This window comes from Leucobacter sp. NPDC077196, from assembly GCF_040687075.1.
Lineage (GTDB): Bacteria > Actinomycetota > Actinomycetes > Actinomycetales > Microbacteriaceae > Leucobacter.
The window spans coordinates 55,783-111,555 of record NZ_JBFBML010000008.1 but is presented as its reverse complement, the minus strand read 5'-3'; the positions used below and the strand labels follow the sequence as shown (position 1 = coordinate 111,555).

Here is a 55,773-nt window from a genome sequence, read left to right as displayed (position 1 = left end):
GACCCACGACCTTGTTCACCTCCCGCGCATGCACGGGGCAGTCCACATCGTCGACGGCCGACTGTCCAACGCCGCTTCCACTGCATAACCCGTTGTTCGACGCCTACTGCCACCCGGTGTACGCCTCGGCCAGGAAGCGCTGGCCCGCCTCGGACTCGATGACGCTTCTCAGCTCGCCCAGCTGCCGCTGTCGATCGAACGAGTCGGCACCGGGTGCAGCGTGCAGCATGCTCGTCATCCACCAGGAGAAGTGCTGGGCCTTCCAGATGCGGCGGAGCGCCCGCTCGGCGTACGCGTCGATGCCCCGCTCATCGTGCTCGACGAGAAGACGCCGCAGCGCATCGCCGAGCAGCAGCACATCCGCGATCGCGAGATTCATGCCCTTGGCCCCAGTCGGGGGCACTGTGTGCGCGGCGTCGCCCACGAGCGCAGCGCGACCGTGCCGCAGCTTACCGGCGACGAAGCTGCGGAAGCGGAGCACGTCGCGCTGGAAGATCGGACCCTCGGTGAGGCGGGTGCCGGGAACCCGCCGCTGCAGCGCATCCCAGATCTCGGCCTCGCTGAGCGCGTCTGGGCCGGTGCTCGGATCGCACTGGAAGTACATGCGCTGCACCGTCTCCGACCGCTGACTGATCAGCGCGAAGCCGTCGGGCGAGTTGCTGTAGATCAGCTCGTCCGAGCTCGGCGCAGCCTCGCACAGCACGCCGAACCACGCGAAGGGGTACTCGCGAAAGGCACCGTTCGCGCGATCGCCGGCGACGGCGGGCCGCACGACGCTGCGCGATCCATCAGCGCCGACGACGAAGTCGCAATGGATTTCGAACGGGGCTCCTTCAGCGTCCGTGCCGACGACGCGCGGCTCCGACTCGACGCCGTGCACGGCGGTGACGCTCGTGCTGAACCGCAGATCTTGCCCGGCGCCGAGGCGCGCAGCGATGAGGTCTTTCAGGACCTCGTGCTGCGGATAGAGCCACACCGACCGCCCGACGAGCGACGGGAAATCGATGCGGTGGCCCTCGCCGGCGAAGCGGAGTTCGATGCCGTCGTGGCGGTGCCCGACGGTGCGGGCACGGCTGCCGACGATACCGTCGAGCACCTCTACGGTGCCCTGCTCGAGGATGCCTGCGCGGATCGTCGTCTCGATCTCCTCGCGACTGCGCGCATCGACCACGATGGATTCGACGCCTGCCTCTGCCAGCAGGTGCGACAGCAGGAGGCCTGCGGGCCCCGCTCCGACGATGGCGACTCGGGTGCGCTCGACGGTCATGGGTCTCCTTTGGCGGGGTCGAAGGGGGCGCTGGTATCGCCTACAGGCGGGCGAACGGCGAGTGCCGAATGCAGCCATCGCGATCCGCGACCAGTGTGCTGGGATCGACTCCGCCCAGCCGCACTTTTCTCACTCACTGGGAAACCGGCCGGACCTACCCCACCCCGCCCGCCCGCTACGCTCGGCAGGAAGTGAACTCGAGGAGGCGAGATGGCGGAGCAGACGACGCTTGGCGTGCTCGACCGCGCGCTCGCGGTGCTGTCGTGCTTCAGCGAGGACGAACCCGAGCTCTCCGCCGGCCAGCTCGTCGAGCGTACGGGCCTCGCCTCGTCAACGCTCCACCGGCTCGTCGCCATGCTCGTCGACCGCGGTCTGCTCACGCGCCTGCCGAATCGGCGGCTGGCGGTCGGTGCGCGGTTATGGGAGCTCGGCGAGCTCTCCCCGCTCGCGCTGCGACTGCGCGAACGCGCGATCCCGCACCTCATGCGGCTCTACGAGGCGACAGGCGAGAACGTGCACCTCGGCGTGCTCGACGGGCCGGCGGAGCGCCCGAGCGTGCTCTACGTGGGGCGGGTGACCGGTCGCCGTTCGATCCCTACGGTGAGCCGTGCGGGCGGGCGGGGCCCGCTGCATACGACCGGAGTCGGCAAAGCGCTGCTCTCGGGGTGCGACGACGCGTGGTTGCAGGGCTACTTTGGCGCGGGTCCGCTGCTGCGGGAGACGACGCACTCGATCGTCGACGAACACGCGCTCCGCGCTGACCTCGCCGCCGGCCGCGCGCGCGGCTACTGGCGCACCCGTGAGGAGATGACCCTCGGCAATGTGTCGATCGCTGTCGCACTGCCGAGCGTAGACGGGCTGCCCCCGATCGCGCTCGGCGTCGTGGTGCACCTCGAGCGGGCCGACGAACAGGGCGATGAGCGGCTTCTCGCTCGGCTCGTGCAGCAGGCGGCGAAGGAGATTCACTCCGAGGTGCGGAGCATCTGATTCTCGCTGAGTGAGAGCCACGAGATCGGATCGCGGTGCCCGCTGCCACGCTGAGGCGCAGGTCACGACCTCGAAGGAGAGCACTTCATGCCCGAGCACCCCGACGCCCCGGCACCGGAATCCCTACTCGCAGCGCCCGATCAGGCATCCCAGCAGCAGATCTCCGAGGAGATCGCGTCGCTGCACGCCGATTTCGCCCGACGCGCGGCCAGCGGCGAACACCTGCCGCGCACCATGTACGACTTCCCGCCCTACCGTTCGAGCGTGCTGCGGCATCCGACGAAGGACCCACAGCTCGTCGACCCCGAGACCATCGAGCTGTGGTCGCCGGCCTACGGCCAGCGCGATGTCGCGGCGATCGAGTCGGACCTGACGCTGCATCACACGGGTGAACCCCTGGGCGAGCGCATTACGGTCACCGGGCGGTTGCTCGACTCGTGGGGTCGCCCAGTGCCGAATCAGCTGATCGAGATCTGGCAGGCGAACGCGGCGGGCCGATACATCCACCAGCGCGACCAGCACCCCGCCCCGCTCGACCCGAACTTCACGGGTGCGGGTCGCGCGATCACGAATGATGCCGGCGCGTACACGTTCACTACGATCAAACCGGGGCCGTACCCCTGGAAGAACCACGTGAACGCGTGGCGGCCCGCGCACATCCATTTCTCGGTGTTCGGGCGATCCTTCACCCAGCGCCTCGTCACCCAGATGTACTTCCCGGGCGACCCGCTCTTCGCGCTCGACCCGATCTACAACTCGATCCGCGAGCAGAAGGACCGCGACCGGCTCATCGGCGTCTACGACCACGGCCTGACGGTGCCCGAGTTCTCGATGGGCTACCGCTTCGACATCGTGATCGACGGCCCGACAGCCACCTGGTTCGAACCCGAGGAGGGGGAGCACTGATGCCGCAGCAACCCGCGCCCGCGCCCGCGAAGACGCTCGCCCCGACCCCGGGCCAGACGGTCGGCCCGTTCTTCGCGTACGGCACTACCTTCCCGAAGCAGCACGAGATCGCCTTCCCGCACTCGCCGGGCGCCATCGTGCTGGCAGGAACCGTCTTCGACGGGGCCGGAACCCCGATCCCCGATGCGATGATCGAGATCTTCGCCGCCGATACGGATGGCAGTGTGCCGCGAGCTCGAGGCACGCTGCGCCGCAACGATCACGCGTTCACCGGTTTCGGCCGCGCCTTCACCGACGACGAGGGGCGGTTCGAGTTCTGGACCCGCAACCCCGGATCGACGTCTGGTGAGGCCCCCTTCTTCGCCGCGATCGTCTTCGCCCGCGGTCTTCCCGACAAGCTGCACACGCGCATCTACCTCCCCGAGGATGCGGCGCGCCTTGAAGCCGACCCGCTGCTCTCCGTGCTTTCGGCCGAACAGCGGAGTACGCTCGTGGCAGCACGCACGCCAGAGGGCCATCTCGCTCATGACATTCACCTGCAGGGTGCGAAGGAGACCGTGTTCCTTGCCTACTGATCCGGATGCACACGCACCCCGCCGTGAGTTCGACGCAGGGCTCCTCTCGCCGGCGAGCGCCGGAAGCGACGCCGTACTGGCCGATGCGGAGGTGCTCGGCGCGCTCGTTGCGACCGAGGTCGCACTGGTGCGGGCGTGGGCCGAGGTCGGTGTCGCGCCACGCGCACAGGCTGCCGAACTGTCATCCGCCCTCGGCTGGCGCGGAACGGGTGAAGTCTGCACGGGCTTCGACGCCTGGCTGCCGCAGCTCGCGGAGGAGGCCCCCAGCGGAGGCAACCCCGTGATTCCATTGGTGCCGCAACTCCGCGATCGCACCGCCCCCGAGCTGCGGCACTGGGTGCACCGCGGTGCCACCAGTCAAGACGTGCTCGACTCGGCGCTCATGTTGATCGCGCACCGGGCAGGCCGTGAGACGCTGCAGCAGCTGCGGCAGACGGAAACCGCGCTCGCGCAGCTCGCGCATACGGGGCAGGATCGCGTCGCCGTCGCGCGTACCCTGACCCAGCACGCGGTGCCGACCACGTTCGGCCTGCGCGTCGCCGGGTGGCTGCGCGGGGTGCGGCGCGCCACCGAGCGCCTGTCGGGCGCAATGTCGGAGCTCCCGGCGCAGATCGCCGGGGCAGGGGGCACCCTCGCGGGATACGTGGCCGTCGCTCGCGCGGAGCTCGGCTCCGAGGAGCGCGCCGTGAGCGCCGTGGGCGAGCTCCCCGCGGCATTCGCGGCGGAACTCGGGCTCGCGACCCCGGAGGGGCCGTGGCACACGGTGCGCTGGCCGGTCACCGAGTTGGGCGATGCGCTCGTGCAGAGCGTCGACGCGCTGGGCGTTCTCGCGGCCGACGTGACGACGCTCAGTCGCACCGAGATCGGCGAGGTCGCGGAGTCGCGCGGAGGTGGATCATCAGCGATGCCGCAGAAGCGGAATCCGGCGCACGCGGTGCTCATCCGCTCCGCGGCGATTCGCGCGCCGCACCTCGGGGCCACGCTGCACGCCGCCTCCGCGCTCGCCGTCGACGAGCGACCCGACGGGGCGTGGCACGCCGAATGGCCGACGCTGCGCGAGTTGCTTCGCCTCGCGCTCGGCGCGAGTACGCACGCCGCCGAGCTCGCGGCGGGTCTCGCCGTCGACACCGACGCGATCGCACACAATCTGGGGAAGACGAGTGGTTTGATCGTCGCCGAGCGGCTCTCGATCGTGCTCGGTCCGATCATCGGCGCCGAGCGGGTGCGCGACATCGTGTCGCGCGTGCGAGCCGGCGCGGCGCTCATCGAAATGCTCAGCGCCGAGTCCGGCCTCGCCGAGGCCCTCGCCGCCCGCGGGGGGCCGTCGATCGAAGAGCTGGCCGATCCTGCGCAGTATGTCGGTCTCGCCAGACAACTGGTCGACGCCGCACTCGGCTCGCCCGCGCACACCGACGCACCCGCCCCGACCGAGGAGCCAGGATGACCGCCCCAGACATCGCACTCACCCAGCCCGTGGGGGCCGACGGTGCGCCGCTGATCGTGCTCGCACACTCCCTGGGCACGGGGCCGCTCATCTGGGAGCCCGTCGTGCCGCTTCTCGCGAAGGAATATCGCGTGTCGCTGCTCACCCTGCCCGGTCACGGGGTCGCACCGGTGCCGACCGACGCGTTCACGCTCGACGAGCTCGCCGATGTCGTGGCAGATCGCGTGCGCGAGTTGGCGGGCACCGCGGTCACCGATGGCACCGTGTACTTCGCGGGAGTCTCCATCGGCGGTGCGCTCGCCCTCACGCTCGCGCTGCGGCACCCCGATGTCATCGCGCGTGCGGCCAGTCTCGCCTCGGCCGCCTCGCTCGGCTCGCCGGACCATTGGAAGACGCGCGCGGCCACGGTGCGCACGCAGTCGACCTCGGTGCTCATCGCGGCGTCGGCGCAGACGTGGTTCGCGCCCGAATCGATCGGCCGCGAGCCCGAGCTGATCGGGCGCATCTTGCACGCGCTGCAAGACACCTCTGACGAGGGGTACGCGCGCTGCGCCGAGGCGCTCGCGACCTATGACCTGCGCGACCGGCTCGCCGAGGTTCGTGTGCCGGTGCTCGCACTCGGGGGCGGCCAAGACGAGGTCGCCCCCGAGGAGCGGCAGGACGAGCTCGTCGCCGGCCTTCCGAACGCGCGCAAGGTGATGATCGAGGATGCAGCGCACCAGCCGCCTGCCGAGAGCGCGGCCGCCGTCGCGGAGGCGCTGCTCGCGTTCTTCGGGGAGGGGCGGGGATGAGCGCCGAGCACGTGAATGACCTCGGGCTGTCGGACACAGCCCGCTTCGAGCAGGGCATGACGGTGCGTCGCGAGGTGCTCTCCGACGCGCACGTCGATCGTGCGAACGCGCAGATGACCCCATTCACCGCCGACTTCCAAGACTTCATCACGCGCACCGCGTGGGGCGACATCTGGTCGCGGCCAGGCCTCGACCGGCGCTCCCGCTCCGTCGCGGTGCTCACCGCACTGATCGCGCTCGGGCACGAGACGGAGCTCGCGATGCACGTGCGCGCGGCGCGCACCAACGGCCTGACCGTCGAGGAGATCAAGGAAGTGATTCTGCAGGCCGGGCTCTACTGCGGCGTGCCGGCGGCGAATTCAGCGTTCGGCGTCGCGCAACGGGTGCTCGAGGAACTTGGAGACCTGTAGCGCGCGGGCGGCGACTCACTGCTGCCGGGCCCGCCCCGCGCGCTCAGTGTCCCTGCCCGAGCCCGCCGCTCAGCCGCGTGTGGAACGCCGTCGATTCGGCGTTCATTCCCGTGAACTCGACCGATTTGCCGTGCTGCTGGTATTTCATCTCGATGGCGTCGAATGCTGCGACCGTGGAGGCGTCCCAGACGTGCGAGCGCGACAGATCGATCACCACGCGATCGGGGTCGTCGGAGTATTCGAAGAGCGTGGTGAGGTCGTTGCTCGACGCGAAGAGCAGCTGACCCTCGACGGTGTAACGGGCGACGGGCGCACCGTTCTCTGCAGTGAGCTCGCGCTGCACGCTGACGAGGTGCGCCACGCGTCGCACGAACATGATCGCGGCGACGAGCACCCCGACGATGACGCCGATCGCGAGGTTGTGCGTCGCGACGACGACCGCCACGGTGATGACCATGACCGCGGTCTCACTCTTGGGCAGGCGCCGCAGCGTCGAAGGTGCGATGGAGTGCCAGTCGAACGTGCCGACGGACACCATGATCATCACCGCGACGAGCGCGGCCATGGGAATGATCGCGACGAGATCGCCGAGCAGCACGATGAGGATCAGCAGGAACACGCCGGCTAAGAAGGTCGAGATGCGGGTGCGCGCACCCGACACCTTGACGTTGATCATCGTCTGGCCGATCATCGCGCATCCGCCCATGCCGCCGAAGATGCCCGACACGAGATTGGCGACTCCCTGGCCCCACGATTCGCGCGTCTTGTTGGAGTGCGTGTCGGTCACATCGTCGACGAGCTTCGCCGTCATCAGCGATTCCATGAGCCCCACGAGGGCCATCGCCAACGCGTACGGTGCGATGATGGCGAGCGTCTCCCACGTCAGCGGAACGTTTGGCACAAACAGCTCGGGCAGACTGCGGGGCAGTTCGCCCTGGTCGCCGACGTTCGGCACCTGAATCGCGAACACGAGTGCGGCGGCGGTCACGAGCACGATCGAGACGAGCGGGGCGGGCACGACTCGGGTGAGTCGCGGCATCACGACGAGGATGAGCAGCCCCCCGGCGACGAGCGGATACACGAGCCACGGCACGCCGATGAGCTGGGGCAGCTGCGCGGTGAAGATGAGGATCGCCAGCGCGTTGACGAACCCGACCATCACACTGCGCGGGATGAACCGCATGAGCTTCGCCACGCCGCAGACCGCGAGCACGATCTGCAGCACTCCCGCGAGCAGCACGGTCGCGATGAAGTAGTCCATGCCGTAATCGCGCGCGACGGGCGCGATGACGAGCGCGATCGCTCCGGTCGCCGCGGTGATCATCGCGGGTCGTCCTCCGACGAAGGCGATGGTGACGGCCATGATGAACGACGAGAAGAGCCCGACCTTGGGGTCCACTCCGGCGATGATGGAGAAGGAGATGGCCTCGGGGATGAGCGCAAGGGCGACCACGAGCCCCGCGAGCGCCTCCCGGGTGAGGAGTCGCGGAGAGCGAAGCGCGGTCATGACCGACGGATCTGGCCGATAGCGTGCGGGGTCGTCGGTGCTGGTGGTCGCGATCGACATGGGTCTCCTCCTGGGAGCGGCGAGAGCTCTCGACGTGAAAGCATGGACAATGCTGATGGGCGCGGCAGCGCGCTCGGGCCGAGTGTCGAGGAGCGGAACGCTGTACTCGGGGCCCGATGATCAACACTAACGTAACGTTAGGGTTGTGGCGAATGAAATGAGGATGACGCGTGCCTGAAGACGGAATGATGCACATCGGTGAGCTCGCGGACCGCACGGAGCTGTCGATCCGCACCCTCCGGCACTACGACCAGATCGGGCTGCTGGCACCGACAGGGCGCTCGGAAGGCGGATTTCGGCTGTACACCGAAGGCGACTACGACCGGCTGATGCTGATCCGGCGGATGAAGCCGCTCGGATACTCCCTGGACCAGATGGGGGATCTGCTGCGCGCCATCGACCGCACGCAGGGGTCAACCGAAGAGCATGCGACGCGAGCGGTCGACGACTTCCTCGCCGACGCGGAAGAACGGCGGGAGAAGCTCGCCCGGCAGCTCGAAGCCGCCGACGAATTCATTCGTCAACTCCGCGAGACACCGCTCCGCTAAGCGGCGCCCTGCATCGACTCGTCATTGCTCGACGCTGGAAGGTCACAGGCGACGCTGGGCGTATGCAGCTGGCGTCAGCCCCGCCTCAGCGGCGGTAGTGCCGAGCCAGAGCTGCCATGCCTTCGGCGAAGCTCACCGCGGGCTCCCATTCGAGCACTGCGCGCGTGCGGCGCTGATCGAACCAGTGCGCGGTAGACATCTGCTCGGCGAGGAAGCGGGTGAGGGGTGGTTCGCCTTCGTGCTCGCGCAGGTTCCACACCGAATCCACCGCGGTTCCAGCCGCGAGTGCGATCCCAACCGGGAGCCGGAGACGTGGTTTCTGAGCGCCCCCGGCAAGAGCGAGGCGCTCGACGAACTCCGCGATCGGCCGCGGCTGGCCGTTGGTGACGACGAGGGCTTCGCCGTGCACGCGGGTCACGGCCTCGAGCGCCGCAACGACCGCGTCGACGGCGTTGGTGATGTACAGCGTGTCGACGAGTGCGGCACCAGAACCGAGGATCGGCATGCGGCCCTGTCTGGAGCGCTCGATGATCCGCTCGGTGAGCTGGGTGTCGCCGGGGCCCCAGATGAGATGCGGCCGCAGCACGAGCACGGGAAAGTCAGCCGAGTCCGCCCCGAGGGCGAGGAGCTCGCCGTCGGCCTTCGTGCGTGCGTACTCTCCACGCGCGGAAGCCGGGTCGGCTGCTTCGGCCGACGCGCCGACGAGCGAGCTGCCCGCATGCGCGACGGAGGGCGACGAGATGTGGACGAACCGAGACACCCCAGCGCGCTGCGCCGCCGCGAGCACGCTTCGCGTGCCGTCGATGTTGACGCGCTCGAAGTCGCTCGGGTCACCGGCCATCGATACCTTCGCCGCACTGTGGATGACGGCGTCCTGACCGGCCATCGCTCTCTCGACCGCGTCGGGATCCGTGACGCTTCCCAGCACATCGCGTGCCTGTGCTACCCCGGAGGGACGACGCTGCAGCGTCGTGACCTCGTGTTCGTCGTCGATCAACGTCCGCACGACCGAAGAGCCCAGCAACCCTGAGGCACCGGTGACGAGTACTCTCACTGCGACTCCCTGATTTCCGTTTCGAACCGCGTCATGGCGTGCCCACGCGCTCCCCGCGCAGCACTGCGTCCGCCCAGCCGGATAGTCGCGTGCGATCGATCTTCGAGTTGTGGCGAATATCAGACGGGAACGAGTTCGAGACCAGCACCGCGGTGACGTCGTGCGCGAAGTGCGCTGCGACCGACGCCCGTATTTCATCTGCGAGGTCGAGCGGTGCAAGGCCCGATGGCAGGCGTACCCCGGCCGCGGGTTCGACGACGACGACCACGGACTGCGCCCCTCGCGGGCCGACGCCGACGACGGCCGAGCGGTACACCCGAGGCACGGTATCGACAACCGCCTCCAATCCCCCCGGACCGAGCGGCCCGGACGGAGTGACGAGCACGTGCTGGAGGCGCCCTTCGATCCAGATCCGCCCCTCGGGATCGATGTGGCCGATGTCGCTCGTGCGGTGCCAGACGAGGCCGTCGAGTGAGTCGCGTTTCGATGCGGCGTCCGTGCTCCAGAGCCGGTCGTAGCCCGCCTTGATGTGCGGCGCTGATACGACGAATTCACCGAGAACGTCGACGGCTGCCTCGCCCGTGCGGAGGGCGTCGGCGGGCCGCCCGGTTTCGTCGAGCGGCGCGACGGCGAACCGAACACCCGGAACGGGTTTCCCGACGCACACCCCATGATCGCGAGATTGCGCGACCGCGGCCGCTACCCCCGCGCGGTCGATATTCGTGAGCATCAGACCCTCGGTCATGCCGTACGGCGAGCGGATCGTCGCGTTCGGAAAGAGACCGGCGAGGCTGTCGAGCAAGTGCAGCGGAACGGGCGCACCGGCCGAGAGCACGAGCTCGACGCCCGCGAGCGCTGCGCGTTGTTCGGCCGTCACATCACCAGCGGTGGCCTGCACGTTGGTGTACGCAGCGGGAGAAGCGAACACCATCGTGCAGGCGCCGGCGAGAATCGCGTCGGCGAGCGCGGCGGCCGTCAGAGTGCGCGGTTTCGTGACCGACATGTCGGGGGTCACGCTGCGGATGCCGAGACCCGGCCCGAGCAGAGCGAAGGGGGCGAATCCGGCCGCCCAGCTCGTTTCGCCGTGCACGGTGAACTGCTCGCGGAGCGTGTGGGCCAGCGCGCCCAACCGGGCGTGCGTGTAGCGCACGCCCTTGGCGGGCCCCGTCGATCCCGAAGTGAAGAGGATCACCGCGTCGTCATCGGGGCCGGGGTGACGGATCGGCTCATCGGCAGACGCGCGGGAAAGCTCCGTTACGCTCACCTCGACGCCGAGTGCAGCGCGTTCGAGCGGGCCGAGTCGGTGCACCGAGATGCGGCGGCCGGGCCAGCCGGCGGCGCGAGCCAGGAGCAGACCGGGCTTCTGGCCGATGATCCATTGCGGGTCGGAGGCCTTGACGGCTCGGGTCATTCCCGCAGCACCCAGCCCGGAATCTGCGACGACCGCCACTCCGCCCGCTTTGAGCACGCCGTACAGCACCGCGGTGAGGTCGTTGCCCGGAGTCACCAGCAACGAGACGCGGTCTCCCCGTTTCAGCCCCAACCGCTGCAACCCGCGCGCGATTCCGTCGCTCACGCTCGTGAGCTGCTTCCAGGTGACTTCTCGCGGCGGGGTGCGCGTCATGTCGACGCTCGCCACTGAGGAATCGTCGCGACGCGCGTCGAGGGCCTCGAAGATCATCGGAGCGGGAGGATCGAGTGGCACGTCTCTGCTCGGCTTCGCGTTACGGGCCGTCTCCTCGTCGGCCGCCGAAGCCTCCTCGGGGAAGTGCTGTCGGAGCCACGCCGCGATCATGTGCGCGACGTCGGCGTCTTCGCTGACGAGGTGGGAGGCCCGCTCCACTCGATGAACGTCGGCCTGCGGCAGGCGCTGACGCAGATCCCGCAAGAAATGCTCGCCGAAGACCGGATCCTTGGGGCCCCAGATGAGCAGCGCTGGCGCGTCGATGCCGGTGATGTCTTCGGCCAGCTGCTGGAGCTCGGCGAACGAGGGATGACTGCGCTCGACGGGGATATCGGCGACGAACGCGCCGATGGCGCTTCGCGTGTCGGCGGTGCGATAGGGGGCGCGGTACGCGTCGCGAATCTCAGGCGGAATCGGGCCCTGACCGAGGTGCAGTGTGGTGCGCAGAAACCAATCGGTGAAGACTGTAGAGGTGGGGAGGATCGGGCCGGTCAGCGCCGCTCGCAGCGGAGCGGGCAGGGGCATCCCCTCCGGGAGATGCACCCCGGTGTTGAGGCTCATGACCCCGTCCACGATGTCGCGATTTCGGGCCGCCCACGCGAGAGAAATGACGCCGCCCCAGTCGTGGCCGAGGGTGACGATCGGATGCGATCCCGCGCCTTCGTTGCCGGCAGTGTCGTCCAAGAGCGAGCGCACGACCGCGTCGAAGTCGCTCACGCGTTCGGCAATTCGGCGGTATCCGGCTCCATGGGTGGTGGGCAGCACGTCGTGCGCGAGCCGCTCGGAATACCCCATCTCGAGCTGATCCGGCGCGATGACACGCCAGATGCGACCCTCGGAGTTGGTCAGCGAAGCGGCGGCGACGCCGCGCCACAAGTACGACCAGGTAGGGTTCCCGTGCAGCGCCAGGATGGTTCCGCTCGGCTCGATACCTCGAGCGCGCAGGGCTGGGAGCGTGTCGAGCACATGGAACGTTCGACTGCCGTCTTCCGTGTCCACCGTCACGAGGCGCGACCACTGCGGGTCCCATTCGGGGAGGGGGCCGGGGAGTGCTGCGGGTCGCGCCGTGAACTTCACCAGGTGATCTCCACCATTGCAGTGTTCAGGCCGGATCCGACGCCCAGGCACAGGATGCGGTCGCCGGGCTTCATCTGCGGAGCCCGGCGAGCCAGGGTGATCGGAACGGAGGCCGGGCCGACGTTGCCCAGCTCGGGGTAGGTCTTGGCGATTCGGGTCGCGTCGATCCCGATGGCACTGGTCAGGGCGTCGACGTGAACATTCGAGACCTGGTGCGGAACGTAGTGATCCATGTGCCTCCAGTCCCACTCGTTCTCGTGAGCCTCGTCCCAGGCTTCGGAGATCAGCTGCATGCCGTTGCTGAGCAGCCCTCGAGTGTCGGTGAACATGCCTTCGTAGTCTCCCACGCAGAGCTCGTGGTTCCAGGTCGCTGCGCGTGAGATTCCACCGTGAATGCGGTGGCCTTCGGGGTGCAGATCGGCTCGACCAAGCACGGCTGCGGCGGCGCCAGAACCGAGCGTCAGCGTCGCGAATTCGTTGAGGTATTCCTCACGAGAGATACCGTTCCGGTTCAAGCGAGCAACGGTAGCCTCTTGCACTCGCGACATGTCCTCGCCCGCGACGATGAGGGCGTAGTCGATTTGCCCCGCATCGATCATGCTGGCGGCGACCGTCACCCCGTTCACAAAGCCCAAGCATGCATTGGTGATGTCGAAGTTCATCGCAGCAGAGCCGAGGCCGATGCTGTCGTGCACGGCGACCGCAACAGATGGTTCGAGGGCCTCGCGGGAGACCGAGGCATTGATCAGGAGGCCGATCCTGTCCGCTGGAATTCCCGCCTGAGCCAGAGCCTCGCGTCCCGCGGAGGCCGCTCCTTCGATGTAGTCGGTGGGGTGCTCCCAATTGCGTTTCGCAGAGACGCCCGCGACCCGCTCGAGCAGCCCTCGAGGCAGGCTCAGCTTTTTGAGCGTGTCACTCAGTCGCTCGTCGAAGGATCGCGATGCTACTTCGACCGGTGCAACAGCTTCAGCTATCCCGAGGAGCGCAACGTTCGCGTGACGGGTGTTGCTGTTCGCGGAGGCTGCGTTGCGCATCGAGACCGACGAGGGGGGTTCGAGTTTCATTGTGGTTAACTTTAGCCGCTCGACCTGTGGCAGGCGTTATGCGTCGGATGCTGTGATCTCCAGTACAGCGCAGCGCTCGCTCGGCGTTCGACCGCGGGTGGGTCATGCGCACGCCGTTCGACGAGGCGGCGTTCTCTCTGAAGGGCGAGGAACTCGAAGAGACGACTGCGCTGATGTTCGGGAGACGCAGTTACGAGGCCTTCGCCCCGATCTGGCGGGATTCCGAGGACCACGCCGCGTACCGGGATCTCCCGAAGTACGTCGTATCGACGAGCCTCGACCCCGACGCCCTCGTGGAGGGGTGGGGGCCGAGCACCGTGCTGCGCTCCGAGGCGGATGTCGCGGAGCTCAAGGAGTCCGATGGCGGCGCAATCTTCATGCATGGCAGCGGTGAGCTGGCGCTCCGCTTGGCTGAGGCCGGGTTGATCGATCGCTACCACATGCTGATGTTCCCCGTAATGCTGGGGGCGGGCAAACGAGTGTTCCCGGGCGGTGAGCGCGCAGCGCAGGAACTCGTGCTCCGAGACTCGCAGGCTTACGGCAATGGGGTCGTAAAGCTCATCTACGATGTGGCTCGATAACGCGGCCAGCGGAGCCCGACCTCCACAGCACAATGCCCTCGATTCCGAGCGAACTCGGGATCGAGGGCATTGTTTTCGTTGCGGGGGCGGGATTTGAACCCACGACCTCCGGGTTATGAGCCCGGCGAGCTACCGAACTGCTCCACCCCGCGGCACGTGACAACCGTATCGCGGAGGTGACCGGAAACTCGAATCGCACGCGCGCCCGGCGCGCCGACACTGATGGGTTCAGGCGCCGGTGGGCGGGAGCTTGTCGATGCCGTGCCGGTTCGGCTCCTCGGGTTCCGCCGCCGTGTCCGGCGAGGCATGCGTGGGGCCGGACGGAGCGTCGCCCGAAGTCGGGTAGCTCGGCTTGTCAGCCTCGCTCGGATCGCCGTCGGTGCGCTCCTCCTTCGGCGGAAGGTGGTCGAGCGGTCGTTGGTTCTCGTCTCGATTCGTCATGCGATCCACCCTCCCGTGAAGGGACGCAGGCTGCCAGGGGATTGCACACGAGCGAACGATGTGGTCGGCTCTCGAGAGTGCATACCGGTATCAGGCCGCAAGACTGTGTGCGCGTTAAAGTTAACAAACTAGAACAGCTCTCGGTTAAACTTAACGCATGCGCGGTGCCACGAATAACCCCTTCACGCCAGGCTCAGGTATCAGTCCGGTGGTATGGGCGGGGCGAGTTGACCAGCTTCGCGACTGGACGGACGTGGTGCGCCCGAGGCTCCTCGCAGGTCTGCCGGAACGAGGCCGGACGATCGTCGGGGAGCCGGGCTTGGGCAAGTCGACTCTGGTGCGCCGCATCGCGTCGATGGTAGAGGCAGAGGGCGGGTGGGCGACCAGGCAGGTCAGGTTGCCATCGGGGGTCGACCCATTGAAGGCGGTCGCCGCTGCGGTGCTGAAGCTCGCTGACGCTGCAGGGTTGTCGGCGTCGCGCGATCAACGCATTGCTGCAGTGCTCGACCGGGTACGACACGTCTCAGTGAGAGGCGTCGCGCTGACGATCGACCGCGCAGAGGGGCCCGAGCCGTACACCGCACTCACGGAGCTGCTCATCGAGGTCGGGCGGGAAGCCGTGCGGCAGCGCACGGTGGTGCTGTTGCACATCGACGAGGTGCAGAACATCACTGATGAGCACGCGCTGTCGCAACTCCTGATCAGTCTGGGCGACGCCATCACGTACTCCATCGAGGTGCCCTTGCAGGGAAACGCGGTTCTCGAACGATCGCTTCCGATCGCCGTGTACCTCACGGGCTTGCCGGAGTTCGCCGAGAAGGCGTCCTCCCGGTCGGGGGCGACCTTCGCCCGCCGGTTCGCGACGACGACGCTGAAGCCGATCTCGGATGACGACATTCGCCTCGCGCTCGCTGAGTTCATCGATCCGGGCTGGCAGGTGCCAGATGGGGCGGGCGGCTTCTCGCGCATCCGCATGACCCCTCGGGCAGCGACTCGGATCGTGGAGCTCTGCCTTGGGGAACCCTTCCTGTTCCAGCTCGCGGGCGAACGGGCCTGGTACGCGAACTCCGGCACCGTCATCACCGAGGAGGACGTGCTTCTCGGGTGGGAGGCGGCGAAGCCGGAAGCGGCCGCGCACGTCGAACGCATTCTCGATCGCCTTCCCGAGAAGGAGCGCGAGTTCGTTCATGTCATGGCAGCGGTGGAGCCGAAGGATCGAACGGCGACGCATATCGCGAGAGCGATGGGATATCGCTCAGCAGCGAACATCGGGGCGTTCGCACAGCGCCTCGATACCGTGCGCGGCATCATCTCTCGCAGGCCGAGCTACGCCTTCACGCACCGGGCGCTCGAAGCGCACCTCACGTCCGACTGGCCGGATATCTGAGGCGTCGGGAGAAGATCACTCCCTCGTCAGTTCGCCGATCTCGTCTCCGGGATCGTCGAACACCGTCAAGGTGGAGCCGTTCACGGTTGCGGTGTCCAGGCGTCAGCGTCAGCGCCAGCGCCAGCGCTATCGCGGTCGGCCGGAATGTGCTTCGCGTCGGGCATGCAACCGGTCAGCAGGACCGCGAGGCACGCGGATGCCGCTGCTCCACCGACGTATGGCCGGAAGCGTGTGCGCGATGACATGACGTCTCCTTGCTCGCGTCGCGGATCGTTGCATCTCAGGCTATGGCACCAGCTCTGCTGGTTCACCGCGCGGTTGCACGAACGGGCTGCCGGCTCCGAGGCCTTACCGCAGCGCCATGAACATCTCGCGGTGCAGGGCGCCGACGTGCGCACGAGTGATCTTGACGGCGCCCACGGCATCGCGACGCCGGAAGGCCTCGACGATGCCCCGGTGCTCTGAGCGGCCGAGCTCCAGGCGATCCTGCGGGTACGGCACGAAGTAGCGGAGCAGGGAGTCGTACGTGGCGAGGTAGGCGGGCGCCTCTGGCAGGGCGCTGATCGCCGCGCACCTGCGATGAAATGTGCTGTCGGGTACGTGGTGCTCCAGCCAGCTCTCGGCCGCCTCTGATGCGGCGACGTAGGAGTCGAGTTCGTCGCACTCCTCTGGCGTGGCGCACAGCGCCGCCGCGTGCATGATCGCGCTCTCCATCAACATGCGTTGATCGATGAGGTGGCGGATCGCACGGTCGTCGGTGCGGTAGGCGGCGACCGCGGCATCAGCCCGGTGCGGTGGTGACCCGGTGACGAACGTGCCGCCGCCCCTGCCGCGCTTGCGCACCAGAACTCCGTCGGCGACCAGCTCCTCGAGTGCCCGCCTGGCGGTCATCTCGCTCACTTCGAGACCAGCGGCGATGGTCGCGGTGCTCGGCAGGCGCGTCTCTGGCGCCAACAGGCCGTGTTCCACCGACAACAGGATGCGGGCGCGCACGGTATCGACCGCTGAGAGCCGCGTGAGCGCGACGGCGCCCGGTGCATCGAGCAGCGCGAGGTCGTCTTCGCCTCCCGGAGCGGCTGATTCGAGCATGGTTTGAGTCTAGCTCCGTGTGGGTTTATATTGATCAAACTGATCAATTAACAATCGATGGCGATGGAGGCACTCGCATGAGCCGCTCGGCACTCACGGTCGGAATGGCACAGCGCGTTCCTCTGGCGATCGAGGATCCGCTCGCCGGCTTCCGCGACGACGTCGCGCGCACGCTCGACGCGCATCCCGAGATCGAGCTGCTCGTCTACCCCGAGCTCCACCTGCACGGCACCGAGCACCTCCCCGAGCCGGCACGAGAACGCGCCGCGGCTGAGGCATCCGTGACGATCGACGATCCGTTCGTGCGCGCCATCGGATCGATCGCCGCCGACTTCGGCATCTGGCTGTGCCCCGGCAGCATCAACGAGCGCGGACCGGGGGAGGCGTACTCGAACACCCAACTCCTCTTCGCGCCGTCGGGCGAGCTCGCCGGTATCTATCGCAAGATGTTTCCCTGGCGCCCCTTCGAGCCCCACACGCCGGGTACCGAGTTCGAGGTCGTCGACCTCGGCGGATACGGGTCTGCCGGGCTCTCGATTTGCTACGATGCGTGGTTCCCCGAGCACTCCCGGCAGCTCGCCTGGCTCGGCGCCGACGTCGTGCTCAACATCGTGAAGACCACGTCGCCCGATCGGGAGCAGGAGCTGGTGCTCGCGCGCGCCAACGCGATCGTGAACCAGAACTATGTGGTGAGCGTCAACTGCGCCGACCCGGTCGGGCGCGGGCGCAGCATCGCGGTCGACCCCGAGGGGCACGTCCTCGCCGAAGCAGGTCTCGGCGAAGACACGCTCGTGATCCGCGTCGATCGCGCACGCGCCGCCCGAATCCGTGAGCAGGGAACCGCGGGCACGAATCGCGTCTGGAAGCAGTTTCAGCCGGGCGATCGCGAGATCGCGCTTCCGCTGTACGCCGGGCGCATCGATCCCGCCACCTGGGAGCCCGGTAAGCGGTAATCCACCCGAACATCATCCGACGCCGGCGCACCGACGCCGGCACACTGAGAGACAACGGAGTACTTCATGCCCACACCAGCCGCGCCTCCCACACTCGCGCGCACACTGCGCCTCCCATCACTCGTCATCTTCGGGCTCGCGTACCTGACACCGCTCATCGTGCTGGGCATCTTCGGCGTGATCGCGTCGGAGACCGGGGGCGCCAGTGCCAGCGCCTATCTGATCGCACTCGTCGCGATGCTCTTCACAGCGAACAGCTACGGCCGCATGGCGAAGGCATACCCCGTCGCCGGATCGGCCTACACCTACGTGCGCCGCACGATCGACGGGCGCGTCGGCTTTCTCGTCGGGTGGGCGACGATGCTCGACTACCTGTTCCTGCCGATGGTGATCTGGCTTATCGGCGGATCCTACCTTCAGGCGCAGTTCCCTGCGGTGCCGATGCCGGTCTGGATTCTCGGCTTCATCCTCGTGACCACGCTGCTGAACGTGATCGGCATCAAGGTGGCGGATCGCGTGAACCTCGTGCTCATGGCCTTCCAGATCCTCGTCATCGTATTCTTCGTCGTGCTCGCCTTCGCAGACGTGGTGCGCGCCGACGGCGGAGCCGGCCTGGTCAGCGCGACGCCGTTCACGGGCATCGACGTCGGATTCGCCGGCATCGCGGGCGGCGCGGCGATCGCGGCCTACTCGTTCCTCGGCTTCGACGCCGTCACCACCTTCACGGAGGAGACCATCGAACCCGAGCGCACCGTGCCGAAGGCGATCATGCTGATCGCGATCATCGGCGGCGGCATCTTCGTCGTCGTTTCGTACGCCGTGCAGCTGGTGCACCCGGGTGGTGTGTTCGAGAACTCCGACACCGCAGCCTACGAGATCGCGAACCGGATCGGCGGGGCGCTCTTCGGCGCCGTCTTCCTCGCAGCGCTCGTCGTCGCGCAGTTCACCTCGGGCATCGCGGCGCAGGCGGCCGGCAGCCGTCTGCTCTACGCGATGGGCCGCGACGGCGTGCTGCCGAAGCGCGTGTTCGGGGCGCTGAACGCGCGCTTCCAGACGCCCGTGCTGAGCATCGTTGCCATCGCCTGCGTCGGGCTCATCGCGATCTTCATGGACGTCGCGACCTCGACCTCGTTCATCAACTTCGGCGCCTTCATCGCCTTCATCATGGTGAACGTCTCGGTCATCGTCTACTGGGCGAAGCAGCGCGCCGCAGGCACGCACCTGAACCCGCTGCTGTACCTCGCCTTCCCCATCGTCGGCGTCGTCGTGATTGCGGCTCTGCTCGTGCAACTCGACATCCACGCGATCACGCTCGGGTCGATCTGGCTCGGCGTCGGCATCGTTATCCTCGCGGTCGCGACGCGCGGCTTCCGCAGGCAGCCGCCCGAGCTCGCGGTGGATTCGGTCGAGTAGCCGGTCTGTCCGCTCTGAGCTGACTTCGGGCGAGTATGGGCGCGGTGCCAGCCCTAGGGCGTAGCCTGCGAGCGTGGCCGGTACGAGAGCCCGGCACGTGAAAGGGGAACCGATGAGCATCATGTACACCGCTGAGGCACTCGCGACCGGAGACGGGCGCAACGGCCACGTGAAGTCCGTCGACGGACTCGTCGACACCGATCTGCGCGCTCCGAAAGAGATGGGCGGCCCCGGAGGCGCGCCCAACCCCGAGGTGTTCTTCGCCGCCGGCTATGCTGCGTGCTTCCACGGCGCCCTGCAGGCGGTCGCGCGCGAGAAGAAGGTCGACATCTCCGACTCGAGCGTGGGCTCACGGGTGCACCTGAGCAACATCGACGGCGGCTTCGAGCTCTCGGTCGAGCTCGAGGTCGTGCTCCCCAACCTCGATCACGAGCAGGCGCAGCAGCTCGCCGACGCCGCGCACCAGGTGTGCCCGTACTCGAAGGCGACCCGCGGCAACATCGAAGTGAAGGTCACCGCCTCCGACGATTGAGCCTCTTCGGGCGCCGAGCGCCCGCCGAAACACCGAGCCCCTGCCGAGAGTACGTGATCTTGGCAGGGGCTCGGTGTGTGGACGGGTGCTCGGTGCGGCGACAGGGGCTCGGCGTGGGCGTGGGCGTGCCGGCGCCCGATCGCGGGCTAGCGGCGCTCGTAGCGGCGGGCGCTGCCCTGCAGGCCGGCGAAGCGGAACGGCGCCTCCGTGACGCGCGGCGTCTCGACGTCGACGTTGCTCGGCAGCTCTCGGGCGTGCAGCTCGCGGTACTCGGGCACGCTGAGCGGCACCCGGGCGTCGAGCACCGACGTGAAGTGGTCGCTGCGCGATGCCGCGGCGGGCTGCACAATGCCCGTCAAGAACTCACTGACGCTGCCCGAGCCGTAGCTGAACATGCCGAGGCGCTTGCCGACGAGGTCGGGCTCGTGGTCGAGCACCGAGGCGACTCCGGCGTAGAGCGAGGCGGTGTACGCGTTGCCGAGGCGGCGGTTGTAGATCGCGCCGGGTACGAGACCGTCGTCGCCGAGGTCCACGCCCGTGTGCTCACCCAGGCGGGCTTGCGCCTTGCGCGCCATCTTCGTGTAGGGCTGGTGGTACACGAGACGGTCGATGTCGGTGATGGCGGGGCCGCCGTGCGCGGCGAGGTCGTCCCAGGCGCCCGTCATGGCGTCGAGGTACGCCGAGATCGACAGCGCGCCGTCGACGATCGCGGTCGACGAGTCGTTCGGCCGCCAGAAGTCGTCGACGTCGGCCGAGAAGAGCCCTGAGGCGGGTTCGAGTTCGACGAGAGCCGGGTCGGCTCCGATGAGGATCGCTGCGGCGCCCGCGCCCTGCGTGGGCTCACCCGGCGAGTCCAGCGCGTAGCGCGCGATGTCGCTCGCGATCACGAGCACGCGCTCGTTCGGGTTGCGCTGCACCATGCCGACGGCGGCCTGGATCGCGGCGGTGCCGCCGTAGCAGGCCTGCTTGATCTCGGCGACGCGCACCTGCGGCGGTAGCCCGAGCAGCTTGTGCACGAAGACGCCGGCAGCCTTCGAATGGTCGAGACCCGACTCGGTCGCGAACAGCAGGGTGCGCACCCCGTCGAGCCCGTTCCGGTCGAGCAACGCGAGCGCGGCGGTGGCGCCCATGGTGACGATGTCCTCGTCAGCCGCGGGAACGCTGAACTCGTCTTGCCCGAGGCCGAGCCGGTACTTCGCCGGATCGACGCCCGTGGTCTCGGCGAGTGTACCGAGATCGAGCAGGTGGTGAGTGGTCGCCAGTTCGATGTCGTGAATGCCGATGGAGGTCATGCGTTCGGCGTCTCCTTCCGCTCGATGCGCAGGTGCGCAGCCATGAGTTCGCCCGGGTTCGTCTGCGCTGCGATGAGCGAGAGCTCGCCGCAGAGTACGGTGGCGGCCATGAGCTCGGCGAGACGGCGAGCGTTCTCGCCCGGCTCCCGATCCTCCCGGCAGCCGATGCGGGTCAGCGCTTCCTCGATGTGGGGCAGGTGCTTGCCGTTGCCGACCGTTCCCACGATGAGGTGGGGCACCGTGCACGAGAAGTACAGCCCCTCTTCCCGGTTCTCGGCGTAGGTGATCCCCTGCGATCCCTCGACGATGTTCGCCGCGTCCTGCCCCGTCGCCAGGTAGAAGCCGAGCAGCATGTTGGCGTAGTGGGCGTTCGCCGAGCGAATCGCGCCGGCGATGGTGCTGCCCACCAGGTTTTTGCGCACGACCATATCGGTGACGCGCTGGGCGTCGGTGCGCAGTCCGCTCGCGACGAGCTCGTGCGGAATCAGGATCTCCGCGACCACACTGCGGCCGCGTCCCAGAATCCCGTTGACGGCCGTCGCCTTCTTATCGGAGCAGTAGTTGCCCGAGATGGAGCCGTATTCGATCTCGAGCCCCCACGACAGGATGCGCTCCATGAGTGCATCGGCCGCGTTCGTCACCATGTTGTGGCCCGACGCGTCACCCGTGGTGAACGCGAAGCGGACGAACAGCAGGTTGCCCACGATCTCTGGGTGCGCCTCGAGCAGCTTCGCGTGACGGCTGCCAGCGGTAACGACCTCCTGCAACTCGCCGAAGCGGGCCTCGATGGTCTGCGCAGCGATCTGCGCACCGACAGCGCCACGCGCCGTGAAGAGCACGGAGCGGGTCATCCGCTCCCCGGTGACGACGGTGCGGATGCCGCCCTCGATGGCGCGGGAGACGCGAGCACCGCGTCCGACCGACGGCCAGAGCGGGGTCTCGTACGTGGCGAGTGGCACCGAAATCTCGCCGGTGACCGACGATCCGGTGATCCTGATCGGCCCGACCCAGCTGGTCGGGATCTCCGTGACAGTCTCGCGGTGGGCCTGTTCGGGAACGCTCATGGCTTCCTTCGTGAGTGAGTGCGGGCGTGCGGAATGAAGGTCATGGTCGGGGCGACTCCGACCGAAGAGCGAGTGCACTGATGTTAACGCCACGATCGGCGCAGAATTCCCGGAGCCTGCCGCGCAGGATGAGATCGGTGCCGAGCAGATCGTCACGGGTGACCGCGCCGAGCAGCGCGTACATGGCACGGGCGCGCAGCTTCCAGTCGTCGACGAGGGCGATGAGTCGTTCGGCACCGCCCGACTCGCCATCCTTGCCGATCGCGGCGAGGAAGGCGCCGGCGACACCGACGGCCTGGGCTCCCGCAGCGAGCGCCTTCACCACGTCGAACGGTGTGCGCACGCCGCCCGAGGCGAGCAGAGTCGGCGCGTTCTGCGGTGCGTCGAGCAGACTTGCGAGCGCTGACTGGCCGAAGCCGGCGAGCATCGCGTACTCCCCGGCCGACCGGCGCGCGTTCTCGATCCGCAAGAAATCGGTGCCGCCGCGGCCGCCGACGTCGGCGATGCCGACGCCGATCTCCGAGAGGTGGCGCAGCGCGCTGCGACTCAGGCCGAAACCGACTTCCTTGACGACGACGGGTACGGGCGAGGCGGCGGCGAGCTGTTCGATCGACGCGATCCACGAGGAGAAGTCGCGGGAACCCTCGGGCATCGCCGTCTCCTGCACCGCGTTGACGTGGATCTGCAGGGCGTTGGCGCCCAGCAACTCGACCGCTCTGGGGGCGTCCGATGCGGGCCGGCCGACGCCGAGGTTCGCCATGACGAAGCCGTCGGGGTTCTCGGCGCGAATCACCGCGAAGCCGCGAGCGGCGTCGGGGTTGTCGAGCGCGACCGACACCGACCCGCAGGCCATGGGGAGGCCCGTCTCGCGGGCCGCGATTGCGAGTTCGCGGTTGATGCGCGTCGTGCGCTCGGTGCCGCCGGTCATGCCGTTGACGTAGAAGGGCGTCTCCCAGTGCCACTCGCCGGCGGCGTGCCGGGGGCCGGCGCGGAAGGAGATGCCGACGCCCAGGTCGACGCGCTCGGCGTCGACGCCGTCGAGCGCCTGATGCACGAAGTCGAGGTCGTCGAACTCGTTGTGCGCCGCGCCGTCGCCCTGCTGGCCGAGCGCGAGGTCGACGTGCTCGTCCTTGCGCGCGGCGCGGGAGCCGTCGGTCGCAGGCGCGTGGAGATCGAGATCAGAATGCATCGACGCCTCCTGACGCGGGGTGCGGAGCGAGGCTGAGGCGACGGATGTCGTTGGCCTCCCACTCGCGCAAGATGGGGTCGGTCGCGAGATCCGCGTCCGCAAGCACGATACCGCAGTCGCCTCCGCCGGCGCCCGACGGCTTGCCCGCGGCCCCGTGCCGCTCCGCGATGTCGCAGAGCGCCTGGAGCTGCGGGGTTTCAATGGTGATGCCCGACGACGCGCTGAGACGCTGCAGCACCCGGCGTGCGCGGCCCAAGACGTCGGGCGCTCCCGCACCCCGCCGATCGAATGCGTCGACGAGCGCGTCGACGCACGTGCGGCTGTCTTCGACGAACGTCGGGTACGGCTGCAGCGGCGTGCGGCTCTCCGAGGTACGCACCTGCTCGACGAGACGCTCGGTCGAGGCCGGCGATCCCGTCCAGCCGACGAGCAGCTGCAGCGCGTCGGGGTGCGCGAGACGCGTCACGCCGCTTCCGGCCCACTGCGCTGCTGCGGCGAGCGTGGCAGAGACCCCGTGCAGGGAGCGGTGCGCGCGCAGCGCTCCGCGGTCGGGCGAGGCGTAGCGGATCCAGCCGCCGAAGGTGCTCGCCGCGAGGTCGCCGCCCGACGCGGTCGGTGCGACCTCGATGGTCGCCAGCAGGGCGAGCTTGAACCGATCTGCCTGGCTGAGTCCCAGAACGTAGAACTCGTCGAGCGCTGCGACCACCGCGACCGTCACCGCGGCCGATGAACCGAGCCCGAACTTACGGCCGCTGACATCGTCGAGCTCGCTGCTGATGTCGAGATCGTAATAGCGCGGCGGCAGGCTGAGCTCGGAGCGCAGCTGCTCGACGGCGGTGATCGCTGCGAAGACGTAGTCGTAGGGCTGGTGCTCGAGCACGATGCGGTCGCTCGCGTCGTCGCGCACCCACACCAGAGGCGATCGGCCGTAGGCGCTCGAACGCACGCGGCCCACCTGCGATCCCTCGCTGAGCTGCACTGTGATGTAGCGGTCGACCGCGACGATCACGGCGGGCTGCCCCGGGTCGACGACGGCGTACTCGCCGGCGATGTAGAGCTTGCCGGGCGCCCGCTGCTCGATCACGCGGCCACTCCCGCGTCGATCAGCTGCGCCCCCGCGCCGGCGCCCACGAGCCGCGCCGAGCCGAATCCCTGCAGCGCGTCGCGCAGGTCCTCCGCTTGATCGGGTCGCACGATGACGGCGACGTTCGGGCCGGCGTCCGCGGTCGAGTACGCCTCGAGCCCCTGCTCCCGCAGTGCAGCGACCGCGTCGAAGACGGCGACGCTCGTGGGAGCGAGGTAGCGAATGGGCGGGTCGCACGACTGGATCACCGCGTGCATGCGCAGGGCGTGCAACTCGGTGATGCGGCCGACGCGCGTGAAATCGTCGGCGGCGCAGGCCTCGAGCATCGCCGCGAGCGACTCCTCGGTCGATGAGATCCAGGCGGGGAAGAACGGTGACGTGAGTGCTGAGCGGCGCATGGCCGCGCGGCTCGAGACAGCCTTCTGAGCGGTGTCGACCGTGACGATCACCATCCGCATATCCGGTCCCGCGACGGCTTCGGCGTATGAGTGCGCGTCGTCGCCAGCGTGCCAGACGGCGAGCCCGTCGACGAGGCTGCGCGATGCGGATCCGGATCCCCGGCGCGCGAGGCGGCTGAGGTCGCGCCGGTCGAGGTCGAGTCCGTAGGCGCTGGCGGCAGCGGTGGCGAGGGCGGCGAATCCCGACGCCGATGAGGCGAGCCCGGCCCCCGTCGGCGCCTCGTTCGTGGAGGTCACGGTCGCGCGGGCCTCGGAGCCGGCGAGCTCGCGCACCCGGTCGAGGAACCGGGTGACCCGCCCCGTCGCGTCGGCGCTCGCGACCGCGCCATTCAGGCTGAACGTGTCGGTGTCGGTGTCGGTGCCGGTCGCATCGAGCGCGACGGTCGTGGTCGTGGGGAACGCGTCGAGTGTCAGCGACAGGCTGCCCGCAACGGGCAGGATGAGATCCTCGTCCTGCTTGCCCCAGTACTTCACGAGGGCGATGTTCGGGAAGGCGCGGGCGGTTGCGGTCGTCATGCGGTGGGAACCTCCACGGTCCAGGTGCGTTCGGCGCCGGCGCCGCGCATGGCGACTCCGATCTGCTCGGCGTGTGCGTCGGAGTCGGCGACCGCGATGATGCAGCCGCCGAGCCCTCCTCCGGTGAGTTTCGCTCCGGTCGCGCCGGCGTCGCACGCTGCGGCGACGATCGCGTCGAGACGATCCGAGCTGACGCCGACGCGATGCAGGATCGCGTGCGCTTCGCTCATCGCGGCGCCGATCGCGGCACGGTCGCCCGACGCGAGATCGTCGATCGAGTGCTCCGCGATCTCGGCGAGACGCGAGAGCAGGGCGTCGGTCGATGCCGGCTCGCGTGCCCGGAGCGCCTGCACAGATGCCACCGCCTGAGCGGTGGAGCCGGGGTGACCGGTGTCGGCGAACGCGAGGATCAGGGGCTCGCCGATGCGGATCGGTGCGACCGCGCCGCGGTTGAACCGGATGGCGCCGGTCGCCGCCACGGTGCGGGCGTCGATGCCGCTCGGCGTGCCGTGGGCGACGCGCTCCGCCGTCTGAATGAGGTCGAAGAGCGTCTCGCTGTCGAGCTCGGCGCCCGCGAGGTCGAACGCGGCGCGCGCGATGGCGGCCGCGACCGCGGCGCTCGAGCCGAGGCCTCGCTCGTGCGGAATGGAGCTCGCGATGGTCACGGTCGCGCCGGGCCCCTCCGCGTCCGCGCCGGCTGCGCTGCTGTTCGAGGCGGTGCTGCTGTTCGCTTCGCACCGCGCGAGTTCCGGCAGTCCGGCCCGCTCGAGGGCGGCGCGGATCACCGTGACGACCGGGGTGAGTCGCGCGGGCGCACCCGCGACCGGTCCCGTGTAGAGGGAGCTGGCGATCCGGAGCCCCGAAGGGCCGCCCACGTCGATCGTCGCCTCCGCAGTCAGGCTGTCGACGGGAATGGCGATGGCCGGGGCGCCGTAGACGACGGCGTGCTCACCGAAGAGAATTGCTTTCGCATGCGCGGCGCCGACTCCGCGGCGCGCGCCCGCTGCCGAAACCGGGGACGCCTGTACATCGTGCGGTTCCACGCGGGGGGTCTGGGACATTCGGATCCGTTTCGGTCGACTCCCGGGGGCGAAATCCGCGCTCGGGCACGCGTGAAGAGGGCCGGACACCTCCGTCCCCCTGCACGTCAGATCTCTTAGGGTATTCGCAACCGCCTGAAGATGCGACCCGGGTGCGGATGCCGGATTCCTCGTCACTTTCTTGAAAGACCAGATGAGGCCCGTGTTCAGAGGAGAAATCCGCTGTCGGCGGACGCAGCGGGGTCGCTGGTCGCGATTCCGCGCATCCCGATGTGCAGCAGCCTGCGGCGAACATCGGGCGCCCCGCGCGCTCGGGCGCGCTATTCTCCGAAGCATGAGCATGGGTGGAGGGCCGGTCGGGAGGGGATCCCGCGTTTCCGCGGGCGACGCCGAACTCCAGCGCAAGTTGAACCGCGACGCTCCGGCCGTCGAGGGGCTCGGGCGGCGCATCGCGGCACTGTTCCGGCCGTACCGCATGCAGCTCGTGGTCATCATCGCGCTCGTGCTGGTGTCGGCGGCGCTCGCCATCCTCCCGCCCCTGCTCACGCAGCGGGTGTTCGACGACGGCCTCTTCCCGCTCGACGGCGGCGGGCCGCACCTCACGGTGCTCGCCTGGCTCGTCGGGGCGATGATCGCCGTCTTCATCGTCTCCTCCGGGCTCGGGATCGTGCAGACGCTCTTCACGGCGCGCGTCGGCAACCGGGTGATGGGCGACCTCAGGGTGAAGCTCTTCTCCCATCTGCAGTCGATGGAGCTCGGCTTCTTCACCCGCACGAAGACCGGCGTGATCCAGTCGCGTCTGCAGAACGACGTGGGCGGCGTGGCGAACGTGCTCACGAACACCGTGTCGAACATTATCGGCAACACCGTCACAGTCGTCGCGGCAGCGGTGGCCATGCTGCTGCTGAGCTGGCAGCTGACGCTCATCGCGGTCGTCGTCATGCCGATCCTCGTGATCGCGCAGCGCCGCGTTGGGCAGATCCGGGCCAAGATCGCGGGTCACACGCAGGAATCGCTGTCGGAGATGAGTGCGATCACGCAGGAGGCGCTCTCGATCTCCGGCGTGCTGCTCGCGAAGACCTACTCGCGGCAGAGCACGGAGACGGAGCGGTACGCGGCCGAGAACCGCAACCAGATCGACCTGCAGGTGCGGCAGACCATGAGCGGGCAGCTGTTCTTCGCGCTCGTGCAGGTTTTTCTCTCGGCGGTGCCGGCGATCGTGTACCTGGTCTCGGGGTGGCTCATCGCGCGCGGCCAGGGGGAGGGGTTCGATCCGGGCATCACCGCCGGCACCATCGTCGCGTTCACCACGGTGCAGTCGCGGCTGCTCTTCCCGCTCATCGCGCTCATGCGCATCACGCTCGACCTGCAGACCTCGCAGGCGCTGTTCGCCCGCATCTTTGAGTACCTCGACCTGAAGCCGGCCATCGTCGATGCCTCCGATGCCCGCGAGCCGTCGGATGAGCCCGGCCGCGCGGGCCGCATCGAGTTCGACTCCGTCTCCTTCCGCTACCCCGACGCGGGGCCCGACGATCGGCCCACGCTCGACTCCGTGTCGTTTCACGTGGAACCGGGGGAGTTCGTGGCGTTCGTGGGCGCATCCGGATCGGGCAAGACGACGATCGGGTCGCTCGTGCCGCGCCTGTACGACGCCTCCTCTGGCAGCGTGCGCTATGGCGACGACGATGTGCGCGAACTGCGCCAGGAGGGGCTGATGGATCGCATCGGCGTGGTGACGCAGGAGCCCTACCTTTTCCACGCCTCGGTGCTGGCCAACCTGCAGTACGCGAAGCCTGACGCGTCACTGCACGAGGTGCAGGCCGCCGCGCGTCTCGCGAACATCCACGACACAATCGAGAGTTTCGCCGACGGATACGACACCATCGTGGGCGAGCGCGGCTACCGACTCTCGGGCGGCGAGAAGCAGCGCATCGCGATCGCCCGTGTGCTGCTCAAGAACCCGCGCGTGCTGGTGCTCGACGAAGCGACGAGCGCGCTCGACACCGTCAACGAGCGCATCGTGCAGCACGCCCTCGAAGATGCGCGCAGCGGCCGCACCACCATCGCGATCGCGCACCGCCTCTCGACGATCGTCGACGCCGACCGCATCTACGTCGTCGGCGGCGGGCGCATCCTGGAGCACGGCACGCATCAGCAGCTGCTCGCCCTCGGCGGCGCCTACGCCGAGCTCTACGACCAGCAGCAGTAGCGCGGCGCTCGGCGGTTGCGCTGCCCCCCCCCCAATTTGCGAGCGGGGTCACTCTTCGTGCGTGTCGGCACCGCAACACCCACGAAGAGTGACCCCGCTCGCAAATGGGTCGCTCGCAGAGGGGGGGTGACGGGCGGCGCGGCGGGCGGCCGTGACTAGCCGCGGGCGGCGAGCAGATCCGCCCCCGTCAGCGAGGTCGCCACCGACAGGGTGACCCGAAGGGCCTCATCCGACGGAAGACGGCCGGCCACGACCGGGATCGCGATGCCGTCTTCGACCGCGAGAATCGCCCGGGCCGTCTCCAGGGCTCCGTAGGGCAATCGCATCGTCCCCTCCGCGACGCCCTGGTCGAGGATCTCGCCGAAGAGTCGCAGCTGCTCGGTCTCGAACTCCAGCCCGGAGGCGACGATCCGCTCTTGCCTGATGGCGAGCGCGGAGAGCTCCATCAGCAGCACGGTGGCGGCGCGCGAGCTCGTGCCTGCGTGCGGAACGCCCAGCGCGATGCACTCGATGAGGCGCTCTACCGCTGGTGCGATCTCGGAGACCAGCTGCCGGCGCCGTGTCAGGTACTGCTCGGTCGCCGTCTCATAGGTGTCGGCGTAGAGGTCGGCGAGATCCGGGTAGTAGTAACTGACGGCGGCAGGGGTGAGCGATGCCGCCTCGGCGATGTCGACGAGGCGAGCACCTGCCTGGCCCCGTTCGATGAGGAGACGGGATGTGACCGATACGAGCTCCCGCTTGCGTGCTTCTTGATTGCGGGGGCGGGCCATGGGTTCATTCTTCCAGACGCGCAGGCCGAGAGCGTTGACACGCGCGCATTAGTTATTTAAAGTTTCAGTAATTAATGGAAGGAAGGCTATGAGCCGATCACTCGGTGTTGCGCTGGTGCAGCACCACGCCACCACACTGTCCGATTTCGAGGAGCATCTCAGAAGGAGCACCGCCGCCCACCCCGAGATGACACTCTGGGTCTACCCCGAATTGCACCTCGATACCCCGGTCGGTTCACCCGACATCGAGCGCCTCGCCCGGCCACTCAGCGATGAGCGGTTCGTTCGGCTCGCCGCCCTCGCCGCTGAACTCGGCATCTGGCTCGTTCCCGGTTCCTTCTACGAGCGCGCCGAAGACGGCCGCGTGCACAACACGGCCGTGGTGTTCGGTGCCGACGGCGACGTGCACGCGACGTACCGGAAGATCTTCCCGTGGCGCCCGGCAGAGGTCTGCGCTCCCGGCGGGGAGTTCACCGTCTTCGACATGCCGGGCTACGGCCGCATCGGCCTCTCCATCTGCTACGACATCTGGTTCCCGGAGCACGCACGCCACCTGGCGTGGGACGGGGCTGACCTCATCCTGAATCTGGTCCAGACCAACACGAGCGACCGCGATCAAGAGCTCGCGATCGTCCGCGGGAACGCGATCATGAACCAGGTGTGGATCGCCTCCGTGAACGCGGCCGCACCGACGGGGCGGGGCCGGTCGCTCGTGGTGGATCCCGACGGCGCGACCCGCATGAGCTCCGCGACCGCCGAACAGGAGATCCTCACCGCCGTGATCGATTTCGGGCAGGTGGAGGCGGTGCGAGCATTCGGCACCGCAGGAGTCTCCCGGCCCTGGTCGCAGTTCCGGGCGAGTGATGCTCCGATCGACCTCCCGCTGTACGGAGGGCGCATCACGCCGACGAATTGGACGCCCCGCCGATCGGAGACGAACGCATGAGCGCCGACACCGCGCTGCAGACGGCACAACCCGCGAAGCTTCTCCCGCGCCTCGGCCTGCTCGGGGTCGTGTTCTTCGGGCTCGCATACATGTCCCCGAGCATCGTCACCTCGACCTTCGGCGTCGTCTCCGAGACGAGTCGGGGCGCCGCACCCACGGCGTACCTCGTGGCCACTGCGGCGATGCTCCTCACCGCGGTCGCCTACGCGGTGCTCGCGCGGGCCTACCCCACTGCCGGATCCGCCTACACCTACGTCGGCAAGACGCTCGGCCGCGTCGTGGGGTTCTTCGCGGGATGGGTGATCCTGCTCGACTACCTGTTCCTGCCGATGGTGGCCTGGCTGATCCAGTCGACCTATCTGCACGCGCAGTTCCCGGGAATTCCGCTCTGGGTGTGGCTGCTCGTCAACGTGGGCGCGACGACGGTGATCAACCTGCTGGGCATCGCGCTCGCCGATCGCGTGAACATCGTCCTCACGATCACCGCGATGGCGTCCGTCGCCGCCCTCGTCATCGTGCTGCTCCTCTTCCTCGGCCGAGAGGCCGGCGGGGCTCCGTCGACCGCGATGTGGAACGAGCAGACGAACATCGTCGCAGTCAGTTCGGCTGCTGCCGTCGCCGCGTACTCGTTCCTCGGCTTCGATGCGATCAGCACCCTGAGCGAGGAGACGAAGCACCCGCGGCGAGACATCCCTCGGGGAATCGTGCTGGCCGTGCTCATCGGCGGGTGCATCTTCGTCGGGGTGTCGTTCCTCATGCAGCTCGTGCACCCGGGCGGCGTGTTCGAAAACGCTGATACCGCGGGATACACCCTGTCGATCTTCGCCGGCGGCGCCGCGTTCACGAACGTCAACAATCTCGTGAGCGTGATCGCAGGATTCGGATCGGGCCTCGCCATCCAGGCCACATCGAGTCGCCTGCTCTTCGTGATGGGACGCGACGGCGTGCTTCCCCGCGCGGTGTTCGGGCGGCTCAGCTCCGCGTTCCGCGTGCCGTGGATCAACATCCTCCTGATCGGCGCGATCGGCATGCTGGGCATGCTGCTCGACATCGGCAAGGCGACCGCCTACATCAATTTCGGGGCCTTCCTGGCGTTCGCGCTCGTGAACATCGCGTTCCTCGTCTGGATCTGGCGGAATGCCGCGCCCGCCCGGCCGATCGCGGTCACCGTGCTGCTGAGCGTGATCCCGGTCGCCGGCTTCGCGGTCGACCTGTATCTGTTCTCGAAGCTGCACCCGGAGGCGTACGCGATCGGCGGCGCATGGTTGCTGCTCGGCGTCGTCATGCTCGCCGTCGCCACGCGCGGCTTCCGGCGCCCCGTTCCGGTGCTCTCGGAGCGCTGAGCGGCCCGCCAGCCGACCCCCCCTTGCGAGCGGGGTCACTCTTCGTGCGTGTCGAACCCGCAACACCCACTAAGAGTGACCCCGCTCGCAGTTTTGGGTGGGCGGGCGGGTGGGTTGGCGGGCGCGGGCGCAGGCGCACCCTGCGGCCGGCATCGTAGGATCGTGACCGTGCGGAACATCACCCAGTCACGGAAGCTCGCAGGCGTGCGCTACGACGTGCGCGGCCCGATCCTTCAAGAAGCCGAGCGCCTGGAGCGCGAGGGGCATCAGATCTTGAAGCTCAACATCGGCAATCCGGCGCCCTTCGGGTTCGAGGCGCCGCCCGAGATCGTCGAGCGTCTGCAGCAGGCGCTCACCGAGGCGCAGGGCTACAGCGATTCGCGGGGCATTCTGACCGCTCGCGAGGCGGTCGCCCGGTATTACGCAGACGAGGGTGTCGCGGGCATCACCCCTGACGACGTGTTCATCGGCAACGGCGTGAGCGAGATGATCTCGCTGGTCGTGCAGGCGCTCGTCGACGAGGGTGACGAGATCCTCGTCCCGTCTCCCGACTACCCGCTGTGGACGGCGCAGGTCACACTGTCGGGGGCTCGCGCCGTGCACTACCCGTGCGACGAGTCGAACGGGTGGATGCCGGATCTCGAGGCGATCGAGCGCCTCGTCACGCCCGCGACCAAGGGCATCGTGCTCATCAACCCGAACAATCCGACGGGTGCGGTGTACTCGGCCGAGTTGGTGCGCGGGTTCGCGGCGCTCGCCGAGCGGCACGGCATCGTGCTGATGGCCGACGAGATCTACGAGCGCATCCTGTACGAGGGGGCGCAGCACGAGCACGCGGCGCTGCACGTGCGCGACACGCTCTGCCTCACCTTCAGCGGCCTCTCGAAGGCGCAGCGCGTCGCGGGCTACCGGGCGGGCTGGCTCGCGATCTCCGGCGACCGCGATCGCGCCCGAGACTTCCTCGAAGGCCTGCAGCTGCTCGCGAACATGCGCATGTGCGCGAACGTCCCCGCGCAGCACGCGATCCCCGTGGCGCTCTCACCCGCGTCGAACTGGTCGGGCATCGCCGAGCTCTGCGCTCCGGGAGGGCGCCTCCGCGATCAGCGCGACACCGCACACCGACTGCTCACCGAGATTCCCGGCGTCAGCTGCGAGCTGCCCGGCGGCGCGATGTACCTCTTCCCGCGGCTCGACCCAGAGGTGTACCCGATCGTCGACGATCAGCGGTTCGTCATCGATGTGCTGCGGGCGACCCATGTGCTGGTGACGAACGGCAGAGGGTTCAACCTGCCGACGCCCGATCACCTGCGCTTCGTGACGCTACCGGCGATTCCGGTGCTCACCGAAGCGATCGGGCGCATCGGCGAGTATCTCGGGACGCGGCGGGCGTGAGCGTCAGAATCTTCGCCGTCGGCAAGAAGCACGAGAGCTGGGTCGCCGACGGCATCGGCCGGTACGAGAAGCGGCTGCGCAAGCCGTTCGACGTGGCGTGGCATCTGCTGCCGCATTCGTCGCGGGAGGGCGACGCGGCCCGGGCCGAGGAGTCCGACCGGCTGCTCGGCAAGCTGGATCGCGACGCGTTCGTCGTACTGCTCGACGAACGCGGCCGCAATGTCGATTCTCCGTCGCTCGCGCGCACCCTGCAGGGGGCGTTCGATTCGGGCAAGACGGTCACGGTGATCATCGGCGGTGCGTACGGCGTGGACGACCGGGTGCGGTCGCGCGCCGACTTCGTGTGGAGCCTCTCTCAGCTCGTCTTCCCGCACCAGCTCGTGCGCCTCATGCTCGTCGAGCAGCTGTATCGTTCGCAGGAGATATCGGCGAACCGCTCGTACCATCACGTGTGATGCGATCCGGATCGCCCGCAGTTCTCCGCTCTCCAGGAAGGTCCGCAATGCCGCGTTCGCCCCGCCTCGCCGTCGTCGGCAGCATCAACATCGATCTCATCGCTCGCACGGCGACGCTGCCGCGCCCGGGGGAGACGGTGGGCGGGGGATCCTTCTCGCGATTGCCGGGCGGCAAGGGCGCGAATCAGGCGATCGCCGCCGCAGCGCTCGGGATTGCGACGCGCCTGATCGGCGCGGTGGGCGATGACGCGGATGGGGCGCTGGTGCGCGCGGCGCTCGTGGCCGCAGACGTCGACGAGAGTTCCGTGCGCACGGCGAGCGAGCCGACCGGTGTTGCACTGATCGGCATCGACGCCGCCGGGGAGAACCAGATCAGCGTGTGCCCCGGGGCGAATGACGCGGTGACGGTCCCGGCTGATGCGTTTGCGCACGGCGAGGCGGTGCTCGTGCAGCTCGAGGTGCCGATGGCAGCCGTCGTCGATGCGGCGCGGGCCTGCACAGGGTTCTTCGCCGTCAATGCGGCCCCCGCTGCTGAGCTGCCGGGCGAGGTGCTGCAGCGGGCGGATCTCGTGATCGTGAACGAGACCGAGTTCGCGGCGATCCCCGCGCTGCACGGGGGCGGCTCGGGATCCGGTGCGGGATCCGGCTCCGGCTCCGGTCGCTCTGCCCGGCCCCTCGTGGCCGTCAGTCTCGGGGCCGATGGTGCGAAGCTGCTGCGCGACGGCGTCGAGGTAGCGCGTGCGTCATCTCAGGCGGTGGCGGTGCGCAGCACCGTGGGGGCGGGAGACGCGTTCTGCGCCGCGCTCGTGGCCGCGCTCATCAGCGGCGTGGCTGAGGACGCGGCGCTCGCAGCAGCTTGCGCAGTGGGCGCCGCCGCGGTCGCCGACGAGCGCTCGCAACCCGCGTTGCAACCCCTGGCCGCGTATCTCCCCGCCGGCGTCTCACCGGGCGACGCTTCACGCCGGTGAGGTTTCGCCGCGGTCGGCTTTGCAGCTCGATCTCGGCATCGCCGATCCTGACCCCATCTGCTGCTGGCTGATGACGCTCAACTTTCCGTTCGGTTCGAGCACGACCGCGCCGACCAGTGCGACGTCGCCGTACCCGCCGCCGCGCACGGCCTGCAGCACCTGCGACTCGGTGAGCCGATTCGACTCGATCGCGTCGCGGTCGATCTGCCCGTCGGCGACCAGCACCACCGAGTGGGACGTCACCATTCGGCTGAACCAGCGGAAGCGCGCAGAAAGCCAGGCGACGAGGAACTGCAGGCCTGCCAGCAGTGCGAAAGCGGTCGCGCCTTCAGTCCATGAGACGTCCGAGCTGAGCAGGATCGTGGCGAGCGTGGAGCCGAGCGCCACGGTGACCACGAAGTCGAACGCGTTCATCTGGCTCAGCGTCCGTTTTCCGAGCACACGAAGCGCTATCACCAGAAAGCCGTAGGCCGCCGCCCCGACGATGATCGTGCGGATGACATCGCTCCATGAATCGAACCACATGGTGTACTCCCTTTCTCTGCGCAATGCCGTGCGCGGGCAGCGACGGCGGTACTCCACGTTTGCACGGCGCTGGAGCGATGTCCTGCCGCTTGCGTGCGAGCGGTGTGAATGCAATGGGCCGGCTGGTGCCTCATGAATGTCGGTGGGTGCCGCGATCATCGAGACATGATCCCCTTCCGCCTCTCAGCCCGGCTGCAACCGCGTTCGGCGGCGACCCCTGCCCTCGCGGCTGTGGCCCCGCGCGCGGCGGTCGGCGCTGGGGTGCCGGCGCAGGAGGCCTCGCAGGGTGCGGTCGTCGTTCCCTGGCGGGTGGCGCGGCGGTCGGCGAGCGGGGTGATCGAAGTTGAGAACACGAGCGCGATGGCTCTGGATGCGGTCCGCTTCTCCCTCGCGGGCGATGGGCTGCTGGGCCTGTCTCTGCCGCGCACCGTGCTGCCCGGTGAGCGGCTGCGTGTTGTGCTGCGCGGCTCACGAGCCGAGATTGCCTCCAGCGCTCCCGATGCGCTGCTCGTGCTGCGTTGGTTTCAGGCCGACGGAAGGGAGCTGCTGTGGCCCGTTTCGGTGAATTGAGAGGTGCTCATCCGACGCCTCGGCCGACACGCCGAGACGTGTGTGGAAAGTGGAATTTTTTGGGGCCGGCGACGTTGTGGATAAGTGAGGGAGAAGTGCGAAACCGCGCCGAAAGTTCTCCCCAATCCGGCTCCCAGATCCGGGAAAAGTCGGTGCAAAACTACATTGGTGTAACTACATCATGTTGTGGTCGGCCCCGGTGTGGTTCACTAGATGTAGTGCCTCGGTCGGGGCGGAAGAGATTTTTACCGAAGGGCGTGACATGGCGATCACCGTATACACCAAGCCGTCGTGCGTGCAGTGCACGGCGACCTACCGGGCGCTCGACAGCAAGGGCATCGAGTACGACATTCTCGATCTCTCGCAGGACGAGACGGCGCTCGAAGCGGTGAAGGAGCTCGGCTACCTGCAGGCTCCCGTCGTGGTGACCGACGATGAGCACTGGTCGGGCTTCCGCCCCGACAAGATCTCGGAGCTCGCGGGTCGTCTCGCGTAACGATGACGTGATGGGGCGGGGACACGCGTGGTTCTCGCCCCACTCAGTTTGTTCGGCGCTATGCCGGCGCGGCGCCGGTGATCTGTCGGAGAGCAAGGAGGAGCGCATGGCGGATCTCGTCTACTTCTCCAGCGTCTCGGGCAACACGCGCCGCTTCGTCGAGAAGCTCGGCCGTCCGGCCGAGCGGATCCCGCTCCGTGCAAGCGACGAACCGCTCCGGGTCACCGAACCCTACGTGCTGCTGCTGCCGACATACGGGGGCGGCCCAGAAACACGAGCCGTGCCGAAGCAGGTCATCAAGTTCCTCAACGTCGAGGAGAACCGCAAGCACCTGCGCGGGGTGATCGCCGCGGGCAACACCAACTTCGGTGAGGCCTACGGAATCGCCGGCGACATCATCGCCAGGAAGTGCCAAGTGCCCTTCCTCTACCGATTTGAACTCTTTGGAACGCCGGACGACGTCATCGCCGTCCAAGAAGGATTGGAACAGTTTTGGTCTCGACAGTAACCGCCGCTGACACCGCGAGTGCAGTGATGGAGCCCGGCCACGAATCGTCGAAGATCAGCGACATGGATTATCACGCGCTGAACGCGATGCTCAATCTCTACGACGCCGACGGCAACATTCAGTTCGACCGCGACCGTGAGGCTGCGCGTCAGTACTTCTTGCAGCACGTCAACCAGAACATGGTGTTCTTCCACAACTTCGACGAGCGCATGCGCTACCTCATCGACAACGACTACTACGAGTCGGCGCTGATCGAGCAGTACGGCGTGCCATTCATCGAAGAGCTGACGAACGAAGCGTACGCGATGAAGTTCCGCTTCCCGACCTTCCTCGGCGCGTTCAAGTTCTTCACCTCGTACGCACTCAAGACGTTCGACGGCAAGCGCTACCTCGAGCGCTTCGAGGATCGGGTCGTCATGTCGGCGCTCGGCCTCGCCGAGGGCGACCGCGAACTCGCCCGCGGTCTCGTCCGCGAAATCGTGTCGGGCCGATTCCAGCCGGCGACGCCCACCTTCTTGAACCTCGGCAAGGCGCAGCGCGGCGAGCTCGTCTCCTGCTTCCTGCTGCGCATCGAAGACAACATGGAGTCGATCTCGCGCGGCATCAATTCCTCGCTGCAGCTCTCGAAGCGCGGCGGCGGCGTCGCGCTGCTGCTCTCGAACATTCGCGAGACCGGCGCTCCGATCAAGAAGATCGAGAACCAGTCCTCGGGCATCATCCCCGTGATGAAGCTGCTCGAAGACAGCTTCAGCTACGCCAACCAGCTCGGCGCGCGTCAGGGCGCCGGCGCCGTCTACCTCTCGGCGCACCACCCCGACATCATGCGATTCCTCGACACCAAGCGCGAGAACGCCGACGAGAAGATCCGCATCAAGACGCTGTCGCTCGGCGTCGTGATCCCCGACATCACGTTCGAACTCGCCAAGAAGGGCGAGGACATGTACCTGTTCTCGCCGTACGACGTCGAGCGCGTCTACGGCGTGCCCTTCGGCGACATCGCGATCTCCGAGAAGTACGCCGAGATGGTCGACGACGCGCGCATCAAGAAGACGAAGATCAACGCGCGTCACTTCTTCCAGACGATCGCCGAGCTGCAGTTCGAGTCGGGTTACCCCTACATCGTGTTCGAAGACACGGTGAACCGGGCGAACCCCATCAAGGGCCGCATCAACATGTCGAACCTGTGCTCCGAGATCCTCCAGGTCAACACCCCGACCACGTACAACGAGGATCTGAGCTACGGCGAGATCGGCAAGGACATCTCGTGCAACCTCGGCTCGATGAACATCGCGGCGGCGATGGACGGCGGCAACCTCGGCGGCACCGTCGAACTCGCGATCCGCGCCCTCACCTCGGTCAGTGATCAGAGCCACATCTCCTCCGTGCGCTCGATCGAGGACGGCAACGATCAGTCGCACGCCATCGGTCTCGGCCAGATGAACCTGCACGGCTACCTCGCTCGTGAGCACGTGCACTACGGCTCAGAAGAGGGCATCGACTTCACGAACATCTACTTCTACACCGTGCTGTTCCACGCGCTGCAGGCCTCGAACCGCATCGCGATCGAACGAAAGAGCGTCTTCGGCGGCTTCGAGGACTCGCAGTACGCGTCGGGCGAGTTCTTCGACAAGTACACCGAGCAGGAGTGGGCGCCGGCGACGGCGCGCGTCGCCGAGCTGTTCCAGCAGGCGGGCATCGTGATCCCGAACCAGGCGGACTGGCTCGAGCTCAAGGCCAGCGTGATGCAGCACGGCATCTACAACCAGAACCTGCAGGCCGTGCCGCCGACCGGCTCGATCTCGTACATCAACAACTCGACGAGCTCGATCCACCCGATCGCGTCGAAGATCGAGATCCGTAAGGAAGGCAAGCTCGGGCGCGTGTACTACCCGGCTCCCTTCATGACGAACGAGAACCTCGAGTACTACACCGACGCGTACGAGATCGGCCCGGAGAAGATCATCGATACGTACGCCGCGGCCACGCAGCACGTCGATCAGGGCCTGTCGCTCACGCTGTTCTTCAAGGACACGGCGTCGACGCGCGACATCAACAAGGCGCAGATCTACGCATGGCGCAAGGGCATCAAGACCATCTACTACATCCGCCTGCGCCAGCTCGCGCTCGAGGGCACGGATATGTCGGAGTGCGTCAGCTGCATGCTGTGATGCGCCCGACCCGCGCATAGGTATCGAGAATCCACCGGAGTAGAGAGAACCCGATGAACTTCAAGCTGGGCCACGCCGTGCAGGCGATCAACTGGAACCGGATCCAAGACGACAAAGACCTCGAGGTCTGGAACCGTCTCGTCAACAACTTCTGGTTGCCCGAGAAGGTGCCGCTGTCGAACGACGTGCAGTCGTGGGCGACTCTGACGCCGCAGGAGCAGCTGCTCACCATGCGCGTGTTCACGGGCCTCACCCTGCTCGACACCATCCAGGGCACGGTCGGCGCCGTGTCGCTGATCCCCGACGCGATCACCCCGCACGAGGAGGCCGTCTACACGAACATCGCGTTCATGGAGTCGGTGCACGCGAAGAGCTACTCGTCGATCTTCTCGACGCTCTGCTCGACGCAGGAGATCGACGACGCGTTCCGCTGGTCGATGGAGAACCCGAATCTGCAGAAGAAGGCGCAGATCATCACCGACTACTACGAGGGTGACGATCCGCTGAAGCGCAAGGTCGCCTCGACGCTGCTCGAGTCCTTCCTCTTCTACTCGGGCTTCTACCTGCCGATGTACTGGTCGAGCCACGCCAAGCTCACCAACACGGCAGACCTGATCCGCCTCATCATCCGCGACGAGGCCGTGCACGGGTACTACATCGGCTACAAGTTCCAGAAGGGCCTCGAGAACGAGACCGAGGAGCGCCGCCAGGAGCTCAAGGACTACACGTTCTCGCTCATGTACGAGCTCTACGAGAACGAGGTCAAGTACACCGCGGACCTCTACGATCCCGTCGGCCTGACCGAGGACGTCAAGAAGTTCCTCCACTACAACGCCAACAAGGCGCTGATGAACCTCGGATACGAGCCGATGTTCCCGAAGGAGATGACCGACGTCAACCCGGCCATCCTGTCGTCGCTCTCGCCCAACGCCGACGAGAACCACGACTTCTTCAGCGGCTCGGGCTCGTCGTACGTCATCGGCAAGGCCGTCGCCACCGAAGACGAGGACTGGGACTTCTAAGATTTCTTCCTAGAGGCCCCGCCTAAATACCTGTTCACGCCCCTGATCCGCGAGTTTTCGCAGATCAGGGGCGTTTTCGTGTCTCCCAGCCAAAAGCTAGCCATATCGAATGTCACCTAAACATGCAGCAGCCCCGGTTGCGTATCGACCCCTGCGACCAGTGCCCCCTCCTGTGACGGCGGGTTGGCCAGCGAAGCTGCGAATGTCATGCTCGTCATAGACGGGATTCCCTTCCAACGGTGATGAACGTCACCGCGAGTCGGATGGGTGCAGACAGCACAAAGATGAGACGACTTCCCGGTCAGGCTCCTATCAAGTCATGTTCCCGCCCGGCCCGCAGCGCCCCCGGCGTCGACGGACAGATCCACAAAAAGACAGCCGCGAACGGCGTCCGTGTAATTACGGGTCACGCCGGCGCCGGAGCCTCGTCGCCGGAATGATCGTGGAGGGGCGGGATGCTCAGCCCGCGGCGGGCAGAGTGGGCTGCTGCTGGGTGATGCAGTGGATGCCGCCGCCACGGTCGAAGAGCGGACGGGCGTCAACCGTGGTGACCGTGCGGCCGGGGTAGGACTCGCTCAGGATGGCGCGGGCGCGGGCGTCGGCCACGTCGTCGCCGAAGCCGCACGCGATCACGCCGCCGTTGACGACGAGGTGGTTCACGTAGCTCCAGTCGACGAATCCGTGGTCATCGCGCAGCGTCGACGGTGCCGGCAGAGCCGTGATCTCGACCGTGCGTCCGAGTGCCGAGAACTGCGACTCCAACTCGCCGCGCAGGACCTCCATCACCTGCGCGTCCGGGTGCGCGGCGTCGAGCTGGTCGTGCAGCAGTACCCGGTCCGGAGCGGTGAACGTGGCCACGATGTCGACATGCCCGTTCGTGCCGAGGTCGTCATAGTCGCGCGTCAGCCCCTGCGAGAGCCAGATCGCCTGGTCGGCGCCGATCGTGCGCGCCATCTCCGCCTCGACGCGCGCGCGGTCGGCGAGCGGATTGCGGCGGGGGTCGAGCTGGACCGTCTCCGTCAGGAGCACGGTACCGGCGCCGTCGACGTGCAGTCCGCCGCCCTCGGCAACCAGGAGGGAGGAGATGACCTCTGCGCCGATCGCCTCGCCGACGATGCGGGCGACCTGCGCGGATTTCTGCCACTCGGCCCACGCCGGGGCTCCCCAGCCGTTGAAGACCCAGTCGACGGCCCCGAGCACGTCGGGCCGGTCGTCGTCGATGACGAAGGTGGGGCCCATGTCGCGCATCCAGAACTCGTCGACCGGTGCCTCGAGGATCTCGATCGAGGAATCGAGCATGCGCCGCGCGCGGGCGATCTCGGTCGGGTCGACCACCATCGTCACGGGCTCGAACTCGATGATGGCGTGGGCGACCGCCGTCCAGGCCACGTAGCCCTCTTCACGCGCCGCGGCGGTGTCGCCGAGCGTGAAGCCCTCGCGGGGGAAGGCCATCCAGGTTCGGGTGTGTTCTGCGGTCTCTGCCGGCATGCGCCACATGGTGGTTCCTATCTCGGGGGATGTCTGTCGGGAGTGCGAAGCGAAGGGGAGGTCACCAGCCGGTCGCGAGAACGTGCGCGACGGCATCTGCGAAGTAGTCGACCGACTCGCGGGTGACACACAGCGGTGGCTTGATCTTGAAGACGTTGAGATGATCGCCGGTCGGCTGCATGATCACCCCTCGTTCCAGCAGCCGGTCACAGATCGCGGCCGTGTCGCGGGTCGCCGGCTCGAGGGTTTCGCGGTCGAGGACGAATTCGAGCCCCAGGTAGAGTCCCGACCCGTGGACGGCGCCGATGATCGGATGCTCGGATGCGAGCGCCTCGAGGCGGGACCGCAGGTGGGCGCCGACCTGTCGTGCGTTCTCCTGCAGGTTCTCGTCGCGGATAATGTCGAGCACCGTCAGGCCGATCACGGACGACAACGGAGAGCCGCCGGTGGAGGAGAAGAAGTAGCCCTGTGTGCGGTAGCGGTCGGCGATCTCTCGACGGGTGATGACCGCGCCGATGGGCTGACCGGCGCCGATGGACTTCGCGACGGTGACGATGTCGGGAACGGCGTCCTGCTGCTGGAAGCCCCAGAACCACTCTCCGAGTCGCCCGAATCCCACCTGCACCTCGTCGGCGATCGCGATCCCGCCCTGCCGGCGGACCGCGGCGTACACCTCGCGCAGATAGCCGTCGGGTAGAGCCACGCCGCCGGCGTTGCCGAAGTACGACTCGCAGATGAATCCGGCGGGGGGCGTCCCGGCATCTGCGAGCCCGTCGATGACCTGCACCGCCTCGGGGGCGTAGGCCACCGCATCGGCGCCGCAGTGTGTTCCGCGATACGGATTGGCCGCCGCGACGGTGTGCACCCATTTCGGGCGTGAGCCGACGGCTGCGGGATTGTCGGCCACCGAAGTGGAGACCGCATCGCTGGCGAAGGTCCACCCGTGGTACGCCTCGCGCATGGCGACCATGTCCTGTCGGCCGGTAGACGCCTGGGCGAGGCGGATGGCGAGGTCGACCGCTTCGGAGCCCGAGTTCACGAAGAACACGGTGTCGAGCTCATCCGGCAGGGTCGCGGCGATCCGCTCGGCGTACTCGGTGATCGCCCGGTAGTGGAATCGGGAGTTCGTGTTGAGCAGACGCAGCTGCCGGTGCGCCGCCTCGGTGATGCGGGGGTGGGCGTGACCCACCGACGCGATGTTGTTGACCATGTCGAGGTACACCCGGCCGTCGACGTCGATGAGGTACTCGCGCCATCCCCGCTCGATCCGGGGCGGACGCGCGTAGTAGTGCTCCTGGACCTCTGCGAGCACGGCCTCGCGGCGGCCGAGCACGTCGTCGCCGTCCTCGTCGGCCGTGGCCGGGGGAGTGAGGCCGAACGCCGCGGCAGGGTCGCCGAGCACGGTTCTCCACCCCGCCGCCATGCCGGCGGTGACGCGCTCCGGCGCCTCCACGACATCAGCCCCCTGCCGCTGCACGAAGAGGCGCGTGCGGGCGGGAAGGACGCGATCGTCGCCGGAGGAGGGAAGTCCGGAGATCGTGAGGGTCTCTCCGCCGTCGGACACGGCGATCGTGCCCGGTCGGATCGTCGTCGTGCCGTCGATCCGCGAGATCGGCGTCGGCTGCGCGAGCCAGAGAGTGACACCGGTGGGGATCGTCGCCGGTGCTTCCGGGGTGCGCGCGGGCGCCTCGGTGAGCACAGCCTGCCACGCCGGAAGGAACACCGCGTCGGCCCCGTCGTCCAGCGACGCCAGCGCCGCGTCATCGAGAGCGCCCTGCGCCGACCAGCGTCCCTCGTCGTTCAGGGGGGAGATCGTCCCGGCGTCGAGCGCGGTCACCCGATCGAATGTGGCGAGCGGCGCGCCGTTCCAGACCTCGTCGGGCGCACCCCGGTGGCCCAGCGAATCCAGGATCACGGCGTTCATCACTCGTGACGGCACCGATGCCGCGACCTCGAGAATGAGCATTTCGCGCTCCAGCGCGTCGCCCGCATAGGAGTTCGCGTCGTCGAGGCGCACCTGCTGACGGCCGCTGAGTGCGAGCACGGCGCCTCGCAGCACGACGAGAGGCCACAGCGCGGTGAGTTCGTTCACGTCGAGCGGGCGGAGCTCATGGAACGCCCGTATCGCGGGGAGGGTCGTCGCGAGCGTCGCACCGTCGTGGTGCAGCAGCGACGACACGGTCGTCGCGATCTCGCCCACGCGCCAGGATCTGACCACGTCGCCGAAGTCGATCACGGCGTCGGGCAGGGGATCGTCCTCCCGGTGCAGCACATTGTCGTCGGTGATGTCGAAGTGCCCGGCCTGAGTCGGCAGCGACTCCGCGACCGGTCGGAGGGTGCGCAGCGCGTCATGTGCGGCCGCGCGGACGAACTCGCGCACGGCGGCATCCGGTTCGAGCGGGAGGAGCGTGTCGATCACCCGGCCGGCGTGCCGGAGGTCCCACTGCAGCACGCGTCCACTCGCGGGATGGTCGAAATCGGCCAATGCGAGACTGACGCGGGCCGACAGCTCACCCATGCGGCTGACCACGGCAGGGGAGAGGTAACGCGACCCCATCAGGGTGCGACCCGAGAGGTTCTCGATCACCCGCGCATGGATCCGTCCCTGCGTGGTGTTCCACCACGACGACAGGGGGCCTCGGGGACCCAGGACCACGCGAGGCACGCGGAGTCCGGGCTCACGGTCGCCGACGGTCGCGGCCGCCGCGTCCTGCATCTCGATCTCGGGCTCGCTGAAGACCGGGTTGCTCAGCTTGAGGACGCCGAGGGGCTCGGACGAGTCGCGCGGGAAGACGCGGAAATTCTGGTCCTGCTGGCTGCCGAGCGACGTCAGATCCACTTCGATGCCGAAGGTGTCGGCGAAGAGACGCCGGACCTCGGCGTCGTCGAGGGCCGGCGAGGGCAGTTCGACGTGCTCGAAATAGTCGAAGAACTTGTGCGACATGGTCTCTCTTCTCGGTGCTGGCTGATGCTTCGGGTCGGGCGCCCGCGACGTCGGGTGAGGTCAGTGGTCAGAACGGGGCGGCGGTCGTCGTGGCGGCGTGACCGGCTGCGGCACCGGCGGCGTCACGGACGACCACGACGACGAGGGGTCCGTAGGCGGGGCGCCACTCGCTGTGGCGTGCATCGTAGGTGTCTGCGGGAACGACCAGTTCGCCGGTGATGCGCTCGCCAGTCGTGGTCGCCGGCACCGGGATGCCGTCGACCGAGGCGGCGCAGTCGTCGAGGGTCCCTCCGGTGGCGGTCGCGGTGAAGCGGACGAGGCGCTCGCCGCCCGGGGTCTCGTCGAGGGTCACGGTGTCGATCTGTACCGCGATCGAGCCGTCCGCCACCGGGATGGCCGTGCGGAACAGGGCCTCGGTGGCCAGCGCCGGTGTGCGCACGGGTGTCTCTCGGCGCATGCGCAGTGCCTCGACCGCCGAGGCTACTTGCAGCAGTCGCACGTCGTCGTGGCCGCGCCCGGCGATGGTCGCCCCCACCGGCATCCGCGTGTCGGACATGATGCCCATGGGCACGGTGAGAGTCGGAATCCCCAGGTGGCGCGGCACGAGGTTGCCGTTGGAGACCCAGACGCCGTTGCGCCACGCGATGTCGGCGGAATGCGGATTCACGTCGGCGTCGGCAGGACCGACATCGGAGGCAGTGGGGAAGATCACCGCGTCGAAGTTCTCCGCGTCCATCCAGTCCTCGAGGTCCACCCGCCGGGCGTGCTCCAGGCCGCGCAACCCGGACTCCAGGCTCGGGATCCGCATCCAGTCGGGCTCGTTGTTCGCCGCCACGGCCACGTAGTCGCCGATATTGTAGGAGATGTCGAACGGGAGAATGCCGTAGCGATCCGGCAGGGCGCCGTGCGGGTGGGGGAAGATCCGAGCGGCCTCCGCGTCGGCGAGTCGAGGCAGCGCGGGGTCGCCGTTCCGGCGGAGGAAGGTGTCCATCGCCCAGATTGCGAGCGCTCCGACCTCGTCCTGCAGGAACTCGGGGGTGACGAACCCGCGGTCGACGAGGTCGCGGTCCCCCGCGTGGAGCTTCTCGTAGTTGTCGACCGCGGGGAACGCCGTCTCGACGACCTCGGCGCCGGCGGACTCCAGATCCGTCCGCAGTTGGTCCCACAGCGCCATCACGCTCTCGCGTGTCTCGATTGGGTACGCGGAGCCGGTGTCTCCGTTGATGTAGATCCGCGGAACGGCGAAGCGCAGACCTGAGAGAGAGATGTCCTCGAGCTCGGCGAAGGACTCGGGACGCAGCGCGGACGGCTGCGGCAGGGGGATCCACGGCTGCGTGCGCCACAGATCACCGTGCGTGTCGGCGTCATCGGCGACGACCGCGTCGAGCACGATCTTCATGTCGGCCACAGTGCGCGTGTGCGGCACGACGACGTCCATCGTGGGCACGAGCGGCCAGTTCCCGCGCACCGAGATGACGCCGCGAGACGGGGTGTAGGCGACGAGGGAGTTGTTCGACGCGGGTGCGCGGCCGGACGACCATGTCTCTTCGCCGAGACCGAACGCCGCGAGGCTCGCCGCGGTCGCCGTTCCGGAGCCGTTGGAGGACCCGGATCCGAAAGCCGACGTCAGGAAGTCGGCGTTGTACGGCGACTCCGCCCGACCGTAGACCCCACGCTGCATCCCGCCCGCCGCCATCGGAGGCATGTTGGTCAGGCCGAGGAAGACCGCTCCGGCTTCGCGCAGGCGAGCGACGGCGAAGGCGTCCTCGGACGCGTGGAGGTCGGCGAACGCGGGCGATCCGGATGCGACGGTCAGCCCCGCGACGGCGTAGCTGTCCTTCGCCGTGAACGGGATCCCGTCGAGTACTCCTCGAGACTCGCCCCGGGCACGTCGAATGTCGGACGCCCGCGCCTCGGTGAACACAGCGGGGTTGAGGACCGGAACAGAATTCAGGCGGATGCCCGAGCGGTCGTAGAAGGCGACGCGGTTGAGGTAGCGGGCGACGAGTTCGACGCTTGATAGGATCCCCGCCTCCAGGGCGGCGTGCAGTTGCTCGATGTCGGCTTCGACGACGGTGAATGTCGAGTGGTCCATGAATCTCTTTCCGATTACGCGGTAAGTTGCTCTCTGCACCGCAGACGGGCATCGCGAGATAAAACATACAGCGTTTGTTTCTTGCACGCAAGAAGCATCCATCGCGTAGGCTGATTCCGGCCGAAGGAGACTCTCATCGCACGACCGTCGAAGCCCCTGTTGAACCGCGACCTCATCGCGCGCACCGCCCTCGAGCTCATCGATCGGGACGGGGTGGCGGGTGCGAGCATCCGTCGTGTGGCGGCGAAGCTGGGCGTGAATCCCGCCTCGCTCTACAATCACGTGCCAGATCGTGCCGCGATGATCGAAGACGTGCGGGCGCTCGTGTCGGCGCTGATCGACTCCCGACCTCTTCGCGAACAGCCTTGGGAGCAGGCGCTCTGGGCCTGGGCCACTTCGTACCGGCGCGCATTCGCGCATCACTCGGGGACGATTCCTCTGCTCATGGCGACGAAGGCCTCGGCCCCGGTCCTGCTGACGGAGTACGAGGACTTCGCGGTCGCGGCCGAGGAGGCGGGTTGGGGGAGCGGGGATGTCCTCCCGCTGCTCACGGCTTTCGAGTCTTTCATCCTGGGCAGCGTCCTCGACATGTCGGGACCTTCGGTAGTCTTCGATCCGACCGGCCAAGAAGAAGAATTCCCGCGCTTCGCCGCGGCCTTCGCGACGCTGGAGCATGAGGATCCCGACGATCCCGTCGCAACGCGCGCCTTCGAGATGGGCCTGCGCATGCTGATCGCTTCCGCTCGCCCCGATGCTCGCTCGACGCCGGGGGCGTAGGGCGCCGTCACATTCGCCTCGCGTCATTCGGGCTAGTCAACAAACGGCGTTGACGGTGATCCCCGCCGCGGCCCTGTCGATGCGCACCCTCGCGACCGACGCACGATTGGTCATGGCTGCGACCGTCGGCCTCGAAGTCGACAACCTGACGAGCGACGCGCTGACCCGCACCCAGATGACCGCGATCCGCGAGTCCCTGACGAGGCTCATCGATGTCCTGAGCCTCGCCTGGTCACGAAACCCCCTGGAATGACGACGAAAGCAGCACTCATGGACGGCCATGCACCCGAAGTCTCACTAACGCGGCTCACGGCGCAGCGGCTGATCTGCCTGACGCTCGCCTGGGATCAGATCCCGGAATCGATCTCCATGGAGGGCGGCCCCGACCGGATCCTCCGCGAGCCGGTGTGCGCGATCCTGGTGAAGACAGACATCGGGTGGGTCCTGCTGGACACAGGCACGGATGCCCGCGGCGTCGACCACGATCGCGGCGATCGCGATGAAGGCGAAGCCGGTGGCGATAGTCGAGCCGGTCGTGTTGGGGAACACTGTCATCGGAATCACGCAGCACACGCCCGGGAGGACACGTTCATCGCAATGTCGCCACGCGGGGCCTGTGCGCCGATCCCGAGACGCACGGGAGCGCTCGGGAGACCCTGAGGGGAACGCCTGACCTCGGGCGGCGAGGAACAGAAGACGCCGGCCTGCAGGCTGCAGGTGATCTGGGCGTTGAGGGTACAGGAGGACCAACACCGACATGGATGACGTCGAACCGCAAGGTTGAGTCTCAGCTGCTCAAGCCGCTCCGCGAAGAGTAAACTTTCGTACGTGCTCCTGGTCGGCGACCACGGCCAGACCGGCAAGTATCCGCGAGTGGCACGCAGAAGGCACGAGCAGGCAGCAAAATGATGGAAACCGCATGGTTCCGCGCTTTCCAGCCTCCGCCGGCCACAACTGGGACTTCTAAGGTGATCTTGGCCGAGCCCCGCGGAAAGGCCCTTGACCAGCGAGTCTTCGCGGGTCAAGGGCCTTTTTGTATCGCGCGTGCTGCAGGAGTTACGCGCAGCGTCTGCGGCCGACCAGTCCCCATCTACCCCGTGGCGCAACGGAGGTCGCGGACGTAGGCTGTCCGCACCATGCGGAACGGGCGGGCTCACATCGGAGGACGGCATGTGCACAGGGGCGAATTACACCACGCGGGACCACTACTTCGGTCGCAATCTCGACCTGGAGTTCTCGTACAACGAGACGGTCACCGTGACGCCGCGCAATTTCCCGTTCGCATTCCGCAGATCGGAGTCGCTGGTGTCCCATCACGCCATGATCGGGATGGCGACGATCGCCGACGGGTACCCCCTGTACTACGACGCGACGAACGAACAGGGCCTCAGCATGGCGGGTCTCAACTTCCCGGGAAACGCGGTCTACCACCTCGAGGCGCCGGGTCGGACCAACATCACTCCGTTCGAGTTCATCCCGTGGATTCTGGGGCAGTTCGAAACCGTGGGTGAGGTGAAGTCGGCGCTCGAAACGATGAACCTCATCGACATCTCGTTCAACGAGACCTTCCCGTTGTCGCCGCTGCACTGGATCATCTCTGATCGGACCGAATCGATCACTGTGGAGAGCGTCGCGGAAGGGCTGAGGGTGTACGACAACCCGGTCGGGGTGCTCACCAACAATCCTCCGTTCGACATGCAGATGTTCAACTTGAACAACTTCATGCACCTCTCCAAGCACCCGCCGGAGACGCACTTCTCAGATGAGCTGGAGTTCGATGTCTACAGTCGGGGGATGGGCGCGATCGGCCTGCCCGGCGATCTGTCGTCGGCCTCGCGATTCGTCAAAGCCGCGTTCACGAAGCTGAACTCGGTGTCCGGGGAATCGGAGTCGGAATCGATCAGTCAGTTCTTCCAGATCCTCGGATCTGTCGCCCAGCAGCGCGGATGCGTGGAGGTTTCTCCAGGCGAGTTCGAGATCACCATCTACTCCTCCTGCTGCAACACCGACACCGGCGTCTATTACTACACGACGTACGAGAACAGTCGGATCACAGCGGTGGACATGCATCGAGAAGACCTCGACGGGCGAGCGCTCATCGATTACCCGTTGACCCACGAGCAGCAGATTCTTCGGCATAACTGACAGTCGCGTTCTGCATGGGATCCGCGGTCCGCAACACGCAAAACCAGGCGCGGGGCTTGTAGATCGCGGATCGACGGCATACGGCGGCGGCTCGGAGGCGTCGAGCCCGCCCTGAAGAGCCATGATGGGCGCACCCGCCACAATAGAGGGGTGTCGATTCCGCTGATTCCCGAAATGCCAGAGCCCGTCTACGTGATGTCGGAAGAGGGGTTCCGCCTCGCCACCTACACGTGGGGCGACGACGACGCCCCCGTGGTGCTGGCTGTGCACGGCTTCGCGTCGAGCTGCCGCGACAACTGGGTGAGCACGGGCTGGGTCGGCGGCCTGCTGCGCGCGGGCTTCCGCGTGCTCGGCATCGACCAGCGCGGGCACGGCATGAGCGAGAAGCCCGTCGAGCCGCGCAACTACCAGATGCCGCTCCTGGTCTCCGACGTCGAGGCGATCCTCGACACGTACATGATCGACCCCGTGCTCTACCTCGGATACTCGCTGGGCGCGCGCGTGGGCTGGCACGTGGCGGTCGATCTCGGGGGCCGGATCGAGCGCGCCGTGCTGGGCGGCATTCCCGATGGGCGCCCGCTCGGGCGTCTCGACCTCGCGCAGGCGCGCGCCTATCTCGAGCACGGCACGCCCGTCACCGATCAGGCCACGCAGAACTACGTGAAGCTCGCCGAGCGGGTGCCCGAGAACGACCTCGCGGCGCTCATCGCACTCGCCGGCGGCATGCGGTTCGGCGATGAAGACCCCGACATGGGGCGCCCGCCGCAGCAGCAGGTGCTCGTCGCGACCGGTACCGAAGATCGCATCTTCGACGACTCGAAGCAGCTCGCCGCGCAGCTGCCGCACGGGTCGTTCGTGGGGATCGAGGGCAGGCACCACTTCAACGCGCCGGGCGCACGCGACTTCAAGCGGATCGGCATCGACTTCCTGCGCGGTGAGGCGTGACCCGCGGCGAAGCGTGACCCGCGGCGCGGCGTAGCGCGACGTACCCCCTAAGCGGCCTGCAGCCAGAGCGGTTCGGGCCGTGACGCGATCAGGCGCTGCGTGTACTCCTGCTGCGGGTCGGTGAGGATCTGCGTCGTCGTTCCGTACTCGACGACCTCGCCGCGCTGCATCACGAGGGTTTCAGCGCAGATCCGAGAGACGACGGCGAGGTCGTGCGTCACGAAGACGATGGTGAGCCCGAACTGCTCGCGCACCTCCTCGATGAGTTCGAGTACCTGCGCCTGCACCGACACGTCGAGTGCGCTCGTCGCCTCGTCGAGCACGAGCAGCTTCGGCTTCGCGGCGAGCGCTTTCGCGAGCGCGACGCGCTGCCGCTGCCCGCCCGAGAGCGCCTTCGGCCTCGCGGCGAGCTGGTCGGGCCGGATGCCGACGCGCTCCAGCAGCGCGCCGGCCGCCGACTCGGCGTCTCGACGCGTTCCCCCGGCGTGCAGGCGCACGACGTCGGCGACTGAACGGCCGATCGCGATGCGGGGGTCGAGCGAGAGATACGGATCCTGGAACACCATCTGGGTGCTGGACGCGAGTGTCCGGCGTTCGGCTCCCGAGAGCGCGCGATCGGGTCGCGTGACGCCCTCGACCACGAGCTCTCCCTCGTCGGTCTGCTCCAACCCGACCAGGATGCGCGCGAGCGTCGATTTGCCCGAGCCGGATTCGCCGACGATGCCGAGCGATCCGCCGCGCGCGAGCGAGAAGTCGACGTCGAAGAGCGCCGTCACATCGTCGCGCCCCGTCACCCGGTAGCGCTTCGTGAGCCCCGAGGCCACGATCAGCGGGGGGTCCACAGGCGCCGAAGCGCCCGCCGCACCGGTGGCAACCTCTCGCACCTCGATGCGCGGTGTCGCGGCGAGCAGCTCGCGAGTGTAAGCCTCACGAGGCGTTTGGAAGATGGACTCGGTCGCGCCCGCTTCCACCACGAGCCCGCCGCGCAGCACGACGACGCGCTCGCACAGCGATGCGGCGAGCCCGAGGTCGTGCGTGATGAACAGCATGCCCATCCCTCGTGCCGCCTGCTGCTCGCGCAGCAGTTCGACGATGCCGGCCTGGGTGGTGACGTCGAGCGCGGTGGTCGGTTCGTCGCACAGCAGCAGATCGGGTGAATCGAGCAGTGCTGCGGCGATCATCACGCGCTGCAGCATGCCGCCCGAGAGCTGGTGCGGGTACTGGTCGAGCAACGCGTCAGCACGCGGCAGCCCCACCTGTTCGAGCTGGGCGACGGCGCGCGCCGCGGCGTCGGATCGACTCAGTCCGTGCCAGCGCACCAGCGTCTCGGTCAGGAAGTCGCCGAGTGTGCGCACCGGGTTGATGCCGGCGCGGGGATCCTGAAAGATCATCGATGCACGCGTGCGGCGGATCGTGCGCAGCTGCGCCTCGCTGGCCGTCACGGTGTCGATGTCGCCGACCCGCACGGACCCGTCGAGCGACGCGTGATCGGGGAACAGGCCGAGAGCGGCGCGGGTGGTGAGCGACTTGCCCGATCCGGATTCGCCGACGAGCGCCACGGATTCGCCGGAGGCGACCGACAGCGACACCCCGTTCAGCAGTGGGCCGCGGCCGGGAACGCGCAGGGAGAGATCTGCGATGTCGAGGAGCTGGGTCATGAGAAGTTGCCTCCGATGCGGTCGGACAGTTCTTCGCCGATGATGTTGATGGCGACCACCACGAGCACGACGACCGCGGCGGGCACGAACGTGGGCAGGAGCGCCCCGCTCATGAGCGCCCCGCGGCTCTCGTTGATCATGGAGCCCCAATCGGCGGTGGGGGCCTGCACGCCGAGGCCGATGAACGACAGCGCGGCGAGGTCGGCGAGCACGTACCCGAAGTTGAGCGTCGACTGGGCGCCGACGGTCGGCACGACGTTCGGGAGCACGCGGCGCAGCGCGATCCACGATCCGCGGAACCCCAGCACCCGGTAGGCCTGCACGTAGGGGCGGGTGCGCTCCGCCACGATGAGCCCGCGCGTGAGCCGGGCGACGTAGGGAATGTACGCGATGGTCATGGCGAGCACCGGGGCGAAGAGCCCCTTGCCGAAGAGCGCGACCGCGAGAATCGCGAGCAGCATCGCCGGGAACGAGAACAGGAAGTCGAAGACGCGCGAGAGCACGGCGTCGATCCACCCACCGCGCCACGCCGCGACGAGACCGAGCAGCAGGCCCAGCACGGTCGACCCGATGACGACGATGAGCGGCCCGATGAGCGAAGTGCGCGCGCCGAACATGAGGCGCGTGAGCAGGTCTCGGCCGAGGGCATCGGTGCCGAGCCAGTGCGCCCAGCTGGGGCCCGAAAGTACGTTCTGCAGATCGACGTGGTCGGGATCGTAGGGCGCGATCAGCGTCGCGAGCGCCGCGGCGAGCACGACGACCGCGACGAAGACGAGCGATACGGTCGCCTGAATCGAGAAGCGCCTGCGACGGAGCGATTTCGGCATGGAGAGGGCGCGGGTGGCGTCGGGCGGCAGGTCCGACGACGATCCCGAGGAGGAGGGTCGTGGCGCGGCCTGGGAGGCTGAGGTGCTCATCGGGTCTCCGATCCTGCGGTGATGCGGGGGTCGATCAGCGGTTGGATGAGATCGACGATGGTGTTGATGGTGACGAAGGCGACGACCACCACGAGCACGATCGCCTGCACGACCGGGAAGTCGAGTCGGTCGACCGACTGCACGAGCAGCGACCCCATTCCGGCGAGGCCGAAGGTCTGCTCGACGATCGCGCTCGAGACGAGCAGGCCCGCGACGAGCATGCCGCTGACGAGCATGATCGGGCCGACCGCGTTGCGCAGCACGTGCCGCAGCACGACCGAAGAACGGGTGAGCCCGCGACTCGTGGCCACCTCGACGTGCTCGCGCACGAACTGCTCGTTCATCGAGGAGCGGGTGATGCGGGCGACGAGCGCGACGAAGGCGAGGCCGAGGGCGAACGAGGGGAGGATCAGGTGCACGAAGCGATCCCAGCCGGCGTCGCCGCTGCCGAACGACGGGAACCACCCGAGCTGCACGGCGAACACGGCGATGAGCAGGATCGCGATGACGAACGCGGGCATCGCGCCGAGGGCCGTCGACGTCATCAGGATCACGCGATCCGTCAGCTTGCCGCGCCGCAGACTGGCGAAGATGCCAGCCGCGAGCCCGAACAGCACGATGATCACCGCGGCGAGGGCGACGAGTTCGAGGGTGACCGGAAGGCGGGCCAGCAGCACGCTCGACACGTCGTCGCGGTACTGGAGCGAGCGCCCGAAGTCGCCGCGCACCACGCCGCTGATCCACGAGAGGTACTGCTCGATCGGCGACTTGTCGAGGCCGTACTGCTTCGTGACCTCGGCGATGGCCTCCGGGCTCGGGCTTCGTCCGCGCAGGAGGAAGCGCGCCGGGTCGCCCGGCACGACGAAGCGGGAGAAGAACACGACGAGCGAGGCGGCGAACAGGGTCGCCACCAAGCCGATCAGGCGACCCAGCACGAAGCGCGCGGTGGTCCCACCACGGCGACGTCGACTGCCGCCGCCCCCGTGCGCACCTCGGGATTCTGCGCCGTCCTCGCGCAGGCGCACGGCCCGGGTCTCGTTTACAGCAGTGCCAGCTGATTTCATCACTCCGCCTTCCCGATCGTCGCGGCCCACGGGTAGTACATGTAGTAGATCGACGGATCGACGCCGGTGATCCGGTCGCCGAGCCAGAGGGTCGTCGGTACGTCGAAGAGCGGGATCCAGGGGAGCTCCTCGCTCGAGAGACGCTGCGCCTCGGCTGCGAGGTGCGACCGCTCGAAGGCGTCGTCGGTCTGCAGCGCCTCGTTCACGATGGTGTCGAACTCGTCGTTCGACCACTGGCCGTAGTTCGAGAACTCGCCGGTGCGCAGCACCGCGTACATCTCGAGCGGGTCGGTACTCGAGAGGTACCAGCGCGTCGTCATCAGGTCGACGCCCTCGAGCGCTGTGGGGTCGGAGAACAGCAGCGTGTACGCGTTCGGGGTGCGCGTGTCGATCTCGATGTCGAGGCCGATCTCGGCGCCCGCCGATGCGACCGCTTGGGAGATGACATCGAAGGAGGCGTCGAGCGACGCAGTCGCATACGTGATCTTCGCGCCCACGGCGTCGGCCTCCTGCACGAGACGCTTGGCTTCTTCGAGGTCGTAGTCGTGGTTCGGCAGGTCCTCGAAGGCGGTCTCGGTGGCCTCGGGGTCGCCGTTGATCCACACCGATTCGGATGTGAGCGCGTCGGTCGGCGTCGCGTAGCCCTGCACGGCGGCGCGCACGAGCGCCTCGCGATCGAGCGCCATGGTCAGCGCCTGGCGCACGCGCACGTCGCCGAGCGGGCCGTCCATGTCAGACACGATGAGGCTCTGCACCGTCGCGTTCAGACCGAAGTGCACGCTGCCGGTGTCGCTCGCCCGCAGCACGTCGATGGCGTTGCTCGGGATCGTCCACGCGCCATCGATCTCGCCGGTCTGCAGCGCGTTGACGCGCGCGTTCGGATCGGTGAGGATCACGAAGGTCATCTGCTCGGCCTTGGCGCGCAGCTCGGGATCCCAGTAGTCGTCGAAGCGATCGAGCGTGATCGATTCGCCCGAGCGCCACTCGCCGAAGGAGAACGGGCCGGTGCAGTTGACCCCGGTCGACTGGTTGCCGTAATCGGCCCCGGCCGCTTCGGTGGTCGCGGCCGACTGGATGACGCCGGGGGCAGCCGACATCAGTTGATTGAACTGCGAGTCGGGCACGACGGTGCGCACGGTGACCTCGTGCTCGCCCGTCTGCTCGATCGTGTCGACGTTCTTGAACGTGTCGTACCAGAACGAGGCGACCTCGGGATCCAGGTGCCGCATCAGCGAGACGACGACGTCGTTCGGGGTCATCTCGGTGCCGTCGTGGAACTTCACGCCCTCGCGGATCGTGTAGACCCAGGTGAGCGGGTCGGGGTGCTCGAAACCGGTCGCGAGTCCGGGCGAGACCGACAGGTCGGAGTTCCAGCGGAGCAGGGAGTCGCAGACGTTCGAGAGCACCGTGTTGTCGGAGTAGTCGAACGCGTACGCCGGGTCGAGCGAGTACGGCTCGGTGCCGAGCGCCCAGGTGTACGAGTCGATCTCGCCCACGGGCGCCGGGGTGCTCGCTTCGAGTTCGAACGTGCCCGCATCCTTGCCGAGCGCGCTCTGCCCGCAGCCGACGAGACCGGCGGTGAGCAGGATCGCGGTGCCGACCGCGGCCGCTCCGTGTGCGCGACGGCGGGTCATGCTGCGGCTCACGCGGCGTCCTCCGCGCGGGAGTACACGCGCTCGCCGGCGATCCACGTCTCGTCGACGCGAGCCGTGTGCAGGTCTGCGGGGTCGAGGTCGAAGAGGTTGCGATCGAGAATGGCGAGGTCGGCGAAGTAGCCGGGCTCGATGCGGCCGGTGACGTGATCGAGGTGGTTCACCCGCGCGGTGCCGTGCGTGTAGGCGTCGAGGGCCTGCGCGAGGGTGAGCTTCTGCGACTCCGGGCCGAGCGGGGGCAGGTCGTTCTGCGGCGAGCGCCGGTTCACGGCGACGTGGATCGCCTGCACGGGGTCCGGGCTC

General features: G+C 68.0%; 52 protein-coding genes, 1 tRNA gene and 1 pseudogene (2 of these 54 cut by a window edge). 29 read left to right on the top strand and 25 right to left on the bottom strand.

Translation table 11 applies throughout. The features are described from left to right. Positions 1 to 88, top strand: partial view of an ABC transporter ATP-binding protein gene (locus AB0O71_RS10015; RefSeq protein WP_363744838.1) — the end only. Its footprint begins 605 nt before the window's first position; the window shows 88 of its 693 coding nt (coding positions 606-693); its start codon lies off the left edge, out of view; its stop codon occupies positions 86 to 88. A gap of 15 nt (positions 89 to 103) precedes the next feature. Here AB0O71_RS10015 and AB0O71_RS10010 read toward each other — a convergent pair whose 3' ends face one another. Continuing rightward, positions 104 to 1,267 (bottom strand): 4-hydroxybenzoate 3-monooxygenase, encoded by a 1,164-nt coding sequence (locus tag AB0O71_RS10010; RefSeq protein WP_363744836.1) that lies wholly within the window; start codon positions 1,265 to 1,267, stop codon positions 104 to 106. Between the two features lie 210 nt (positions 1,268 to 1,477). Here AB0O71_RS10010 and AB0O71_RS10005 point away from each other — a divergent pair, with 210 nt between their 5' ends. From AB0O71_RS10005 to pcaC, 6 genes are all read left to right on the top strand, one after another. Further along, entirely contained in the window at positions 1,478 to 2,254 is a 777-nt protein-coding gene (locus AB0O71_RS10005) for an IclR family transcriptional regulator (RefSeq protein ID WP_363744834.1), read from the top strand. Between the two features lie 87 nt (positions 2,255 to 2,341). After that, positions 2,342 to 3,160 carry a protocatechuate 3,4-dioxygenase subunit beta gene (gene pcaH / locus AB0O71_RS10000; RefSeq protein WP_363744832.1) on the top strand — a complete coding sequence of 273 codons (819 nt, stop codon included), beginning with the start codon at positions 2,342 to 2,344 and terminating at the stop codon, positions 3,158 to 3,160. Beyond that, positions 3,160 to 3,735, top strand: coding sequence for a protocatechuate 3,4-dioxygenase subunit alpha (gene pcaG, locus AB0O71_RS09995; RefSeq protein ID WP_363744830.1), 576 nt, complete (start codon positions 3,160 to 3,162; stop codon positions 3,733 to 3,735). Before pcaH ends, pcaG begins: the two co-directional genes overlap by 1 nt. After that, positions 3,725 to 5,179: a lyase family protein gene (locus AB0O71_RS09990; protein WP_363744828.1), complete on the top strand. Its 1,455-nt coding sequence runs from the start codon at positions 3,725 to 3,727 to the stop codon at positions 5,177 to 5,179. The genes pcaG and AB0O71_RS09990 overlap by 11 nt, the downstream gene beginning before the upstream one ends. After that, positions 5,176 to 5,970, top strand: a complete 795-nt coding sequence (locus AB0O71_RS09985) for an alpha/beta fold hydrolase (RefSeq protein WP_363744826.1) — start codon at positions 5,176 to 5,178, stop codon at positions 5,968 to 5,970. Before AB0O71_RS09990 ends, AB0O71_RS09985 begins: the two co-directional genes overlap by 4 nt. Next, positions 5,967 to 6,380 carry a 4-carboxymuconolactone decarboxylase gene (pcaC, locus tag AB0O71_RS09980; protein ID WP_363744824.1) on the top strand — a complete coding sequence of 138 codons (414 nt, stop codon included), beginning with the start codon at positions 5,967 to 5,969 and terminating at the stop codon, positions 6,378 to 6,380. Before AB0O71_RS09985 ends, pcaC begins: the two co-directional genes overlap by 4 nt. A 43-nt stretch (positions 6,381 to 6,423) precedes the next feature. On the opposite strand, the gene AB0O71_RS09975 is transcribed toward pcaC, so the two are convergent. After that, entirely contained in the window at positions 6,424 to 7,947 is a 1,524-nt protein-coding gene (locus tag AB0O71_RS09975; RefSeq protein WP_363744822.1) for a SulP family inorganic anion transporter, read from the bottom strand. A gap of 170 nt (positions 7,948 to 8,117) precedes the next feature. Between AB0O71_RS09975 and AB0O71_RS09970 the strand changes: the two genes are divergently transcribed. Further along, the gene (locus AB0O71_RS09970) at positions 8,118 to 8,495 is read left to right on the top strand and encodes a MerR family transcriptional regulator (RefSeq protein ID WP_363744820.1); all 378 of its coding nucleotides are present in this window, start codon (positions 8,118 to 8,120) and stop codon (positions 8,493 to 8,495) included. Positions 8,496 to 8,580: 85 nt separating this feature from the next. Here AB0O71_RS09970 and AB0O71_RS09965 read toward each other — a convergent pair whose 3' ends face one another. From AB0O71_RS09965 to AB0O71_RS09955, 3 genes are read right to left on the bottom strand one after another with little or no spacing between them, the layout of a single operon-like run. Next, positions 8,581 to 9,549 (bottom strand): NAD-dependent epimerase/dehydratase family protein, encoded by a 969-nt coding sequence (locus AB0O71_RS09965; protein ID WP_363744818.1) that lies wholly within the window; start codon positions 9,547 to 9,549, stop codon positions 8,581 to 8,583. Positions 9,550 to 9,580: 31 nt separating this feature from the next. After that, complete coding sequence (locus AB0O71_RS09960) at positions 9,581 to 12,310, bottom strand: alpha/beta fold hydrolase (RefSeq protein ID WP_363744816.1); 2,730 nt, start codon at positions 12,308 to 12,310, stop codon at positions 9,581 to 9,583. Beyond that, positions 12,307 to 13,374 (bottom strand): 3-oxoacyl-ACP synthase III, encoded by a 1,068-nt coding sequence (locus AB0O71_RS09955; protein ID WP_363744813.1) that lies wholly within the window; start codon positions 13,372 to 13,374, stop codon positions 12,307 to 12,309. Before AB0O71_RS09955 ends, AB0O71_RS09960 begins: the two co-directional genes overlap by 4 nt. Before the next feature lie 104 nt (positions 13,375 to 13,478). Here AB0O71_RS09955 and AB0O71_RS09950 point away from each other — a divergent pair, with 104 nt between their 5' ends. Next, the gene (locus tag AB0O71_RS09950) at positions 13,479 to 13,955 is read left to right on the top strand and encodes a dihydrofolate reductase family protein (protein WP_363744810.1); all 477 of its coding nucleotides are present in this window, start codon (positions 13,479 to 13,481) and stop codon (positions 13,953 to 13,955) included. 78 nt (positions 13,956 to 14,033) lie between these two features. Here AB0O71_RS09950 and AB0O71_RS09945 read toward each other — a convergent pair. Then, a tRNA-Met gene (locus AB0O71_RS09945) sits at positions 14,034 to 14,107 on the bottom strand. A 76-nt stretch (positions 14,108 to 14,183) separates the two neighbouring features. Then, positions 14,184 to 14,396, bottom strand: a complete 213-nt coding sequence (locus AB0O71_RS09940) for a hypothetical protein (RefSeq protein WP_363744808.1) — start codon at positions 14,394 to 14,396, stop codon at positions 14,184 to 14,186. 157 nt (positions 14,397 to 14,553) lie between these two features. On the opposite strand from AB0O71_RS09940, the gene AB0O71_RS09935 reads away from it, so the two are divergent. Further along, on the top strand, positions 14,554 to 15,783 hold the full coding sequence (locus tag AB0O71_RS09935) for an AAA family ATPase (protein WP_363744806.1): 1,230 nt from the start codon (positions 14,554 to 14,556) through the stop codon (positions 15,781 to 15,783). A gap of 80 nt (positions 15,784 to 15,863) precedes the next feature. Here the strand turns inward: AB0O71_RS09935 and AB0O71_RS09930 are convergent, their stop codons facing one another. Next, entirely contained in the window at positions 15,864 to 16,028 is a 165-nt protein-coding gene (locus AB0O71_RS09930) for a hypothetical protein (protein ID WP_363744804.1), read from the bottom strand. A 103-nt stretch (positions 16,029 to 16,131) separates the two neighbouring features. Next, a complete protein-coding gene (locus AB0O71_RS09925) occupies positions 16,132 to 16,872 on the bottom strand; it encodes an FCD domain-containing protein (RefSeq protein WP_363744802.1) in 741 nt (246 codons plus the stop codon). Between the two features lie 77 nt (positions 16,873 to 16,949). On the opposite strand from AB0O71_RS09925, the gene AB0O71_RS09920 reads away from it, so the two are divergent. The 3 genes from AB0O71_RS09920 to AB0O71_RS09910 all read left to right on the top strand — a co-directional run bounded on the left by AB0O71_RS09920 (position 16,950) and on the right by AB0O71_RS09910 (position 19,770). Next, positions 16,950 to 17,825, top strand: coding sequence for a carbon-nitrogen hydrolase family protein (locus AB0O71_RS09920; protein ID WP_363744800.1), 876 nt, complete (start codon positions 16,950 to 16,952; stop codon positions 17,823 to 17,825). Between the two features lie 66 nt (positions 17,826 to 17,891). Further along, positions 17,892 to 19,238 carry an APC family permease gene (locus tag AB0O71_RS09915; RefSeq protein ID WP_363744798.1) on the top strand — a complete coding sequence of 449 codons (1,347 nt, stop codon included), beginning with the start codon at positions 17,892 to 17,894 and terminating at the stop codon, positions 19,236 to 19,238. A 112-nt stretch (positions 19,239 to 19,350) separates the two neighbouring features. Further along, positions 19,351 to 19,770, top strand: a complete 420-nt coding sequence (locus AB0O71_RS09910; RefSeq protein ID WP_363744796.1) for an organic hydroperoxide resistance protein — start codon at positions 19,351 to 19,353, stop codon at positions 19,768 to 19,770. A 146-nt stretch (positions 19,771 to 19,916) separates the two neighbouring features. Here the strand turns inward: AB0O71_RS09910 and AB0O71_RS09905 are convergent, their stop codons facing one another. The 6 genes from AB0O71_RS09905 to mvk are packed head-to-tail and all read right to left on the bottom strand — an operon-like array spanning position 19,917 to position 26,434. Continuing rightward, positions 19,917 to 21,062 carry a hydroxymethylglutaryl-CoA synthase gene (locus tag AB0O71_RS09905; protein ID WP_363744794.1) on the bottom strand — a complete coding sequence of 382 codons (1,146 nt, stop codon included), beginning with the start codon at positions 21,060 to 21,062 and terminating at the stop codon, positions 19,917 to 19,919. Continuing rightward, the gene (locus AB0O71_RS09900) at positions 21,059 to 22,126 is read right to left on the bottom strand and encodes a hydroxymethylglutaryl-CoA reductase (RefSeq protein WP_363744792.1); all 1,068 of its coding nucleotides are present in this window, start codon (positions 22,124 to 22,126) and stop codon (positions 21,059 to 21,061) included. The genes AB0O71_RS09905 and AB0O71_RS09900 overlap by 4 nt, the downstream gene beginning before the upstream one ends. 40 nt (positions 22,127 to 22,166) lie before the next feature. Further along, positions 22,167 to 23,315, bottom strand: a complete 1,149-nt coding sequence (fni, locus tag AB0O71_RS09895; RefSeq protein WP_363744790.1) for a type 2 isopentenyl-diphosphate Delta-isomerase — start codon at positions 23,313 to 23,315, stop codon at positions 22,167 to 22,169. Then, positions 23,305 to 24,399, bottom strand: a complete 1,095-nt coding sequence (locus tag AB0O71_RS09890; protein ID WP_363744788.1) for a phosphomevalonate kinase — start codon at positions 24,397 to 24,399, stop codon at positions 23,305 to 23,307. The genes fni and AB0O71_RS09890 overlap by 11 nt, the downstream gene beginning before the upstream one ends. Further along, on the bottom strand, positions 24,396 to 25,373 hold the full coding sequence (mvaD, locus tag AB0O71_RS09885; protein ID WP_363744786.1) for a diphosphomevalonate decarboxylase: 978 nt from the start codon (positions 25,371 to 25,373) through the stop codon (positions 24,396 to 24,398). Before mvaD ends, AB0O71_RS09890 begins: the two co-directional genes overlap by 4 nt. After that, the gene (gene mvk, locus AB0O71_RS09880; protein ID WP_363744784.1) at positions 25,370 to 26,434 is read right to left on the bottom strand and encodes a mevalonate kinase; all 1,065 of its coding nucleotides are present in this window, start codon (positions 26,432 to 26,434) and stop codon (positions 25,370 to 25,372) included. Before mvk ends, mvaD begins: the two co-directional genes overlap by 4 nt. A 319-nt stretch (positions 26,435 to 26,753) precedes the next feature. On the opposite strand from mvk, the gene AB0O71_RS09875 reads away from it, so the two are divergent. Continuing rightward, the gene (locus AB0O71_RS09875; protein WP_363744886.1) at positions 26,754 to 28,622 is read left to right on the top strand and encodes an ABC transporter ATP-binding protein; all 1,869 of its coding nucleotides are present in this window, start codon (positions 26,754 to 26,756) and stop codon (positions 28,620 to 28,622) included. Between the two features lie 155 nt (positions 28,623 to 28,777). Here the strand turns inward: AB0O71_RS09875 and AB0O71_RS09870 are convergent, their stop codons facing one another. Then, a complete protein-coding gene (locus tag AB0O71_RS09870) occupies positions 28,778 to 29,392 on the bottom strand; it encodes a TetR/AcrR family transcriptional regulator (RefSeq protein ID WP_363744782.1) in 615 nt (204 codons plus the stop codon). Between the two features lie 88 nt (positions 29,393 to 29,480). Between AB0O71_RS09870 and AB0O71_RS09865 the strand changes: the two genes are divergently transcribed. The 5 genes from AB0O71_RS09865 (at position 29,481) to AB0O71_RS09845 (ending at position 34,496) form a co-directional block, all read left to right on the top strand. Next, complete coding sequence (locus tag AB0O71_RS09865) at positions 29,481 to 30,338, top strand: carbon-nitrogen hydrolase family protein (RefSeq protein WP_363744780.1); 858 nt, start codon at positions 29,481 to 29,483, stop codon at positions 30,336 to 30,338. Then, the gene (locus tag AB0O71_RS09860) at positions 30,335 to 31,681 is read left to right on the top strand and encodes an APC family permease (RefSeq protein ID WP_363744778.1); all 1,347 of its coding nucleotides are present in this window, start codon (positions 30,335 to 30,337) and stop codon (positions 31,679 to 31,681) included. The genes AB0O71_RS09865 and AB0O71_RS09860 overlap by 4 nt, the downstream gene beginning before the upstream one ends. Positions 31,682 to 31,849: 168 nt before the next feature. Then, positions 31,850 to 33,073, top strand: coding sequence for a pyridoxal phosphate-dependent aminotransferase (locus AB0O71_RS09855; RefSeq protein ID WP_363744776.1), 1,224 nt, complete (start codon positions 31,850 to 31,852; stop codon positions 33,071 to 33,073). Further along, on the top strand, positions 33,070 to 33,528 hold the full coding sequence (locus AB0O71_RS09850) for a 23S rRNA (pseudouridine(1915)-N(3))-methyltransferase RlmH (protein ID WP_363744774.1): 459 nt from the start codon (positions 33,070 to 33,072) through the stop codon (positions 33,526 to 33,528). The genes AB0O71_RS09855 and AB0O71_RS09850 overlap by 4 nt, the downstream gene beginning before the upstream one ends. A 47-nt stretch (positions 33,529 to 33,575) precedes the next feature. Continuing rightward, the gene (locus tag AB0O71_RS09845) at positions 33,576 to 34,496 is read left to right on the top strand and encodes a PfkB family carbohydrate kinase (RefSeq protein ID WP_363744772.1); all 921 of its coding nucleotides are present in this window, start codon (positions 33,576 to 33,578) and stop codon (positions 34,494 to 34,496) included. Here AB0O71_RS09845 and AB0O71_RS09840 read toward each other — a convergent pair. Further along, entirely contained in the window at positions 34,485 to 35,021 is a 537-nt protein-coding gene (locus tag AB0O71_RS09840) for a YetF domain-containing protein (protein WP_363744770.1), read from the bottom strand. The genes AB0O71_RS09845 and AB0O71_RS09840 overlap by 12 nt on opposite strands. A gap of 165 nt (positions 35,022 to 35,186) precedes the next feature. Here AB0O71_RS09840 and AB0O71_RS09835 point away from each other — a divergent pair, with 165 nt between their 5' ends. The 5 genes from AB0O71_RS09835 to nrdF all read left to right on the top strand — a co-directional run bounded on the left by AB0O71_RS09835 (position 35,187) and on the right by nrdF (position 39,785). Continuing rightward, positions 35,187 to 35,591 carry a hypothetical protein gene (locus tag AB0O71_RS09835; RefSeq protein ID WP_363744768.1) on the top strand — a complete coding sequence of 135 codons (405 nt, stop codon included), beginning with the start codon at positions 35,187 to 35,189 and terminating at the stop codon, positions 35,589 to 35,591. 262 nt (positions 35,592 to 35,853) lie between these two features. Next, positions 35,854 to 36,087 (top strand): glutaredoxin-like protein NrdH, encoded by a 234-nt coding sequence (gene nrdH, locus AB0O71_RS09830; RefSeq protein ID WP_090146211.1) that lies wholly within the window; start codon positions 35,854 to 35,856, stop codon positions 36,085 to 36,087. A 106-nt stretch (positions 36,088 to 36,193) separates the two neighbouring features. Further along, positions 36,194 to 36,595 carry a class Ib ribonucleoside-diphosphate reductase assembly flavoprotein NrdI gene (nrdI, locus tag AB0O71_RS09825; protein ID WP_363744765.1) on the top strand — a complete coding sequence of 134 codons (402 nt, stop codon included), beginning with the start codon at positions 36,194 to 36,196 and terminating at the stop codon, positions 36,593 to 36,595. Between the two features lie 26 nt (positions 36,596 to 36,621). Then, positions 36,622 to 38,763: a class 1b ribonucleoside-diphosphate reductase subunit alpha gene (nrdE, locus tag AB0O71_RS09820; RefSeq protein ID WP_363744884.1), complete on the top strand. Its 2,142-nt coding sequence runs from the start codon at positions 36,622 to 36,624 to the stop codon at positions 38,761 to 38,763. Between the two features lie 53 nt (positions 38,764 to 38,816). Beyond that, entirely contained in the window at positions 38,817 to 39,785 is a 969-nt protein-coding gene (gene nrdF, locus AB0O71_RS09815; protein WP_010155851.1) for a class 1b ribonucleoside-diphosphate reductase subunit beta, read from the top strand. A 459-nt stretch (positions 39,786 to 40,244) separates the two neighbouring features. On the opposite strand, the gene AB0O71_RS09810 is transcribed toward nrdF, so the two are convergent. The 3 genes and pseudogenes from AB0O71_RS09810 to AB0O71_RS09800 all read right to left on the bottom strand — a co-directional run. Then, entirely contained in the window at positions 40,245 to 41,273 is a 1,029-nt protein-coding gene (locus AB0O71_RS09810) for an agmatine deiminase family protein (RefSeq protein WP_363744762.1), read from the bottom strand. 61 nt (positions 41,274 to 41,334) lie between these two features. Further along, a complete protein-coding gene (locus AB0O71_RS09805; protein WP_363744760.1) occupies positions 41,335 to 44,217 on the bottom strand; it encodes an aminotransferase in 2,883 nt (960 codons plus the stop codon). 421 nt (positions 44,218 to 44,638) lie between these two features. After that, positions 44,639 to 46,312 (bottom strand): annotated as a pseudogene (locus AB0O71_RS09800) (amidase); the annotation flags it as partial. 159 nt (positions 46,313 to 46,471) lie between these two features. Between AB0O71_RS09800 and AB0O71_RS09795 the strand changes: the two are divergent. The 5 genes from AB0O71_RS09795 (at position 46,472) to AB0O71_RS09775 (ending at position 50,179) form a co-directional block, all read left to right on the top strand. Continuing rightward, complete coding sequence (locus AB0O71_RS09795) at positions 46,472 to 47,089, top strand: TetR/AcrR family transcriptional regulator C-terminal domain-containing protein (RefSeq protein ID WP_363744758.1); 618 nt, start codon at positions 46,472 to 46,474, stop codon at positions 47,087 to 47,089. Positions 47,090 to 47,138: 49 nt separating this feature from the next. Further along, on the top strand, positions 47,139 to 47,342 hold the full coding sequence (locus AB0O71_RS09790; RefSeq protein WP_363744756.1) for a hypothetical protein: 204 nt from the start codon (positions 47,139 to 47,141) through the stop codon (positions 47,340 to 47,342). Continuing rightward, complete coding sequence (locus AB0O71_RS09785; protein WP_363744754.1) at positions 47,339 to 47,749, top strand: hypothetical protein; 411 nt, start codon at positions 47,339 to 47,341, stop codon at positions 47,747 to 47,749. Before AB0O71_RS09790 ends, AB0O71_RS09785 begins: the two co-directional genes overlap by 4 nt. A 510-nt stretch (positions 47,750 to 48,259) precedes the next feature. Continuing rightward, on the top strand, positions 48,260 to 49,234 hold the full coding sequence (bsh, locus tag AB0O71_RS09780) for a choloylglycine hydrolase (RefSeq protein WP_363744752.1): 975 nt from the start codon (positions 48,260 to 48,262) through the stop codon (positions 49,232 to 49,234). 150 nt (positions 49,235 to 49,384) lie between these two features. Continuing rightward, complete coding sequence (locus AB0O71_RS09775) at positions 49,385 to 50,179, top strand: alpha/beta fold hydrolase (protein ID WP_363744750.1); 795 nt, start codon at positions 49,385 to 49,387, stop codon at positions 50,177 to 50,179. 47 nt (positions 50,180 to 50,226) lie between these two features. Here the strand turns inward: AB0O71_RS09775 and AB0O71_RS09770 are convergent, their stop codons facing one another. The 5 genes in view from AB0O71_RS09770 to AB0O71_RS09750 are tightly spaced (each overlapping or abutting the next) and all read right to left on the bottom strand, a layout consistent with a single transcriptional unit that may run on beyond the window. Next, entirely contained in the window at positions 50,227 to 51,837 is a 1,611-nt protein-coding gene (locus tag AB0O71_RS09770) for an ABC transporter ATP-binding protein (protein WP_363744747.1), read from the bottom strand. Further along, the gene (locus tag AB0O71_RS09765) at positions 51,834 to 52,754 is read right to left on the bottom strand and encodes an ABC transporter permease (protein WP_363744745.1); all 921 of its coding nucleotides are present in this window, start codon (positions 52,752 to 52,754) and stop codon (positions 51,834 to 51,836) included. The genes AB0O71_RS09770 and AB0O71_RS09765 overlap by 4 nt, the downstream gene beginning before the upstream one ends. Further along, positions 52,751 to 53,818: an ABC transporter permease gene (locus AB0O71_RS09760; RefSeq protein WP_363744743.1), complete on the bottom strand. Its 1,068-nt coding sequence runs from the start codon at positions 53,816 to 53,818 to the stop codon at positions 52,751 to 52,753. Before AB0O71_RS09760 ends, AB0O71_RS09765 begins: the two co-directional genes overlap by 4 nt. Beyond that, positions 53,818 to 55,464: an ABC transporter substrate-binding protein gene (locus AB0O71_RS09755; protein WP_363744741.1), complete on the bottom strand. Its 1,647-nt coding sequence runs from the start codon at positions 55,462 to 55,464 to the stop codon at positions 53,818 to 53,820. Before AB0O71_RS09755 ends, AB0O71_RS09760 begins: the two co-directional genes overlap by 1 nt. Beyond that, positions 55,461 to 55,773, bottom strand: partial view of an amidohydrolase gene (locus AB0O71_RS09750; protein WP_363744739.1) — the 3' portion only. It continues 1,361 nt past the right edge of the window; the window shows 313 of its 1,674 coding nt (coding positions 1,362-1,674); its start codon lies off the right edge, out of view — the gene reads right to left on this strand; its stop codon occupies positions 55,461 to 55,463. Before AB0O71_RS09750 ends, AB0O71_RS09755 begins: the two co-directional genes overlap by 4 nt.

What these genes read in the sequence shown, in the direction of transcription:
- AB0O71_RS09950 (WP_363744810.1), top strand. Translation starts at nt 13,479, where the DNA reads ATGCGCACGCCGTTCGACGAGGCGGCGTTCTCTCTGAAGGGCGAGGAA.
- fni (WP_363744790.1), bottom strand. Translation starts at nt 23,315, where the DNA reads ATGCATTCTGATCTCGATCTCCACGCGCCTGCGACCGACGGCTCCCGC.
- mvaD (WP_363744786.1), bottom strand. Translation starts at nt 25,373, where the DNA reads ATGACGACCGCAACCGCCCGCGCCTTCCCGAACATCGCCCTCGTGAAG.
- AB0O71_RS09860 (WP_363744778.1), top strand. Translation starts at nt 30,335, where the DNA reads ATGAGCGCCGACACCGCGCTGCAGACGGCACAACCCGCGAAGCTTCTC.
- AB0O71_RS10010 (WP_363744836.1), bottom strand. Translation starts at nt 1,267, where the DNA reads ATGACCGTCGAGCGCACCCGAGTCGCCATCGTCGGAGCGGGGCCCGCA.
- AB0O71_RS09930 (WP_363744804.1), bottom strand. Translation starts at nt 16,028, where the DNA reads ATGTCATCGCGCACACGCTTCCGGCCATACGTCGGTGGAGCAGCGGCA.
- AB0O71_RS10005 (WP_363744834.1), top strand. Translation starts at nt 1,478, where the DNA reads ATGGCGGAGCAGACGACGCTTGGCGTGCTCGACCGCGCGCTCGCGGTG.
- AB0O71_RS09915 (WP_363744798.1), top strand. Translation starts at nt 17,892, where the DNA reads ATGCCCACACCAGCCGCGCCTCCCACACTCGCGCGCACACTGCGCCTC.
- AB0O71_RS09865 (WP_363744780.1), top strand. Translation starts at nt 29,481, where the DNA reads ATGAGCCGATCACTCGGTGTTGCGCTGGTGCAGCACCACGCCACCACA.
- AB0O71_RS09835 (WP_363744768.1), top strand. Translation starts at nt 35,187, where the DNA reads ATGATCCCCTTCCGCCTCTCAGCCCGGCTGCAACCGCGTTCGGCGGCG.
- pcaG (WP_363744830.1), top strand. Translation starts at nt 3,160, where the DNA reads ATGCCGCAGCAACCCGCGCCCGCGCCCGCGAAGACGCTCGCCCCGACC.
- AB0O71_RS09940 (WP_363744808.1), bottom strand. Translation starts at nt 14,396, where the DNA reads ATGACGAATCGAGACGAGAACCAACGACCGCTCGACCACCTTCCGCCG.
- AB0O71_RS09920 (WP_363744800.1), top strand. Translation starts at nt 16,950, where the DNA reads ATGAGCCGCTCGGCACTCACGGTCGGAATGGCACAGCGCGTTCCTCTG.
- AB0O71_RS09905 (WP_363744794.1), bottom strand. Translation starts at nt 21,062, where the DNA reads ATGACCTCCATCGGCATTCACGACATCGAACTGGCGACCACTCACCAC.
- nrdE (WP_363744884.1), top strand. Translation starts at nt 36,622, where the DNA reads ATGGAGCCCGGCCACGAATCGTCGAAGATCAGCGACATGGATTATCAC.
- AB0O71_RS09875 (WP_363744886.1), top strand. Translation starts at nt 26,754, where the DNA reads ATGGGTGGAGGGCCGGTCGGGAGGGGATCCCGCGTTTCCGCGGGCGAC.
- AB0O71_RS09760 (WP_363744743.1), bottom strand. Translation starts at nt 53,818, where the DNA reads ATGAAATCAGCTGGCACTGCTGTAAACGAGACCCGGGCCGTGCGCCTG.
- AB0O71_RS09935 (WP_363744806.1), top strand. Translation starts at nt 14,554, where the DNA reads ATGCGCGGTGCCACGAATAACCCCTTCACGCCAGGCTCAGGTATCAGT.
- mvk (WP_363744784.1), bottom strand. Translation starts at nt 26,434, where the DNA reads ATGTCCCAGACCCCCCGCGTGGAACCGCACGATGTACAGGCGTCCCCG.
- AB0O71_RS09840 (WP_363744770.1), bottom strand. Translation starts at nt 35,021, where the DNA reads ATGTGGTTCGATTCATGGAGCGATGTCATCCGCACGATCATCGTCGGG.
- AB0O71_RS09765 (WP_363744745.1), bottom strand. Translation starts at nt 52,754, where the DNA reads ATGAGCACCTCAGCCTCCCAGGCCGCGCCACGACCCTCCTCCTCGGGA.
- AB0O71_RS09925 (WP_363744802.1), bottom strand. Translation starts at nt 16,872, where the DNA reads ATGCTCGAATCAGCCGCTCCGGGAGGCGAAGACGACCTCGCGCTGCTC.
- AB0O71_RS09900 (WP_363744792.1), bottom strand. Translation starts at nt 22,126, where the DNA reads ATGAGCGTTCCCGAACAGGCCCACCGCGAGACTGTCACGGAGATCCCG.
- AB0O71_RS09870 (WP_363744782.1), bottom strand. Translation starts at nt 29,392, where the DNA reads ATGGCCCGCCCCCGCAATCAAGAAGCACGCAAGCGGGAGCTCGTATCG.
- pcaH (WP_363744832.1), top strand. Translation starts at nt 2,342, where the DNA reads ATGCCCGAGCACCCCGACGCCCCGGCACCGGAATCCCTACTCGCAGCG.
- AB0O71_RS09985 (WP_363744826.1), top strand. Translation starts at nt 5,176, where the DNA reads ATGACCGCCCCAGACATCGCACTCACCCAGCCCGTGGGGGCCGACGGT.
- AB0O71_RS09785 (WP_363744754.1), top strand. Translation starts at nt 47,339, where the DNA reads ATGACGACGAAAGCAGCACTCATGGACGGCCATGCACCCGAAGTCTCA.
- AB0O71_RS09975 (WP_363744822.1), bottom strand. Translation starts at nt 7,947, where the DNA reads ATGTCGATCGCGACCACCAGCACCGACGACCCCGCACGCTATCGGCCA.
- AB0O71_RS09805 (WP_363744760.1), bottom strand. Translation starts at nt 44,217, where the DNA reads ATGTCGCACAAGTTCTTCGACTATTTCGAGCACGTCGAACTGCCCTCG.
- AB0O71_RS09810 (WP_363744762.1), bottom strand. Translation starts at nt 41,273, where the DNA reads ATGCCGGCAGAGACCGCAGAACACACCCGAACCTGGATGGCCTTCCCC.
- AB0O71_RS09770 (WP_363744747.1), bottom strand. Translation starts at nt 51,837, where the DNA reads ATGACCCAGCTCCTCGACATCGCAGATCTCTCCCTGCGCGTTCCCGGC.
- nrdI (WP_363744765.1), top strand. Translation starts at nt 36,194, where the DNA reads ATGGCGGATCTCGTCTACTTCTCCAGCGTCTCGGGCAACACGCGCCGC.
- AB0O71_RS09910 (WP_363744796.1), top strand. Translation starts at nt 19,351, where the DNA reads ATGAGCATCATGTACACCGCTGAGGCACTCGCGACCGGAGACGGGCGC.
- pcaC (WP_363744824.1), top strand. Translation starts at nt 5,967, where the DNA reads ATGAGCGCCGAGCACGTGAATGACCTCGGGCTGTCGGACACAGCCCGC.
- nrdH (WP_090146211.1), top strand. Translation starts at nt 35,854, where the DNA reads ATGGCGATCACCGTATACACCAAGCCGTCGTGCGTGCAGTGCACGGCG.
- AB0O71_RS09845 (WP_363744772.1), top strand. Translation starts at nt 33,576, where the DNA reads ATGCCGCGTTCGCCCCGCCTCGCCGTCGTCGGCAGCATCAACATCGAT.
- bsh (WP_363744752.1), top strand. Translation starts at nt 48,260, where the DNA reads ATGTGCACAGGGGCGAATTACACCACGCGGGACCACTACTTCGGTCGC.
- AB0O71_RS09955 (WP_363744813.1), bottom strand. Translation starts at nt 13,374, where the DNA reads ATGAAACTCGAACCCCCCTCGTCGGTCTCGATGCGCAACGCAGCCTCC.
- nrdF (WP_010155851.1), top strand. Translation starts at nt 38,817, where the DNA reads ATGAACTTCAAGCTGGGCCACGCCGTGCAGGCGATCAACTGGAACCGG.